Here is a 56,388-nt window from a genome sequence, read left to right on the forward strand (position 1 = left end):
TCAACCGTTTTTTTCGTTTCCGCGAAATTTCATTTCGCTTGCGTTTCCGTGAAACCTTTTCCCTTGTCGCGAGGAGCGGTTATGCTCCACCCTGCCACACAAGTCAACCAATTTTTCTGCTTTCTTCAAATTTAACTTCGGAAAGCGCTGCTTGTTCGTGTAGCGGAAGTTAAAAATACTGAAACGCCGCCCCAGAGTCAAGTCAGTATGGCAAATTTTGACGAAATTTAGCCAAACCGGCCGTCGATTCAGGAAAATTTGACTTTTCGCATCCCCCGCAGCACCAGAACCAACACAGAGCCACACAGGGCGCTTTGCCACTGCGGAAGATTTGTGAGCAGCAGCAGTGCAAGAGCCAGCATACCCCCCAGCGCTGCCGCCGTAGCGTACATTTCTTCTTCCACTACACGGGCCATGTCGCCAAGGCACAGGTCGCGCACGAGGCCACCAACAATACCGCCCAACACCCCAACCAGTATGCAGCCAGTGGGGCCAAGCCCCCCCATCAAGCCCTTTACGGTACCTACGCCAGCCCCAAGGGCCAGCCCCAGTGCATCGAGCCAGAAAAAGGAAAGCCAGCCCCGGCTGCTCTGCCCTATCAAAATGCCCGCTACGCCGCCGCTAACACACGCGGCCAGGTACTCCCCCTGATTGAGAGTAAAAGCGGCATAGCCAAGCAGCCCGTCACGCACAAGCGGCGCCGCCATCCCTGCCAGACAGGCAAGAACGGCAGCGCCGCTGAAATGGGCACCTGTAGAGCGCGCCCTACAAGATGCGGCAGCGGCCAGCACGAAGCTGGCCGCCAGATCTAACACAAACAAAGGAAGGTTCTGCATGCGCGCACCCAGAAGATTACTTGGCCAACCCCACTGCCCGGCGTTCGCGAATGACAGTTACGCGGATCTGCCCGGGATAGGTAAGATTCTTCTCAATCTTTTCAGCAATATCCTTACAGAGGATATAGGTGGTATCGTCGTCAACCATATCGGAATTGACCATCACGCGAATCTCACGGCCAGCCTGAATGGCGTATGCCTTGCTGACGCCGTCAAAACTGGTGGCGATGCCTTCCAGGTCTTCAAGCCGCTTCACGTAGTTTTCGAGCAATTCTTTACGTGCGCCGGGGCGCGCGCCAGAGATGGAGTCCGCTGCCTGCACAAGCACGGCCAGAGCCGTTGAGGGGCGCTGGTCTTCGTGGTGGGCGGCAATGGCGTGGATGATTTCCTGGCTTTCGTTGTATTTCTTGGCGATGTCCGCGCCGATGAGGGCGTGCGGGCCTTCAACCTCGTGGTCAACGGCCTTGCCGATATCGTGCAGCAAACCTGCACGTTTGGCCTTTTTAACATCCATGCCAAGCTCGGCGGCCATCATGCCGCACAGGGCAGACACCTCAAGCGAATGCTGCAACACGTTTTGTGTAAATGAGGTACGGTAGCGCAACTGCCCAAGAAGGCGAACAATTTCAGGATGAATGCCGTGAACGCCCGCGTCAAATGTGGCCTGTTCGCCCACCTCGCGCACCTGCGTATCCAGCTCCTGCTCACACTTCTGTACAATATCCTCAATGCGGGCGGGGTGGATGCGGCCATCCTGAATCAAACGTTCAAGCGCCATCTTGGCCACCTGGCGGCGCAGAGGACTGTAGGCAGAGAGAATAACGGTTTCGGGCGTGTCGTCTATAATGAGATCGACGCCGGTGGCCGCCTCGAGTGCGCGGATATTGCGCCCCTCGCGACCAATAATGCGACCCTTCATGTCTTCGCTGGGAAGGGTCACGGCCGTGACGGTCTGCTCGTTGACGTAGTCGCCCGCATAGCGCTGGATGACATTACAGAGAATTTCTTTGGCCTTGCGGTCGGCAGTTTCGCGCGCTTCCATTTCGATCTGGCGGATCATGCGCGCCGATTCGTGCCGTGTTTTGGCCTCAATTTCGCTGAAAAGCCTGGCCTTTGCCTCGTCGGCGGTGAGGCCGGCGATTTCCGAAAGTCTCTGCTCCTGCTCTTCGATACGGGTCTGCAGGAATATCTCAGACTCTGTGAGCTGGCGTTCCTTGCGGGCCAGTTCTTTTTCAGAGGTCAGCAGCTCATGCTCTCTTGTGGTGGCTTTTTCCAGCTTTTCTTCAAGGCGACCGCCCATTTCTTCAAGCTTGCGTTCGCGGGCCTTGACCTCGCGCTCACGTTCCTTGAATTCGTTTTCGAGCTCGCGTTTCTGGTTAAACAGATCATCCTGACCCTGAAGCAAAATTTCTTTCTTCTGGGCCTGCGCCTCTTTGCGCGCTTCAGCAACTATGCGTTTCGCCAGATCATCGGCGTCGCCAACTCGCTTTGCGGCTGAACGCTTGTGCGCCAACACCCCCAGCGCCACCCCCAGCAGCGCCGCAGCTACAAGCGCTGCAATGAACAATGGATCCATGAATCCAGCCTCTCTCTTTTATCAATACGGACCCAGCGCCAACAGGCGCGGGCCGACGAACACCGGCAGGCGGCAAAATCACCGCACGCCGTAGCAAAATGAGCCCAAAAGGCTGCTGAAACCCTGGCTGGATACCGATACACCGGTCTGGAGTGAACTGCGCAAAAGCACCGGCTGCGCGAAAGGCAGCCAGATACGTCAAAAGAGAGGCGCGTTCCCCGGAGCGCCGTGTCATGCTTGCGGTACAGAACCTGGATAACCAGGTCGGGCGCCTGTGTGTCCTCTCCAGGCTTCCCGGTCTTGCCGGGCATGCACACACGAGGACAGTGACGACTCCCTATTATAATCTTGTCAGGTTAGCACCGAGGCATAAATCACGCGCGTCCCAGGGAAGCGCCCAAAGGAGCCTAAGAGGACTCCTCTATTTTTGAAAGCAGGGCCTCGACGCGATTCTGCACGTCGGCCTGCTCTTTCTGCGATTGCAGCAAATCATCCGCCAGTCCAAGGGCTATGAAAGTCAGCAGAATGTCCTTGGTCTGCCCTCCGTGGAACCTCAGCTTCTGGTCTGCGAACCGTTCCTCTACCAGCCGCACAGCTTCCTGCACACGCCGCATATCTGCGCCGGGCTTGAAAGCTATGCTCAGCCCAAGAACGGTGAGGTTGATAGTATCCTGGTTCACAAAAACCTACTCGACGCTGTCGTGCTCCTGAATCCTGCGCAGCAAGGCGTCTATGCGATTCAGTGCCTCTGTACGCAGCTTTTCTTCGTTTTCAAGAGCTTCACGCAGCTTTTGGTTTTCCTTATCAAGCGCTTCATTTTCAGCTGCCACAGCTGCAGACTCCGCGCGGATAGTCGCGTTTTCCGCCTTAAGGCGGTCAAGCCGGGCCAAAAGCGCCTCAACCTGCGATTCTAGCTGCTCCAAAAGTTCCATGATTTGTAGATAACACCGCGGCATAACCTTGGCAAGAATGGATACGCGCAAGCGAAAAAATACCCGCGCCGACCAGTGCCAGCGCGGGCCATATGTATCGTAACCCCTTGCGACACCTGCCGCAAATCTTGCCTAGCTGTTTTTGCGCGGCATGTTTTTTTGCCTTTCGCGGGCAATGGCCAGCTCGCCATTTGGCACGTCGCGGGTAATCACCGACCCCGCGCCCACAAGGGCATCGTCTCCCACGGTCACAGGCGCAACCAGGGCGGTATTGCTGCCAATAAAAGCATAGCGGCCTATCCTGGTCTGAAACTTGTGTTTACCGTCGTAATTGCAGGTAATTGTGCCAGCGCCGATGTTTGTGCCCTCGCCTATTTCGGCATCGCCGAGGTAGGTAAGGTGATTGGCCTTGGCCCCCTTGCCGAGGTGGGTCTTTTTAAGCTCCACAAAGTTGCCCACATGCGACTGCTCTTCAAGCACCGCACCGGGCCGCAGGCGGGCATAGGGCCCCACCAGGGCTGCCGCGCCCACGCGGGCTTTTTCAATATGGGAAAAAGAGCGGATTTCGGCATTGTTGGAGATCACGCAGTCGCGCACAACGCAGTGCGAGGCAACGCTAGCGCCACTGCTGATGCTGGTGTGACCGTAAATTTCGCACGGGCCGGTCAGCTCCGCGCCGGGCTCAATCTGCGCCAGCGGCCCCACCCGCACGGAACCGGGCGCGTGCACGATAACGCCAGAAGCAAGCAGCCCATCAACAATGCGGGCACGCAGGGTTTCTTCCATACGCGAAAGCTCCACAGGCGAATTCACGCCCATGAGCGAATCATCACGACCGCACTGAATGCCCAGTACCTCGTATTTTTCCGCAACGGCAAGCCCAATGAGGTCAGTTATGTAATATTCGCCGCTCTTGTTGCTGTTGCTCAGGTGCGGCAAAAGGGTTTCCACCGCCGCAAGGCTGCAATAGTACATGCCCGCGTTAACCTCGTTGGAGGCAGGGCCGTAGAGCGAAGCGTCGTAATCCTTGGCTTCAACAATGGCTTTGACCTTGCCCTGCTGGCGCACGACGCGGCCATATGCGCCGGGATTGTCGAGCTCTATGGTTGCAAAGGCCAAATCGGCCCCGACAGCCTCGGCAAGAAAAGAACGAACCAGAGATTCTGAAAGCAGGGGGGCATCGCCGTTAACGACCAGAAGGTGCGTACAGCCAGCCTCTGTCAGCGCGGGCAGGGCCTGAATAAGAGCATGCCCGGTGCCAAGCTGCTGCTCTTGCAGCACAAAACGTGCATCCGGAAAGGCCGCCTGCACCATTTCGGCGCGGTGCCCGGCCACAACCCATATGTCTTCTGAAAAAACAGGGCGCAACGCTTCAATAACACAGGCAAGCATGGGCTCGCCCAGCAGGGTCTGCAGCACCTTGGGCCGGTCGGAATGCATGCGGGTTCCCTTGCCCGCAGCAAGAATCAAAGCCGCGTTCTTCGGCATGAATATCTCCTTCGATCGCCACATGTGGCGAAAAACTGTGCAGGCAGACCAATAGCCTCTTGCGGCCCAAACAGCAAGACCACGGGCAAAATACGGTGCGACGGGGTTACCCCTGTTCGGCGCGCAGCTGGGGCGGCATGCCCGAAATGCAAAGTTTGCCGTATGTGCTGCGCAGGCGGGCGTCGAGCCCTTCGGCAGAAATATCTGCCAGACGCGGAAACATGCGCTTGAGCACCATGACAGCCTTGGCTGCCGGAGGCGTGAGCTGCAGGCCCTGCCAATTGATGAGGCGCAGGCAGCGCCCCCCATAATAATATTGTATGTGACACAGGGGGGCAGAAACATCGCACTCAGCGTCGGCCCTGAAAAGCGGCGCCGCATTGAGTACGGCCCGCGTAAAAAAATCCTGCATGACAAGCATGCGCTCATGGTCGTGCTGACAAAGATAACCAGCCGAAACAAGGCTGCCTGCGGCGTGCGCAAGCCAACCCGCGCACTTTGCATGGTCGGGAAAGCGCGGCAAGCTGCGCAGCATGTCGGCGATCTTTTCCTGCATAAGTGAATCGTGCCCGTACATGCGCGAGCGGTTGACGGTCATGCTGTTGCCGTGTTTGCGGTACAACACAAGGCCATCGGGGTTCACGCCCACTTTGGCTCCCAGACCGTAGCAACGCAGCCAGTAGTCCTGATCTTCGCATGATTTGAGGGCTTCATCAAAAAAACCAGCACGGCGGACAAGGGCGGTACGCACCAGATAACAGTGCACAGGAGCGAGGTTGGCATTACAGGCGTGCACATCCCAGTGGCTGTTGACCAGCGACCACAGCCCCTCGATCTGCGTTACGGTGCTGCCCGAAAAATCAACGCAGCGGCAGATGACAATATCAAGCTCTGGCTGAGCGGCAAAAACCTGTAGCTGGCTTGCCAGCATGCCCTTTGCCTGCAGGTCGTCCGCATCGAGAAAGGCGACAAATTCGCCCTGCGCCGCGCGCAAGCCGGCATTTCTTGCTGCAGAAAGCCCCTGATTTTCCTGATATATATACCGGACATCATCGCCCATTCCACGAACGACCTCAGCGGTATCATCCGTTGAGCCGTCGTCTACAACAATAACCTCTACCTCAAGGCCAGACGCGCGCTGTGCCAGCACGCTTGCCACGGCCTGCGGCAAAAACGCGGCATAATTGTAGCTGGGGATGATGACCGATACCAGAATTTGCGCGGGCATGCTGCCTCCTGCTATGCCGAGGGGCAGAGGGCTGGCCCCCCTGCCCCGCCGGAACTATGGAATATTTCAACCGGCCCGCTCGGGCATGTCTGGAATCGGTACGCGACCTCAGTTTTTCCACACAAAAGTAAAGACCTGCTCCACATCGGGGTGCAGGGTGTGGTGCACCGGGCAACTTTGGGTGCAGCGCTCAATACTCGCCTTGTCCTTTGCGGAATATTCCCGGTCGGGCATGGTGAAGGTTACTTCGATCTTGCCAATGCGGCGTGGGTCGGCGCTCATGGTTTTGGTAATTTCCATTTCCGTGCCGGTCACGTCCACACCATGATTTTTGGCATAAATGCCAATAATGGTCATGGCGCAGGCGCCAAGGGCGGTGGCGCAGAGGTCGGTAGGCGAAAAAGCTTCGCCCTTGCCCTGGTTGTCGGTGGGGGCATCGGTAATGATTTTTGTGCCACTCTGGTTGTGGACGCACTCCACACGCAGATCGCCAAGATATTTTGCGCTCACGGTAGCCATGCAAACTCCTGCTGTTGTGCCGTGCTTACGGCATTCATGAAGCTTTAGCCAAAAACATTATGCTCGCGCAGCGTGTTGCAGGCAATAGCCAGCAGGGTCAGCCCGCCCAAAAGTTCTGCCCAGCCGTTAACAGCGCACAGGTTGGCCAGGGCCTTGCCCAAAAAGACACCAGCAGCGGTTATGAACGCGCAGACCACTCCGATCACGAGCGAGGGCCCCCACACCTGGGTTCCCAGAATGGCAAATGAAAGGCCAACAGCCAGGGCATCAATGCTTGTGGCAACGCTCAGCACAAGCAGGTTGCGGCCAGCGGTGGGATCCACAGAGGGACGCGGACAGCATGCACGAGCCCGCAGGGCGGAAACGCCTGAAAGTACCATCTTGCCGCCAATCCAGCCCAGCAGGCCAAAGGCAATCCAGTGATCCCAGTCTTCAATATAAGAGCGCACAGTTACGCCCAGATACCAGCCGACAACCGGCATGGCGAACTGAAAAAATCCGAATGCCGCCGAAATTCTGAAATAATGGCGGGGAAGCGGGGCGCGCAACGCGCAGCCAGATGCCAGGGCAACAGCAAAGGCATCCATTGAAAGGGCGACAGCCAGCAACAGCACTGCATAAAACGACATAAAAACCTCATGGGGCGGCGCAAACGGGCCGCCAGCAACGATTACAGAATGGCCGGACTATAGGCCAAGGGCGCCACAGCCGCAAGCTGGCTCTTGCACTTGCGGCTGCAACGCCCACAGGATACAAGACTGGTCATGCAAACTATTCCTTCTTGGCTTTTCTGCTGGCAATGGATTGCCGCTGTTCTTACTCTGGGCGCAAGCGCCGCCTCGGCCATGCCCGTAATTATTGCTCTTACCCTGGCAACCGGCAGGCGCGGCAATGCCCGGCTCAGTGCCATTGGCGCTCACACGCTGGCGCGCTACGCCGCTGGCCTGGCATTTCTCGGCCCCCTGCTTGCCGTGGGCGGCGTGCTCGCTCTGCTGGCGGGCGTGCGCGGTTCGCAGCATATGCTCGATGGCATCTCGCCATGGATGCCCGCCATGCTGCCCTACTCCACATCTGTAATCGCCTGGCTTGCGGGCATCACCTGCCTTCTGGGATATCTTGTGGCCGACAAGACCACCACCTCGCAGCCCAGAGCAGAAAAGGACTACTGGCAACCCGGCCAGATCGGCGTGCGCGTAGGCCTGGCCCTGCTGGCCGCACTGTGCTTTTTTATGGCGCAGGTTTTGCCCAACTGGCCGTTTTCTGGCCTGCCTCAGGGGCTGACCATGGCCGATGTGGCGCTGACGGTACTCTCCAGCACATTGCACGAATATTTTACCGCGCTTGCACCGGCGGGCAGTGTGGCGCTTCTGGTGCTTTCATTAAAAACAGCCTCTGGCTCAGCCTCCCTTGCGCCTGACGATGAGCAGCGCGCGGCCCGTTGGTGCGCCCTGTGGGCAATGGTTGGCTTTATTCCCCGCTGCATCGACCGATGGGGCCTTGTGATCGGCATTTCCCTGCGGTCTGGCCCCCTGCCGCAAGGCGTTGCAGAACAGGCCTTGGGCCTTGTGCCCACAACTCTTGCCATTGCCTGCTGGGTTGCCCTGTTTGCTCTGCGTGCCCCTCGCAAGCTTTACTGGCTCAACACGCTCGGTTTATCGTTGCTGGTGCTGGGCGCCAGTTATCCCTTTATTGTGATGCTTGGCCGCTGAGGCTTGCCCGCCCGCAAAGCCGGGCGTATACGAAGGCCTCACGCGGGCTTTTTTTCCGCTACCAGGAGGAACCCATGCGGAGATTGACGGTTATAACTCTTCTTGTACTTTGTCTGGCGGTCAGCGCTCAAGCCGAAACGCGCTCTTTTACCCTTTTTAGTGCCGATCTGCCGCAAGGCTGGGACGGCGAGGAAAACATGGGCTTCAAGTCGGGCAACCCCGACGAATGCATGCTCGTTCTGGGCCTGTCCAACGCCAAGAAAGATGGGTACGATGCCCTCATCAGCATTTTTGTGCTGCCCAACGACCAGAAAGACGACAGCGCCGCTGTGGCCAACAAGCTTGCGCCGCTTCAGGCAAACTCCTCTACGCCGCGGCCGCAGGGCCCGTTCTGGACATTCAATGGTGAAGTGCGCAGCCAGATATTTCCTGCGCCCGGCGTGACCAAGGTCAGCACCACTCCTGACAGAGTCTTTATCGCCATTTTGCAAGATCCTGATCACCGCGGGGCGGAAGCTGTTTTTGCCAGCCTCAAAGGGCTTAAGCCCGAAGCCGCCAAGCTGCTGGGCCAGTAAGCTACAAACCTTCCCGTGCAGCAGCCAGACAGCGGCTGCAAAAAAACGGCTGCTCCTTGCGGGGCAGCCGTTTTTTACATGCTGTTACTGTGGCCTGCCCTGCGGCAGACCGAAGTTTAAGCGCCTATTCGTGCCAGCCAAGAAACATCCTGTAGGCATCGTTGTTGGATTCTTCCACATGCGGGTAGCCCATGGCCTCAACACGCTTGAGAAAGTCCTCGAAGGCGGCCTTTTTTTCTTCCGGTGCTTCAAATCCCACCAGCACGCGGCCAAAGTCCGCACCATGGTAACGGTACTGGAATAGAGTGATGCTGAAATCCACCCGCATGGCATCCATAAAATCAAGCAGCGCGCCGGGGCGTTCAGGGAAGGTAAAGCGCAGCAGGCGCTCATGCAGAATCTGGGGAGCGTTGCCGCCCACCAGATGGCGCACGTGCACCTTGGCCAACTCGTTATCCGTCAGATCAATAGCCTCAAAACCCTTGCCGCGCAGCTCTTTGAGCACCTGAGCCACATCATCGCGCCCGTTGATCTTGATACCCACCAGAACCCTGGCCTTGACCGGGTCGGAATAACGCGTGCACAGCTCGGTAATGTTGCGACTGCCAAACGAGGCGCACAACTGGCGGAAGCTGCCCACGGTTTCGGGAATGGTCACGGCTAGCAGGGCCTCTCGCTGGGCGCCGATTTCGGCTCGGTCAACCACGTGGCTCAAGCGGTCAAAGTTCATGTTTGCGCCGCTCACAATGGCCACAAGGGTGGCGTCCTGCAGACCACCCGCCTTGGCGTAGGCCCGCAGACCAGCCAGCGAAAGCGCGCCGGCAGGTTCGGCCACCACCCGGGTGTCTTCAAAAATATCCTTGATGGCGCCGCAGATAGCGTCCGTCTCTACCGTGATGATGTCATCGAGCAAGTCACGGCACAGAACAAAAGTTTCCTCGCCCACAAGCTTTACGGCCACACCGTCGGCAAACAGGCCCACGTCGTGCATTTCCACGCGCTGACCAGCCATCACGGAACGCCGCATGGCGTCGGAATCCACGGGTTCCACACCAATAACGCGAATCTCGGGACGCAGGTTCTTGATATATGCGGCAACGCCCGCTGCCATGCCGCCGCCGCCAATGGGCACAAACACGGCGTGGATGTCACCGGGGTGCTGGCGCAAAATTTCCATGGCAATAGTGCCCTGCCCTGCGATGACGTCTGGGTCATCAAAGGGGGGGATGTACACGCAGCCGGTTTCCTGAATCAGGTCAAGGGTATGCTGCCAGGCATCACTGAACGATTCGCCCGAAAGCACCACCTGGCCGCCCAGCCTTTTTACCGCCTCAACCTTGATGGCGGGCGTGGTCACGGGCATGACGATGGTAGCCTCACACCCCAGCTTGCGCGCACCCAGGGCCACGCCCTGAGCATGATTGCCAGCCGAGGCGGTAATAATGCCCCTACGCAGTTCTTCCTTGGACAGGTGCGCCATCTTGTTGTAAGCGCCACGAATCTTGAAAGAAAAAACAGGCTGCAGGTCTTCGCGCTTGAGATAAATATTGTTGCCAGTGCGGCGCGAAAGACTTACCGCCTCGTCCAGTGGGGTTTCAACCGCCACGTCGTACACGCGGCTTAAAAGGATACGGTTCAGATATTCGCTGTGCTTGTCCATGAGAATGTCCTTGCGAGGCTTCGCGCATGGCCGCCCTTGCGGTCTAAAAACGCATTTTTGTAAGGCCCATCTTTATATACCCGCAATAAATGCTTCTCAAGTGCTTACTTTTCAAAAATCCCTGTGCGGCACAGGCAAAAATGCTTTGGCTGTTGGGTGCATACAACGCAAAACCACACTGGGGCAGGCCTGTTGCCGTATCTGTACAGCTAACCCCGGTTGCGCTATGCTTTGTCGATGACCGAACTGACTTCCGAGTTTTCCGCATCCGAAACACATGGGCTGACCGAATACACGCCGCACATATCAGTGCGCGCGGCAGGTCGCATATGGCGGCTGTCCAGAGCAGCCGACCTGGAACAGCTGTGGGATGCCATGACCGCCGCGCCCGACAATTTTGAAGACGAACGCCTGCCCTACTGGACAGAACTGTGGCCTTCAAGCGTGGCGCTGGCAGGCTGGCTGTCGCAGCAGCAGCAAGCCATATCGGGGCAGGCCTGCCTTGATCTCGGTTGCGGGCTGGGGCTTACCGCCATGGTGGGCCAGTGGCTTGGCGCCCAGGTGACAGCCATGGATTACGAGGAAGACGCCCTGCATTTTGCCTACCGCAACGCAGGGCTCAACAACGTGTCGCAGCCGCTCTGGACAGTGATGGACTGGCGGCGTCCAGCCGTGCGGGCGCAGAGCATGCACCGCATCTGGGGCGGCGATATAATGTACGAAAAACGCTTTGTGGCCCCGGTGCTGCGTTTTCTCGACCATGCCCTGGCCTCCGATGGCGCGGCATGGGTGGCGGAACCTGGCCGCTCGGTATACGATGCCTTTTTGCACGCGCTGCAAAGCGGCGGCTGGCAAGGCCGCCGGGTATACACCGAAACGGTCGAGCCCCTTTACGCCCAGCCCGTGCCAGTTACAGTTCATGTTTGGGAAATCTGCCGCCGGGCCTGACGGACGGTATTCTTCAACTACAGCACTGAGCCCCACCGGGGCAAAACGGAAAATACCATGGGAAACCTGGCACGCTTTGGTGTTTCACTGGATGAGGACCTGCTGGAACCGTTTGACGAACTGTGCAAACGCAAAAGCTACCCCAACCGTTCCGAAGCCATCCGCGACCTTATCCGCAAGGCGCTGGTGGAAGAACGCTGGAGCAACGACCCCTCGGGGGCGGGCACGCTCACCTTGGTGTACGACCACCACAAAAACGACCTGGCCCGCCGCCTCATGGCCATTCAGCACGATGACCACGACCTTATCGTCACCACGCTGCATGTGCACCTTGACCACCACAACTGCCTTGAGGTTCTGGTTCTCAAGGGCGAGCCCGCGCGCCTGCGCGCCCTCGCCGACAAACTGATCTCATGCCGAGGCGTAAAGCACGGCACATTTACCGCCACCACCACAGGACAGGATTTGGCATAATGGAAGACGTACAGAGCCACGCCCCGCAGGTTGCCCTGAATATCGACCGCGTGGGTGTTCGCGATCTCAAGCTGCCCCTGCTGGTGCGCGATCGCTGCCAGGGCAAGCAACAGACCGTGGCTACCGTAGACCTGGGGGTGGACTTGCCTTCCTCCTTCAAGGGCACGCATATGAGCCGCTTTGTTGAGGCTCTTGAGCAATGGAGTGATGAAATCAGCTACCAGTCGGTGCGACGGCTGCTGCTCAATATCAAGGAGCGGCTTGGCGCACGGCGTGCGTATGCCCGTTTTTGCTTTCCCTACTTTATTGTAAAAAACGCCCCCGCATCGGGAAGCCCCGCCACGGTTGCCTACGAATGCCGTCTGACCGGCGAGCTGGACGACAAGGGCCAGTCGTTTATGCTTGAAACAGATGTGCCGGTGATGACTGTTTGCCCCTGCTCAAAGGCCATCAGCAAAGAAGGGGCGCACAGCCAGCGCGCCATGGTGCGCATGCGCCTGCGTATGCGTACTTTTTCGTGGCTTGAAGACTTTATTGATATTGCCGAAGAGTCCGGCTCATCTGCCGTCTACACCCTGCTGAAGCGCGAAGACGAAAAATTTGTAACCGAAACCGCATTTGCCCACCCCACCTTTGTGGAAGACGTGGTGCGCAATGTGGCCCAGCGCCTGACGGCGCACGGTCAGGTTGAATGGTTTAGTGTTGAAGTAGAGAGCATGGAATCAATACATAACCACAATGCCTTTGCCCGCATAGAACGCGACCTTTCTGCTCGCGTAACAGCCTAACCATCCGTATTTTCCTCACAAATACAAGCTGCGCTCACCCAAATAACATTTACGTTTTTGGGTGTTGCGCCGCATGTGCCCGCCAACCAAGGCAAAAAAAGTTTTTTGCATTCGGGTAATACTTATGCTAGTAATGCCGTAAGGTGTGAATGATGAGTAGCAGCAACAGCCTACAAATCGGCGCGTCAGCCCTGAATGCCTTTTCGTGGGGCACGGCTGTAACGGCGCATAATGTAGCCAACGTTAGCACGGCTGGTTTTGAGCCGCGTCGCGCTGTTTACTCCAACAACTCCAACAATCAGGGCGTCAGTTTTGACGCCGTACTCAAGGATGCTGGCTCTGCCGCTGTCCAGAACCCCGACTGGGCTGCCGCAAAGGCAGTCTATGATGTCACTTCAGGCCTTCCTCTTGAAGCATCCGCCCCCAGCGGAACGGATCTTTCGCGAGAATTCACCACGATGATCTCTACCCAGCACGCCTATGAGGCTAACGCCCAGGTTGTTCGCACCAGTGATTCCATGCTGGGTACAATTTTAGACATCAAGGCCTGACCAACTACAGACAAGCGGGATTATTCCCGTTTTTTTTGCGTGACCCGCCGTGGCCTTTGCTGCGGCGCAACCCACACGGAGTGCCGATGGGTAAATATCTGAAACTGTGTGTGCTGGCTCTTGTTTGTTCCATGGCATTTGGCTGCGCATCTAAAGGCGGCTATCAGAATGACCCATACAGCACACAGGCAGAACAGCGCTTTCGCCGATCTTACGAAGCAGCCTTTGATAATAACGAGCAGCAGGGCAACCAGCAGCTTTTGCGCAAGGCCAGGTCGGCAATCGGCACCCCATATGTGCCGGGAGGCATGTCTCCCGGCGGGTTTGACTGCTCCGGCTTTGTGTGCTGGGCTTACAAAAGCGTTGGCGTAAATCTGCCCCGCACAGCCCGCGAGCAGTCTGTAGTAGGCAAACGCATCAATAATGTTGAAGACATGCAGGTTGGCGACATCGTTGCCTTCCGGCATCCCCGCCGGGGTTATCACACCGGCATCTATGTGGGCGATGGCAAATTCATCCACAGCCCGCACCGCCGCACCACCGTGCGCATCAATTCTCTGGACGATCCCTATTTTAAAGGCACGTTTCTTGGAGCCCGCCGCATAAAAACGGACGGCTCGGAAAATCTTGTTGCCGAAGCGGAAAGCCGTCTCAACGACTACGCCGAGGAAAAGGCCGTGCGCGATATATATCGCAGCCACAAGCCTACCCGCAGCATGGCCGCCAACGACGACCACAGCAAAAAGAACAGCAAGGATAAAGACAAGGATCGTTCCAAGGACAAAGACAAGGACCGCTCCAAATCTCGCGACAAATTTGTAGAAGTGGCCAGCCTGGACAAGAAGAACAGCTCCACCCGCAAGATTGAAGTGGAAAAGGCCGACAAGTCGGACAAATCCTCTGCCAAGTCTTCTTCCAAATCTGCCACCAAGGAAGACAAGTCGGACAAAAAGAGCAATTCCAGCTCCTCCAAGTCCGGAACTTCCAAGCAGGAAGCCGCCAAGTCGGAGCACAAGAGCGAGAACCGCAAGTCTGAATCGGCCAAGTCTGACACGCGCAAGAGCGAAAGCCACAAGTCGGAAGCTGCCAAGGGCGACAGCAAGTCCGGGTCTTCCAAGTCCAGCGCGTCCAAGAGCGAACCTTCCAAGGGAGAATCGGCCAAAAAGGAAAAGTCTGATTCCGACAAGGTCGCTTCCAAGTCTGACAGCAGCAAAACCAAAAAAGCTCCCGAGAAAAAGCGGGATAACAATTCGTAGGATCTGCAATGCTTCCCAATATTTCACCCGCAGAGGCACAAAAGATGCTGCGGGACAACAAGGCGCGCCTTGTTGACGTGCGCGAAGCAGACGAGCTTGCCGCCGTGCGCATTGCTGGCGCAGAAGCTGCTCCGCTTTCAGTTATTTCGTGGATGAACCTTGCCCCCGCCACAGCGGAGCTTCCCATTATCTTTACCTGCAATTCCGGCAACCGCACCACCAAGAACAGCGACCTGCTGCATAAGCTGGCCTCTGGCCCAGCATGGCAGATGGAAGGTGGCGTTAGCGCCTGGGCCAAACAGGGCTTGCCTGTGGAAAACACACAGCAGCCGCTACCCATCTTTCGCCAGATCCAGATCGGCGCTGGCAGCCTGGTACTTGCTGGCCTGCTGGGCTCCCTTGCATGGCCCTCCATGATCTGGCTCTCGGCCTTCGTGGGTGCAGGGCTGATATTTGCAGGCGTAACGGGTTTTTGCGGCTTGGGGCTGCTGCTGGCAGCCATGCCCTGGAATAAAAAATAGAGATATGAACGCCGCGTTGGCTCTTCGCGGCAGGTTGGCTCCCAGCCCTACCGGTTACGCGCACCTCGGCAATGCCTGGGCTTTTTTGCTGGCCTGGCTGGCGGCCCGCAGTGCAGCCGGGCAGGTTGTGCTGCGCATTGAGGACATCGATCCGCAAAGGTCACGGCCAGAATACACGGCGGCCCTCATTGAAGACCTCACGTGGCTTGGCCTGGACTGGGACTTAGGCCCGGACAAGCCGGAGGATGCGGCCAGCGACGCCATGGGGCCCTTTGAGCAAAGCCGTAGGGGCGATCATTACGCGGCGGCCATTGCGCAGCTTGAGCGCGCGGGCCTGACCTATCCTTGTTTTTGCACCCGCAAGGAACTGCGCAGCCTGGCTGGCGCGCCACACGTGGATGACGCCGGTGCACCCTACCCCGGAACCTGTCGTAACCTTACCCCCACCCAGCGGGAGGCACAGCTTGTAGCTGGCCGCCGCCCGTGCCTGCGACTGAGCTGCCCCGACGGGTTGATAAATTTCACAGATATGGTGCTTGGGCCGCAATCGTACACGCTGGCAGACTGCGGGGGCGACTTTGCCCTGCGCCGCTCTGACGGTGTGGTAGCCTATCAATTGGCTGTGGCGGTTGACGATGCCCTCATGGGGATAAACCAGGTTGTACGCGGGCGTGACATTCTCATTTCCACGCCCCGACAGATTGCTCTTCTAAGACTCCTGGGCTATGGTGCTCCCGCTTATGCGCATGTGCCCCTGTTGCTGGATGCCGAAGGGCAGCGGCTTGCCAAAAGGCATCAGAGCCTCGCGCTGCGCTCCCTGCGCCAGATGGGCGCAGACCCCCGCCGCATAACTGGCCTCTTGGGATCATTGGCAGGATGCAATCCTGGCGGCAGGGCTGCCAGCCCAGCAGAACTTTTGCCGCACTTTTCGCTTCTGCGTCTTCCCGCTGAAGACATTCGCATTGAAGACGAAGCACTGCGCGCACTTGTGGCCTGATGGCCATTTGATACAAACACCGCTCATGCAGACAGAGGATGTTTATGACCATGCAAGATCTGGATCAAAGCTTTCTGGACAGGATTTTTCCATCTAGCCGCGCAGACGATTTTTTTGACGCGCTTTTCGGCGGCGCTGAAGAAGGCGCTTACGACATCGGGCTTGTGTGCCGTGGCGTCGAGCCGCAAAAGGTCAAGCTGGCCTTTGAACTGCGCCAGCGCCCAGGCAAATGTCTGGCCTGCAACCTTACCTACGGCCTGCCCCAGGTTTTTCAGCGCCACCCCATTCTCAATGTGGGGGGCGTTGCCCGTGATGTGGCAGCCCAGCTCGGCTGGCCCGCAGAAGCCACCAAATGGAAGCTCGGCCATACCGAAGAGGTCAACCGCGAGCTGCACGTCATTCCCCTTGTGGTTGAATGCGTTTAGCTCCATCTGATTCTATTCGCTTGACAACCGCCTGTTTTTCAGGCAATTGATCTCGGTTGCCAGCTTAGCTCAGTTGGTAGAGCAGCTGATTCGTAATAGACCAGCTTGTCAACTGGCTAAAAGTAGAAAGTCACAGTAAAAGTGACGAAAAAAGTTTTACAAAACAGGTATTTGCCAGCTTAGCTCACTTGGTAGAGCAGCTGATTCGTAATCAGCAGGTAGCGAGTTCAATTCTCGCAGCTGGCTCCATAAATTACAGGGGTTTAGGTGCAAAAAAGGCACTTAAACCCCTGTTTTGCGTCCAAAGGGCTTTTCTAGCCTATTTAGAGCATGACAGCGGAATCGCTTTTCGAGCGTATTTAGAGCATGTCCGGGTTTTCTCCCCGTACGGGGTGGAAATATGACCGGCAACCGTTGCGGGCATGACCCAAAGCACCCCAGGCTTTCCCCAGCCAAACCTATCCGAAAAGGCAAAGGCGGTTTGCCGCGTATCCTGTCACTGGCCGCAGAGAGGGCCAAGGCGTGGTACTACCATCCTAAGAAGTGCAAGCTGCTCCAATCCCACCCACACCGAAAAACACGCTCAGAACGGCGTGAGGCGTGTCAGATTGTCATTGAGACTATCTTGTCCCACCTTGACCTTGCTTCGCTCTGCGTGGGCACGCCTACGCTTGAAAATGGCTTCATTGACATTGATATGCGAACCATCGTCCGGGATTCTGGTATGGGCCAGCGCCGATGTGAACGGGCTATTGCCCTGCTGAAAGAAGCGGATTTTATGAAGGTGCAGCAACCCCGCGTTGTTAATGACCAAGGTGACTATGTGGGCCTCCGGGCAATCCGAGTTGTGACCACGCTCTTTTTTGAATTTCTGAACCTTGGGCCGATGCTCCAGAGAGAACGTGCCAGAGCCACAGAGAGGCTCCAACGCCGGGCCAGAAAAGCCCAACGCAAACTGACCGACTTCATGCGCCGAGGGACCAAAGGACTTCGCATTTCATTTGGATGGAAGTCCCGCCCTTCGCAAGCCGATATGGAAAAGCACCAGGAAGAAACCCATCGCTGGAACATAGCGTGCGCCAAATATATGATCGCTGGCCTTGCCCCAGACGAATGCCGACGACGAACAAATGTGGAACTCGGATTGCCAACCGACTACAGCCCCAGCAGATACGAATAGCAGAGCTTGTGCGTCTTGGCGCATGTGATTTTTCTGTTTTTTGGGCCTTTCTTGGCCTTGACGACCCCACCCAAATCAAATTTGCCGACCCTAATTTACCATAAAGGGAATCTGTCCACCAGCTATGCCTACGCCACAAAAAATAAGTGTCGCATAGTTGGCCTATAGGTGCCGCGCATAAAGACTAAGAGACAAAAAATTTAAAAAAAAAGCTGGAGCTCTGATTACGTGAACAGTTTAATCCTTTCAGCACCCTTATTTGTGGCAAATCAGCCACAATTAAAATGGACGGCTAAAGGGCACACACCTTCGGCATAGTTAATAATAAGGAGGAAAATCATTTCTCAGCAAAAAACCCACTAACACGCTGCGATCATGTGATAAACAATTAAAATAAAATATATCAGCAAGTTAAAATGCGGAATGGAAGCTTTCTGGGGAGAGTACGTAAAGCACGAAAGCACACGAGAACATAAAGGACAGAGAGCATGACATTTCGCGTTCATCTATCAAATATTTTTAAGTAAAATATTACACAATCAAACAACTCGCTATGCTGAGTTGTTGAAAAACAACCATCACAGCATTAAGTTTGTCTAGCACAGCCCTTAAGGAAAGATGGAGTAGAAATAACTAATTATTTGTAATATAAGTAATTTTCTGAAATAAGAGAATCAGCAGCAGGAGGTTGCAATGCCGATTTATTCAGATACCTACACAAAGCCAGAGCAGAAAATCGTCGCAAAATTCGAACAGGTCTGGCCGGGTTTTAACCAGGGAGACTTTTGGGATCGATTGAAGTGTGGCGGGTATATGACATTACCCAAAACTATGCCCCTGATTTGCGTCTATATGGACTGCCTCGAAAAGGGAGGGCCGCTATCCCCGACTTATTTGTCCTTATGGGCTAACACGTTCGACCTGCCTTGCGTTGAGGTGAGGGATGAGGAACTGATGGCGATGGAATCCGGGTTCAGTGGACAACGCCCCGTAGACACATGGAAGAAGCGGATGCGGTCGCTAGAAAATTGGAGATTCATCAAGTCGCAGAGCGGCCCGCGCGACTTTCAGTTCGTTCTTCTCACGAATCCCCATTTAGTGATCAAAGCTATCCATAATGATGCGTCGGCCAGCTACGATAAAGAGCGGAGGGACGCCATTTTTCGCATTTTAACAATGAAGGACATAGACATCAAAGGCGGCGGCTTCCTGACGTTAGCCGAAATTAGGAAGCGCGAAGCGGAAGTTCAAAGCAGGAGAGCCAGAAGAATACCGTAAGGAGGGTTCATATGACCCTGCACTTCACATTGAGCATAGGAACTGACGAGCTTTACAGCGCTTGCTGGGTTGCAATGCTCATAGCACGCGGCATGGCGTTACGTATCAGAAGCTAATGCTTCCCACGGGTCTCCGTAGAAAGCATTAACCTACAGAATTACTTGGCTTGGCTGCTCTCCTGCAAACTATTCTGGACAGCTTGAGCCAAGTGGCGGCAAGAGTTGCACCTCTTGCCGCTCTTTTATATACTAAAGAGAAGTACAGCTCAACTGGCTCAGTCAGTGGAAAGACGATTCCCCACTACGGGCCACATTACATGCCTCGCTTTTCAACATCCAAAGCTCTGAGCCCGTCATAACTAAATCCGACGATGCACGTTATTTTTTCGCCAAAAGATTGTCCGACTCGTAGTTCTGTACGCGCGGGTACAAAAAAAGCATTAAATTGTGGGATAGCGTCCAGGGTTAGATAGGCACTTTGTAGAGATGCTATTTCCTCAGACACCTTCCCATCTACACGCATCCCCTTGTCCTTGCTCATTGAGATCGGAAACAATGCATTCCCGGTATAAAACAGTTTTGATGTTGTATTTTTACTATTATTTTTTGATAACGACTTACAAATATTTCTATATTTTATTGCATTTTCGACATCTGATGGCGCATTGCTGGACAAACTTCTGCAAAAATATAGTACGTACAAGATATAGTTGGCTGTTAGATTACGCTCCATTTCTGACAGGGATTCAGTCAAACCAACGATTGTCCCCCAATCAAAAGTGCCCAAGTGCAGATGAGCAGTAAAACATTTCCACAATATTCCCTCGGCGAAAGAATCGGTCAAAAGAATATCCGTGCAGTAATCGATAATGTTTAATAACTGATCATGCCCTAGGCGAGAAAGATCTTCCTTGCTGGCCATATTTACTGATGCCAAGTATGCATATTTATAAGTATTATCATTAGGATGGGTGGTTATTATTTCAAGTAACTCACTCTGAGAAAAATTTAATTGCAATAGTTTAGTTTTTCCATTCGCATAGTATTGACTTCCTCTTATGTCCTCATAACGCGACTCTGTTTCAATATCATATTTATTTGCAATGCGTATTAATTCATTACACCACTGCGATTCAGGAGTTCTATTAATAAGGAAAACTTTCTTAAAATCATCTTTTCGTGATATATTTTGCATCTTAGTTGCTATATAAGTTGTCATCTCCATAATAGAAGAGTACGGATAACTTAGTAAATATGTATTTGTCTCAGATGACGGATGCCTTTCAATAATATCAATAGCCATTTCAAAATCATTTAACGCAAGCTTGGTGAGTTGTGAGCATTCATCATAAAGGTCAGAACATGTAATGTATCCCTTAGCTATGCGATATTTTATATTTCTAAAGTATATTGTACCCCTCACATGATAATGAGATGAGTTGTTTGGCTCCAGCTCAATGGCCTTATCAATGAGCGTCTTAGCCAGCTCAAGGTCGTGCGCTCTACTATCGGAGATAAGACGCCCATAATGCTGAAAAAATTGAGCGTTTTTTGGCATAAGCTGTGTAAGTTTTTTAAAAACACACTCTTGTAAATTAACATTTTCTATATCCATGATAATCTGAGAAAATTTTTGAGTCTCATTTTCCACTTCACGCTTAATAAACATACTCACAAAAAGAGCTTCCAAAGCGTCTGATGTTTCATTTCTTCCCTCGAACCCTCTTAAGTCGCCAATGAAATCTTCACATAATTGTTTCAAAGCAGAAGGTTGACCTAAGAATTGCTTGGACAAAATGTTTTTTGCAATCAGGGGATGGCACACTCTATAATTTAAATTGTTTTGAAAAATAAGGGCACCAAATCGTTCTGTGAAATACCGCTGTAAGGCCATTGGAGTTGAATATGTGTGCCCATTGTTCAGTATCTTAGTCAGATATGCATAATGCAGACCATGTTCTGTAAGGTAGTAAGTTATGAGTGCAATGTAATGAAGTGCCTTTTTTAGCTTTTCGTCGTCGTCAATCCTCTCAAAAATCCTGTCTATATAAGAATTAACACTCGTAAAATCTTTTTCAAAAGTATACATCCCGTAAAAAAATGGAAGACGAAACCTCGTCATGCTAGCTTTGGTTGTCAGATCATCTAAGTTTTGCCGCCGTTTCTGCACTTCAGACGGTGAGTAGCCCTTTTCGTCCATTTTTTGGATATACCAACTTTTGAACGTCATAGACTCTTCTCCTGCCAGCGGGCCAAGGACTTTTCTGCTTCCACAGTCTGGCGTGCTCACGACCCGAGCAAAGGATAATGTGGCTTCTTTCTCTTCCTCATATGTTCTGTAGGGGTGCATAATAATTCCCCTGAGGCGCAGACTCTTGAGCCTTGAGAGCAGCAAGTTGACATCATTTTGGGAGAAGTCGAAATCCGCCAATATTATCAGCGGTTTTCCGGACTTCGAAGATAGCCTTCTAAGACATTCATCAGTACCACTGGTAATTTTGGTGACTATGAGGGTAGGAAAATGTGCTCGCAATTCCCAACAAATAGCACGACATGTCACGGTGGCTCCCGATCCAGGAGCGTGCCCAATGCGAAAGATAGCCTGGGTGGATTTGTCTGCTAGGTCAACAATGTCCTTTCTATATTCTTCAACTGCTTTTCTTGGGACATAAAGCTTTTCGCTAATTGCGGCCCAACTGATAGGTTGGCCACAAAAAAAACTATCTTTTTTGGATTCTTCAATATTTTCCTCAAGTAGAAGCGCGTCACATACTAAAGTCATATGCTCACTAATGAAGATGTCATCTTCATCGTCAAGCGGAACTCCCAACCGGTTCTCAGCATGAGGGATAATTTTTTTCTTGCTCACCGGTTTACTGAAATGTTCAAGGCAATATTCTGCTAACTCCTCACTGCCAAGTGCAAACTTTTGGACATCAATGTCGGGGTAGTCTTCCTTGACGAATTCTTTTTCGGCATAGTTGTGTTTATCTAACAGCGCAACTCTCCCCATTTTTTGTTGGCTGAACCATTCCAGAAGTCTTTCAAGATACTTTGTTTCTTTTCTAAAACTGTTCCTGTCAATAATTACGAGTATTTCATCTGGGCTTAGAGCTGTAACAGCGATTTCCAGTATGTTATCAAGAAATCTGCTATACTTGGTTCGCCACTCTGGAAAACATTTTACTATGGTTTCTGGCAATATTTCAGTGCCTGAAGCATAAATCCACCACATTTTACTATTTTTAATATATTCTTTGTTTTCATCTTGGCCTAAAATAATACTGCGGAGTAGTCCTTTTTTACCAAGCTCTTCGCGGAGCGAGTTGTTTTCATCATTGGTATGAAACGATATAACGCCAGACCATTGAATGCGGGCCAAGGCCTCACTAACAGATTCTCCGTATGTGCTATCTGCCCCGCATACAAAGACGTAGCGCATGTCATTGCAAAAATAACTACTATATTCAGCCAGTCGTTGCGCTTCATCTCGCATTTGTTCGTCAGTCATACCCTTATGCCACATTGCGGGTTCGATGTTCTTCCATTCGGTATGGTTTGTCTTATCCAGTAGCACTTTCATGAAAACTGAGGCATATATGAAACTTTTTATCCTCATGTCGTCACTAACATCGCGTTTCCCCGCGTAATTAAGCCCTGCCATCACGCGAGCGACTAATCGCGCATTATTTAAGCAATCTTTGTAACTAAAAGAAGAGCGACAGATAGAGTCGACCCAATTTCTTTCCTCCTCTTCGATGGCTTTGACAAGTGACTGACCTTTAAAATCTTGTTCATCCCACTGGCATTCAGATAATAGGATAATGTCATTAATCCAATCGAATAGGGACTCCTTTTCCAGGTTAGTCAACAGCGCGCTTAATTCAAAATAAGCAATATCAAAAAACACGTACCCATCCACCCTACTTGTGGCAAAATCAATCAGTGTACAGGTGGAGTCATATTTTGAAACAAACACGTTGTCTCCATGCATATCTCCGTGCATCGGACAAATAATACTTTCGAATTGTGTCAAGTTCCACAGTGCGTTATCCACTGCGTAAGCATAGGCGTTGGGTAATTTTATACCACAGACAGACAAACATGCGTGGCCGAGTGGATTTTTTCCAAAATGTGTTTTCAAATATTCTGCAAGGTTTCTTTCTTCATTTAGCTTATTTTTGAGGATGCGCTTGAAGAGGACAGACGGAGACTCTTGTTTTCCATTTATTGATGACTTGTTAAAGATCTTATTTAATAACTCTTGGATAATATTGCGAACTGCTTTATTTTTTTTGCTATTTTCTTCGAGTTTATAGAAGCAGACGAAGTCATTATAGCTCCCGCCTGCTAGTTCAAACAAAAGAACATAGTATTCACCAACAACCTTTTTTTCGATGCACTCTGCATTGGTGAAAGGGAATTCGTTTTTGAGGTTATTATACTCATTGGGATTGCTATCTATTTTTAAATAAAAATATCCCTTGTGGTTGGAGTCGCCCTTCAGATGTACTTTGTAGACCTCTGCCCCAGATAGTCCCCTGCTTACTTGCTCAAGCATTTCAAGACTGTCGTTTGAGCCAATTTTAAATTCTACAACTATTTTTTCTTTTATTTGTTCAAGCATACTCATTTTCTCAATCCTCACTAGTGAACAGTATGTGTCATGCAAAATACTTGCAGTAGAATACGATTATTGTAATATGCCCGCACTACATTTAATGCAGTAAATACCTATATATTTAATCATAGGTATTCGTCTGCAGGCCTATGTTTATTGCTGATGGTGCCTTCTTTTATATGAAACTGAACATCTTTCCGCTTGCAGAATGCGATTACTTGTTCAGCCTGCTCATTGTAAAATTCACGATGACCTTTGAACATCGTTATTTCTTTGCTATAGTTCGTGCGACCAAAAATAATTTTGTCTGTAAAATCTATCGCTTCCAAAACGGTTTCCAGATCTTGCTCAATTAAATTTGGCGTTGGGTATGGCTCGATGCTGACCCACGTTTTACAACCATTTTTGTGCAATGCCTTTAATGCCGATAATCGGGTACTATAAGGCGCTGCTCCAGGCTCCATGCTTGCACGGTAATCTTCACTCAGCGAAACGAGTGTAATGCCGTATTCGTTTTCCTTAGAATAGCTTGCTAGCTCTAGTGGTAGAATACCCTTGCTCAAGACAATGCATTTTACTCCAGCATTGTTGAGTTTTCTGATGGCAGCAAGGCTCATTTTTTCTATTTCTTCATATCCATACATGAACGGATCAGTCGTAAAGCAAAGCTGGACAGATTGGATTTTTGATTTCAGCCGTGGAATTTCTTTGTCTAAAATTTCCAGGGTGTTGGAAACCAAAAAAGGTTTAAGCCAATCTTCATAGGAACTGACCTGACCAAACCGCCGCTTCAACATAAAGGCATAGCACGGATACTTACAGCCATGAGCGCAGCCAAGAACATGGTTCATGGTATAGTCGCCATATTCCACGCCGGTAAGGTAGAGCATGGATTTGCGCTCTATATAGCCTTGCACCGCTTTCATGCCTGGATTCTCCTGATTGTGATCCGCTGTTTACCTTTTTCTTCCCAGAAGGTTGAGGGCTTACCTGTTGGCGTTGTTGCTGGTGTCCGGATAATATCAATCACGCCGCGTTTCTGAAATTCCTCTAGTGAGCTATGTAACATTTTAAAGTCACATAATAGTCCATGGTTATTCAAAAAACCTGCAAGAAGTCTTTTGAGCCCAATTTCAGTGTCCACACTAGAAAGGTGGGAGAACAACAATTTCTTAATTTCATCTATTGTCATAAGATCATTTTCAACTGTAGAGGTCATAGTATCAGCAAAGTCGAATAACGAAGGCTGTCGGTTTTGTTGGATATTAGTGAATAACTCATCTTTGCGTTTCAGCATATTCTCGGCCATGAGGAATAACCCATCTTCATGATTGCACATATGAATCATTCTGTATTTTGGCCGATGACCAGCCTTGAGGCGAATAGGCATATCTAAAACATACTTAAATTGTTGATTTAGTCTGGCTTTGTATTTTGCTGAAAACATTCGTTCAGCTTTGTAGCCGTCTATCTCCCCACGGTTATATTGAGCCACGATGTCTTTCCAGTAATCTCCACCTGCAATTTTGCTTAATAACTCTGTAGACTGTGGTGATGAGTTAATCTCTGTGGGGTCATATTCCACTAGGTCATCAAGGTCTCGAAGGGCTTCGTCATTGGTATAGTTTACCCCCATTGCGCGGCAAGCATCGCGGAAGAACCCAAAGGAGTTAAAATTAATCAGCATTTCCAGACTGCTAAAGCCTGAAGCGGCAAGTTTTTCAAAAAGGGCATAATTTAATGCGCGAATTCCATAAGGATCGATATACAAAAAGACATTGATTCTGCGTTTGCCCGCAAGCACCACTTCAATTTTCTCTTCATATTTTCCTGATATTATTGATGGATATCCTTTATCATTCTTGAACTGCGCAATGTTTTGCCCTAGCTTTTGCGCGTGATTTAGCTCTATGAAACAGGTGTCGATGACACCTCTGGTGCTTCCAGAACTCATCCTATCCAGACAAGTATCACGCGCTTGTAAAGCGATAATCGGTGAACCTGGCTTGCCATCATCAAATTTGCCTTGCCCGGCGAAACAGTCAACGTAATAAATTGGTTTACAGCTCGTTAGTAGCTTCTGAAAATATGGCGTCAAATAGCAGCCAAGGAGTTGGTCTTTTATTTCTGACCAACTATTTTTCAACTTGAAAAAATCCTTGTTATCTTTTGCCATACTTACTTTCCTTTTGTGGAACTCAACGCAATGGCTAGTTTTCTTGATGCAACTCTCGCTCTATGTCTTCCACAGTCGGCAAACTCGGCTTCAAATTTTCCGGGATGGCGCGGGTCAGCTTGTAGTCTGAAACTGCTAGGGCTTTATTCATATCGCGGAGCGCGTACTCAGCTAAAAGGCCATTTTTTTCCTTACAAAGAAGCAATCCTATGGTCGGATTGTCGTTCTCATGGCGGAGCATATCATCCACCGCAGAACAGTAAAAATTCAGCTTGCCCGCATATTCCGGCTTGAACGCTCCGGCCTTCAATTCGATAACCACATAGCACCGTAGTTTCAGGTGATAGAAGAGCAAGTCGAGATAAAAGTCTTCTCCCGCGACCTCAAGATGCACCTGTTTGCCGACATAGGAAAAGCCGCTACCGAGTTCCAGGAGGAATTCCGTGATATGACGAACCAGTCCGCGTTCAATATCCCGTTCATGCGCTTTCTCTCCCACTGAAAAGAAGTCAAAAATGTACGGGTCTTTCAGGACCTCCAGTGCCATCTCTGACTGTGCTTCCGGCAGCCGTTTTTTGAAGTTGCTTACCTTCGGAAGCTGGGTTTGCCGCTCATGAAGTCCGGTTTCAATCTGTATTTGCAGGACAGCGCGTGACCAGCCATGCTCGATAGCCTGCAGCCCATACCAAAGACGCTCATTGTCGGCCTTGAGCTTTTCTACCAGGGTAATTGTGTGGCCCCAAGGCAATTTGGCAACAACCTGTTGCAAAATTGGGGTTTCCGCGCATATCTGTGCTAACTGTCGCATATATCTAAAATTTCTTGGTGAAAAACCTTTAATACCAGGAAATGCTACTCGAAGATCATTTCCGAGCCTTTCGATAATCTTGGTTCCCCACCCCTCAGCATCTCGGCGCTCAAGAATTGCCTTCCCAATGTCAATGTAGAGCGAAACGAGTTCAGCATTGGCAGCCAGCGCAGCAGACATACGTGCCTTATGGACACGTGCTTTGAGGTCCTTGAGGAGGTCATCATACCCTTGTGGCAACAGGGCAATCTTGTCATTTTTCATTGCTTTTACCGTATTATTCACTTTGGCAACAGACTATTGCCAAATTGGCGACCCTTGCTTGCGAGGGGAAAAGTCAACCTTTGTAACTCGTCAGGCTTCTTTGGTTTGTTTATATTTTTGTAAGTCAGCAGTGAACCCTCGTCAATGTCAGGGCCTTTAAGACAAATTACATAGCAATGCACTAGCATATTGTGTTATGCAGCAACAAAATAAAGTCATATTCTACAACACTACAGCATGGAAAATAATCCATATCCATAGCCACAAATAAGTAAGCATAATTTACGCAATTGTATTCTTAAATTTTGTTTCATGTGCTACCCTGTTGGCATTTCAGAGGACAGGACAGAGGAAGTGTACCCACCTTCAGTGGCTCCATTCCTGCCCTGCCCTGCGGGGCTGCTTATTCGCGTTCCGCTCAACGCATAACCAGAGGGCAGGCCCAATGAAAAAAATACTCACGTTGGTAGCTCTGCTTTGTATGCATACGCCAACAGTTGCAGCGGAACTTTACGCCAAGCCAGAGCCGCCCGCCCAACTGGTGGAAGCTATCGCCCTTCAGGAATCTGGCCTAAACCCTTTTGCGGTCAATATAGCCGGAAGATCCTACTCCCCTGCCACGCGGGAGAAAGCGGAACAGCTCATACAAAGGGCGATTGCGGCTGGCCTGTCTTTTGACGTTGGCAAAATGCAGATAAACTCATGGTGGATGGAGCGTTACGGCATAGACCCGTTATCACTGCTCGACCCGGCTACCAATGAGCGCTGGGGTACATGGATACTTGCGGAAGAGATCGCCCGGCATGGACTGAGCTGGAAAGCCGTGGGCAAATACCATTCCCCAGACCCGGAACGTGGCAGGCGCTACGCTTGGCTCGTTTATCGTCACTATGCAGGCCTAAGAGCCTCCAAAATTCAGGAGGCTCCTTGTGCCGAGCAAAAAATTGATTCTCAGAACCTATCTGACCCCAGAGGAACACGCACAGATCAGAGCATCGGCCAGCAAGGCAGGGCTGTCCCTTTCCACATTCAGCAAAAGGGTGTGCCTTGGGTTTTCCGTCCCAAGCCTGGAACATCAAGAGGCAAGGATTGAATTACGACGGCTAAAAGGCGACCTCGGCAGACTTGGCGGGCTGGTGAAACAGGCATTGGCGAATGGCGCGGGCAGGCAGACAGTTCACCGTCTTTTACATGAACTGGACGCCCGGCAGCGGGAAGTTCAGCAGGTCATAGCGGCCATACGATGATCAGCAAAAAAATAGGCATCCGTCCCCAAAGTGATAACTATGCCCGCCTTGCTGACTACATTGCTGGCGTCGGTCATGAAGGTGAAAAAGGGCTCATGCACTGGTGCGCCGGATGCCTTGGTGACGATGATTACCAAGAGGCTATTGCCGAAGTCATAGATGTTCAGGCCATGAACACTCGCAGCCGACAGGGCAAGACCTATCACCTTATAATCAGCTTCCGCCCCGAGGACGAGGCTAAGCTGACGCCAGCGCTTTTCAGGGCCATCGAAGAACGCTTTGCCATCGCATTGGGATATGCCGAGCATCAGCGACATTGCGGCGTCCACAAAAACACGGCCAATCTCCATATGCACATAGCATACAGCATGATCCACCCAGAGAAATATACTCGGCATGAACCATTCCGCGATTACTGGAAGCGGGACAAAACATGCCGAAAACTGGAGCGGGAATATGGTCTTACTGTAGATAATGGCCGAACTAAAGACAAACAACGAGCTTTGAGCGAAAAAGCCACGCTCATTGAAACCCATACTGGCCAGCAATCATTTGAGTCGTATGCCAAGGGCCGCAGAGACAGCATTTTACATCTTCTGACAGTGGCAACGGATTGGCAAACACTTCATGAGGGGCTTGCCCGGCATGGCTTGGTGATAAGACCACGTGGGAACGGTCTAATTCTGGCTGATCGCCATAATCAGCGCCATACCGCAAAAGCCAGCATGGTAGACAGAGCCTTGGCGCTGAAAAAGTTGGAGGAAAAATTCGGGCTGTACCTTCCAGCGCGGAACTTAGAAAAAATACCAGAGCAAAGCCGGTATCAGGCAACCCCCTTGCACCGTTCTCCAGAACGTGGCGCTTTGTATGCGGAATACCAACAAGACATTGAAAAACGAAAATCAGGCTTGGCCACCGTCAAGGATCAGGAAGGCGCTGCTATAGTTGCGATCAAAGAAAAATGGGCGGCCAAACGCAGGGAATTGGAACGGCCGAACATAGCAAAAAAGAACCGCCTTGGTCTGCTGCAACTGGCCCACAAGCATGAGGCAGAGGAAATCGCCAGAGCCAAACTGCCGTTTCAATCTACTCGTGAGGATATACGTGGAGAGGTTCCTTTCACTTCATGGAATGGTTTCCTGCAATATAAAGCTGGTCAGGGCAATGAAATCGCTTTAGCCATTTTGCGTTCCAAACAGAGGACTGCGGAGCCGGAGCGGGAACCGCAATCCACTAGAGCAAAAGCATGGTCACAGCACAGCAAGGAAAAGTTCGCAGAAAACCATTCAAAAATCCAGGTAGAATACGCAGCCAGGGAAGTAGCCGCCTTGAAGAATGAAAACCTGAGCTGTCAGGGCAAAAAACAGCTTTTGGCGATATTACGCATGGAGCAGATTGCCGCCCATTTCTCTGCAATAATAGACCGCAAGGGAACCGTCATCTTCTCCCTGCCCGACGGCGGAAGAATTATGGACAGCGGAAAGGAGATATTCTTTTCGGGCAACAATGAGGCCGCACGGCACACAGCAGTTCAGTACGCGCAGAAAAAATGGGGAAAGGGGATGCATGTAGAGGAAAACAAAATTGTGCGGCTGAAAAAAAAGCTGGAGAAGGAGCAGCACTGGAAGCAACAACAGAGTAGGGAGCGGTAGTTATTTTTTGTTCCATTTTTCGGCAACGGGGTCAAGCAGCTTTCCGAGGGTTGTGTCCAACGCCTTGGCAAGCCGAAAGATCATTTCAAAACTTGGCTGCCTTGCACCATTTTCCAGTGAGCTAATAAAAGTCCGCAAAACATCGACACGCTCACTAAGCTGCTCTTGTGTGAGCTGCCTTTCAATCCTGTAAGCGCGTAATACTTCGCCGAAATATGGACTCTTTTTTACTCGTTGATTTGCCATAATTTGATATAATAGACGAGTAGGTGAAATTTGTTTGACAGCCAGGGATGTCTCTAGCACAGATTATCGTGCCCACAAATGTCGGCTCGGGTTAAATTGTGAGGAATGCTATTCAAGACTGATCAGAGCCAAAAAAGTCAGGATGGATTCTCTCACGGCCATTGCAGCAGAAGGTAGACCCTTTATTTCTCCACCATGCTTGATTAGTTCCGATTCGCATGTGAGCAAAACTCCACTAATCACTTCACGGCAAAGTTGTTCTAATTTTTCCAATTCAATTTTGTCCCTATCCATACAAAAATTCATTTTGGAGTTTTCCGCACACCGCGACGATGCAGCTCCATACAAAAAAACCGCCTGTAACAAGTACAAAGCGGTTATAAAAGCCACAAGCGAGAAATAGTTGATCCATTTCTCAAGAGTCAACGCACAAAGACATCAAAGACATACAAAGTGCAGTATGTTGATGTTAAATGCCTTACTGTGCGCAGCAGCTTGGGCAGACTTTTTATTGCCAATTCGCTCGTAACGGCGAACTTAGCGTTGTTCGCTCTTTTTCAAATTCTCCTATTTAACAGTAAGTCGAATTACTATCCGCTTGCTATTTCTCCATTTTGAAGTCCACTTTGACCTTGTATAGCCTGGTCATTGGAAGGTTCAGAACGGCAATGCCCATTTTATCTGCTATGCCGTCAACAATAGCGCAAAGCATTTCCCATGAAGGTGCTATGCAAGTAAACCAAACGTTATATTCGTGGCTGCGTAGATAGTTGTGGGTAACGCCAGGGTGGGCGTTAACTTCGGCCACAAATGCGGCCAGTTTTGCCTCCGGCACTTTTGCAGCACAGAGCGTACTCCTGAATCCGAGCTTGGCCGCGTCAAAATTTGCACCAATCCGACGAATGGTTTTCCGCCCCTTCATTTTTTGGACGCGGGCAAACGCCTCTTCCTCCGGCACACCCACAGCCCGCCCGATAACGGCATAGGGTCGAGACTCTAGCGGAAATGAACTCTGGATAATGTTGAGAATGCGGCGGTCAACAGAATCAAGCATATCATCCGGGCAGGGATCGATAGCTCCCCCGTCTAATTCGTGTTTTGGCGAGATTGCGTCATTGCCTGCCATCAGAGATGTTTCCTCTGTGCTATAACAGTTTGTCCGGCAAACACACTCTCCCCTATTGAAACAATTGGGGAGTAATTTTCTGGCAGATACAGGTCTACTCTGGAGCCAAATTTAATCATGCCGATGCGTTCACCGCGTTTTAGTTCATCCGCTTCATCGACACGACACACGATGCGCTGTGCCACCAATCCCGCAATTTGTACCATGACAAAATTTCCATCCGAGCTTTCAATGGAATAGGCGCACCGTTCGTTGTACTTGGACGCTTTATCCAGTGAGGCGTTAAAAAACTTCCCAGGATAATAGGTAATAGCGGATATTTTGGCCGTTACTGGCATCCTGTTCACATGCACATTGAACAGATTCATAAAGACACTGATGCACACACGAGGTTGCCCCGTAAACGGCTCTGGCACTTCCTGAATCTTAACAACTTTCCCATCCGCAGGGCTGACGGCAATCCCCTCTTCAGTTGGAACGACTCTTTCAGGATCACGAAAAAAATGGCTGGAAAACCATGTGGCTACAAGCAGAACAAGTGCCAACGGCCAGCAGTCAATAAGCGAAAATATCAGGGCGGAAAAAGAGCACAAAAGAATGAATGGTAAGCCTTCAACCGCAAGGCCAATAGATGCTTTTCTCATGGGGATCTCATTCGCATTTGAAGTGTTGAAGCTAACGCCACAGCCAGTCCTAGCTTTTAAAATTTTAATGCTTATAGTCACTATAAGGTCAAGGTAATCCAACAAATATCTCTTATGGTGGGGAAATAATGAAAATTGGTGAGTTGGCAAAACTATCTGGGATTCAGACTGTCACGATACGGTTTTATGAAAAGGAAGGTTTGCTAGATGCTCCTGTCCGCTCCGATTCAAATTACAGGATTTATGGAAACGACGATTTTGAACGGCTGCGATTCATAAAACATTGCCGTCAACACGGCATAGGATTGTCCGACATTCGTCAACTTTTGGCTTACAAGGATAACCCACAAGCAAGATGTGAATTTGCCAATGCTCTGGTAAAAAAACATATTGTCAATGTGCGCATGCAAATAGAATCACTTGTCCACCTGGAGTGGCAGTTGGAACAATTGCTGGAATGCGCCAGAAAAAAACCCGGCCGAGGGATAATCGACAGTCTGAACAAGGGGGATAGTTGTCCCGACTGTGCACGCCATCGTCAGCAAAAAGCACGGGGTTAAAATAAAAAAAGAGGTCATGTAGCGTCCCGAAAATTTTCTGGCTCTTTTGACCCTCCCCCCGAGAAGTATGCCATTGAAAAGTTAGTGTTCCTGACATAGGAGCACAAGAATGAAACGTAGCAGATTCACCGAAGAACAGATTATTGGAATCTTGCGGCAAGCCGAGGCTGGAGTTCGCGTTGTCGATCTATGCCGTCAGCATGGCATATCGGATGCGACCTTTTACAAATGGCGCAGCAAGTTCGGTGGAATGAATATCTCTGACGCAAAGCGATTACGGCAATTAGAGGAAGAAAACGCACGACTGAAAAGACTTGTAGGCGAGCAGGCGCTTGATATTGTCGTCCTAAAGGACGTGATCTCAAAAAACTTTTGAAGCCCGCGGCCAACAGGGAAGCCGTGCATCACATTCAGGCTGCGCATGGCTACTCAGAGCGGCGGGCTTGCCGAGTGATTCAGTTTAACCGCGGTTCAGCCAGGCGATCACCATCTGAAGACCGTGATCTTCTTTTACGGACTCGGATGCTGGGGCTGGCAAATGACAGGCGGCGTTTCGGTTCTCCGCGCCTGCATGAGATATTGCGCCGGGAAGGGCTGGTGCAGAACCACAAGCGGACAGAAAGGATTTACCAGGAAGAAAACCTTTCGTTGCGTACCCGCAAACGCGTGAAGCGTCCAAGCCATGCCCGTATTGTCCAGGCTGGCCCTGCTGGCCCGGATAATGGGCACATTGAAAGCTTTAACGGAAAATTCCGGGATGAGTGTTTAAATCAGAACGTGTTTCTGTCCCTGCACGATGCCCGCAGAACAGTTGAAGCCTGGCGGCAGGATTACAACCAGCAGCGACCGCACAGCTCATTGGGCTGGCTGACGCCGGAAGAGTTCCGTGAAAAGAATATAACCTGCAACCCAGTGGGAACCACTAACTTACAAGTGGTATGCGCAGTGGGGTAAGGTCAATCCGACGCCAGTGAAGAACCAGAGCACAGTTTTTACAGGACCACTAACTTTTCAATGGCATACTTTTCTGAGGGAGGGTCAACAGCGGATACTAGGGGGGGGAGTTGGGGTTCACTTGATTTTTTCAAGAAAAAACATCGTTAATTTAGAATTAGATCCTGTATCCACAAAAACCACAATGATAAGGTCACTCTTAATCAGAAACATTTCCTCACCAATGAGTGCGGGAAACAACTTTTAAGGAGTGACTTATGAATATTAAGCAAATTCGAAGTGCTATGGTTCGCATTGATTACGCAGGAAAAACTTTTTTGACTGACCCCTGGTTGGGGGAAAAAGGCAGCATGGGGCCCTTTACTGACCCATCATTTCGCTATTGCAATCCAGAGCAAGCCAAGATTGCCATGCCCATGTGCGACTTGCCAATGTCCGTTGAAGAAATCTTGAGAGGCGTCGATGCCTACATCGTAACCCATGTTCACCCGGACCATATTGACATGGCCGCCGATGGCACAGTTGGTGCTCCTATGGATAAAAATATTCCGGTTTTTGTTCAGAGTGAAGATGATGGCGAGATTCTGAAGCGGTCAGGTTTCACATCAGTAAGCGTACTGTCAGAAAATTCCTTTTTCCATGACATTAAACTTATTAAGACCCCTGGCCTGCACGGAACAAAAATTCCTTGCGGGCCATCCTGCGGTGTAATCTTTGAGCACCAGAATGAAAAAAAACTATACGTGGCTGGTGACACTATCTGGTATTCGGGAGTGGCCGATACTCTAACGAAATTCAATCCCGATGTTATCATCCTTAATGCCTGCGCAGCAGAATTTATTGACCAAGGGCGGCTAATTATGGACGATAATGATGTCAATGAAGTTTATATCGCTTGCCCTGAGTCCAATATCATTATCAGCCATATGGATAATGTGGCGCATGCTTCGATCACCAGGGAAAGCATGCGTGAACGTCTGACAGAGCGCGGCATATGGAACAAAGTCTTCATGCCTAATGACGGAGAAGACTACAGCTTCTGATTTCGACACATCTGAACGGAGAAAACTCCCCGACAGCCCCCCATCCTCTGGCAGTATTTTTATGACAGCTCGGATGGGGGGATAACTTTTTAAAGGAACAGGACTTCAATGTATTTAGTCTTCAAAATCTTGCATGTTCTTTAAAACAAGATTTACCTCACAACGACCAACTTCTTCAATATCCTTGAGAAAACCATGTAGATCTTCAATCTCAAGGAATGCCATATCAAAAACATAACATTGTTCTCCCGTAACTTGGTAGCAATGTATCATGCGGTACCTGTCATTCTTTAATTTTTTTTCATAATTGCTAAGGTTTGACTTTTCCATCTGCAAACGTATGAGTGCATGAATTTTGAAACCAAAAACTGGACAATCTATGTTTATAGTATATTTTTGAAGCACACCAATATCTTCAAGCTTCTCGACCCTATTTTTTGCAGCTTGGCCAGAAAGATGTACCATATCACCTAGTTCTTTCATGGTGATACGCCCATTCTTTCTTAAACAATATATGATACGTTCATCTATTTCATCTATTTTATTTTTCATTCTACCTCCAAACAAAAAATACCACAACGTATACAACTATCATATCAGCATGATTAATTGTATGTTGACCATAATAACATTTTAAACATTATTCTAAGATGTACTTCTGGAGTTTAATTTTTAAATTTACAACACCAACTCCCCAGAAATCCCCCCTGTGCCCACCCATAGAAATATCTACGGCTCAAAGTCGAATTCAGCCCCCCTTCCCGTAGATAGCAGACGGAACGAGATTGAACGAGTGTGGCCAGCAACGGATAAGAATGGCATATCGTTAACATGAAGTGATTACCCTTGCCTCCCCATACTCCTCACGAATTTTCCCAAGAACAAACTCTAATTTATTTCCGTCTTTAAGCAAAGCAAATGGAAGCATTTTAATATCAGGGAAGCATTTAAGCAACACCAACAAATGATGTCGCCCATCCATTAACTCTATAGAGCGATTCAATGCACGTGGTTTATAATTTATTGTTGGACAATAAAATACAATATCTGAATTTTTTGTTTTATCACACACCTTCTGCAATTTTATTGGATTATAATATTGCATGCCTCGACAAAAAAGTAGCTCAAATATTTTTTTCTGTTTTTATTTCTATCAGCCAAATTCCACCATCACGTGGCACCATGTGAATATCTGAAAACACAATCTCACTTTGCAATTTAATAGGAAGATCTGACAACTCACGGCACATAATTTCTGAATTTGATGAACGCATTCTCACCCATGTCACTTATGATGCGTTGACGATAGAAAGCACAGTGAATCATATCATAATCACTGCATTTTAACTATCTAAAATTTAAAGACTATCATGCTTTTTAATAATAAAAATGGTGTCTTGCCTGGCTAAGCCAACCATGATTGGCTTAGCCAAGTATATCAAAAAAACAAGTATGCGACTCGTTCGAAAATCTTAGAGGCCAAACTCATTTAAATCGTGAGATTTTTTGCCGTTGACTTGGATGCCTTGCAGATTGCGCAAATCGCAGGTGTGAACCGAGATACTGTGAATAGGTATTTGGCGGCATTTCGCCAGGGCATGGCCCATTCCTGCGAGGCCGAATCTTCTGTAAAGGGCGAAGTTGGGGTTGACGAAAGCTACTTCCGCGCTCGCCGAGTTATCCAAGGATTGGAATCAGCTGACAAGCAGGGGTAACCGTCGCTTGCCTTGTAGCTTGCGAATGCGTCAGAATACATATGTCCTGTTTTTTGTTGTGACATGTCTTTCTCCGTAGAAGAATCGATTTCATAGGGTTATTGCAGAAAAGAACAAACAATAGTTTTCCCCAGCAGGTTTTTCTGTTATTTGCGCATTGCCCGCAGCCCGTTGGCGACAACCACCAGGGCCGCACCTACATCCGCGAAGACAGCCATCCACATGGTCGCAAGCCCCATGAAGGTCAGAGCGAAGAACAACGCCTTCACACCAAGGGCAAAGACAATGTTCTGCACAAGAATGGCGTATGTGGATTTAGACAGGCCGATGAAGCGCGGTATCTTGCGCAGGTCATCGTCCATCAGGGCAACATCGGCGGTTTCTATGGCCGTGTCCGTGCCGCCGCCCGCCATGGCGAAGCCAATATTGGCCTTGGCCAGAGCCGGGGCGTCATTGATCCCGTCACCCACCATACCGACCTTGCCACCAGCCATTTCAAGCTCTTCAATGACACGGAGCTTGTCTTCGGGCAATAGATTACCCTTAAAGGAATCCACCCCCACTTGCTCGGCAATAGCCAGTGCCGTGTGCTCGTTGTCGCCGGTCAGCATCATGGTCTTGACGCCGAGCTTCTTGAGTTCGCGGATAGCTTCAATACTGGAGTCTTTCAATGTATCGGCCACGGCGAACAGGCCCTGCACGCCTTTTTCTCCGACAAGAGCGACGACGGTTTTCCCCATTTTTTCCAGTGTGAAAATACGTTTTTCCAGCGTGGTTGAGCATTTCTTCAACTCTTCCACCATGCGATGATTGCCGAGATACCACTTCTGCCCTCCGATTACGCCGCAGACGCCCTGGCCCGGAATTGCTGCAAAATCGTCCACACCCAACAGCTCAATCTTGTTCTCAACGGCTTTTTCCGCGATGGCTCTGGATACAGGGTGGTCGGAACGGGCGGCAATACTGGCGGCAAGAGCAGTTGTTCTGTAGTCGCCCATGTTGCCGATTTCCACGAAATCCGTCTGGCACGGTTTGCCGTGGGTGATGGTGCCGGTTTTATCCAGCGCCAGCCATGTGAGAAGTCGCCCCTGTTCCAGAAAAGTGCCGCCCTTGATCAGAATGCCGTAGCGTGTGGCCGCGGCCATGCCGGAAACGATGCTGACCGGCGTGGAAATAACCAGAGCGCAGGGGCAACCGATGACGAGGATAACCAGCGCAGTGTAAATAGAGGGGTAAACCTCGGCCCCCATGAACAGTGGGGGGATAACAGCCGCGAGGATGGCGGTCAGGAACACTGCGGGGGTGTAATACTTTGCGAACTGGTCAACAAAGCGTTGCATTGGCGCACGCGCTCCCTGCGCTTCTTCAACGGCGTGAATAATTCGGGAGAGTGTGGAATTCGTGGCCGCTGCCGTTACTTCAAATTCGAACGAGCCTGATTCGTTAATGGTGCCCGCATAAACGGTATCACCGATAGTTTTTTCAACCGGCATACTTTCACCGGTAATGGGTGCCTGATTGATGGCGGATTGGCCCTGCACGATGGTTCCATCAAGGCCGACCTTTTCGCCGGGCTTTACACGCACACGTCTGCCAACGGCCACCTGACGAATATCCATTTCCACCCATGCGCCGTCAGGCCGTAAAACAGTGGCCTTTTCCGGCGCGAGAGCCAGCAAGTCCTTGATGGCGTTTCTGGCCCTGTCCAGTGCCTTGGCTTCAATTGCCTCCGACAAGTTGAACAGTACCATGACCATTGCGGCTTCGGGGTATTGCCCAATGATGACCGCGCCGGTTACGGCCACGGACATGAGAGCATTAATGTTCAGGTTGAAATTGGAGATAGCTAGCCAACCCTTTCTGTATGTGGAAAGACCTGCGAAAGCGATGGCAAGCACGGCAAAGAGCAAAGGTAACCATTCCAATACGTCAAAGCCGTTTATCTGCCATGTTCTGATATCAACCCCAAATGGCTTTGTCCCCCATTCGCTTATCAGCTCAAAGGCTTCAGAAAGCCCGGCTGCAACACCGGCGATTGCCAGCTTGCCCCAGGGAATCTTTGGTTCGGGAATAACGTTGCTTTCTCCCGCTTCCATATCCATGAGCTTGGCATCCATGTTCAGAGATATAAGAGCTTCGGAAATGGAAGGGAGAGCCGACGGCTCGTGCCGCACCTTCAACGTGCACTGCATCAGGTTGAATTCAAGTCCCAACACGCCGGGCATTCCGTTCAACTTGGCCCTGATCAGATTTTCCTCAACCGGGCAATCCATGCCGTTGACCGAGAACATGGCTACCGTACCTTGGTTCGCGCTAATTACTTCGGGCGTCATGTCGATAGCTTTCAAGGCCGCGATAATGGGTTCCGTGGACGGCAATTCATGGTCAACGGTCAGAACACGCTGCATCAGGTTGAAATCAAGGTTGGTGATGCCCGGAACTCCTCCCAGCTTTTTGCGAATAAGAGCTTCTTCCATGGGGCAGTCCATATTCATGATGCGGTAGATGGCACGGGTATCGGAAGCCTCACCAATGGCGGCGAGATCAACTGGCGCTGCTTCAGCGTGGTCATGACCGCAGCAACCGCCGTCCCCATGAACGTGGTCTTGACTGTGAGCATGGGCCGGTTCATGCGTATGGTCATGTTCCGTATGATCCTGGTTGCACGGTTCGCTGCGGGTGTGTTCGTAAACTTCTTGAGTATGGTTGTGGGAACAACCGCATGAATCGTTTTTTTGTGAGGCAAGAAGGGAAGCGGCCTTCTCACAAAGAAACCCTGTCGGATGCAGGGAACCGCAAGGGCACGCTACTGTTGCACTACTCATGGATTTCTCCTGGCATATAAATGAAATTGATGGGCGTTATTGCCTTCTCATCCACCTTTTTGCTAAAACTAGTGTCTATAGAGGTTATAGGGCCAAGCTGGTTTTCAAAATATTTTCCCGTGAGCCATCACCCTTGAATGCAAGACTAATGTCTATAGCAAATATAGTGTCAAGGCTTTTTGTAAAAACTCTCATTGAAAATATTTTCTTAAAATTTCAGCATGTTGAATGAACTCAGCAAAATAAGCGATACTTAGCCTGCATCCCAGAAACTCTATAGTTAATATAGAGATTAGTTTTAGCTCGAAGAACGAATGAGTGATTTTTTTGGGGGGTACACTTTCGTGGCGTTCTCGCCGTTAGGGCCAAAATTTGACACCAACAACACCTATATTTACTATAGGGTTTATTGGACAGTTATGGAGGCACTATGAAAGTGAAAATCGGTGAGCTCGCCAAAATGGTCAGCTGCAAGGTCGTCACGATACGATTTTATGAAAAGGAAGGGCTTTTGAAAGAGCCGGATCGCACCGGAGCCAATTATAGGCTTTATGGCGACAAGGAGATTGAGCGGTTACGCTTCATCAGGCATTGTCGCCGTCATGGCATGACACTCTCGGAAATCCGTGAGCTTTTGGCGTTCAAAGATAACCCGAAAGCAAATTGCGACTGGGTGGGTACTCTTGTCCAAAAACACATCGTCAACGTGGAAGAACAGATAGAATCACTGACTGAATTGAAAACCCAGTTAGAGCATTTGCAGCACAAATGTTCTGGAGGAAAACACGGGGGATGTGGCATTATAGAAAGCCTGAGCGACAGCAACGGCTGCCCTTTTTGCGAAGATTTTCGTTGCCGCAGTGAGCAGCGCGAAAAACAAAAGAAGTTACAAGAACTAGCACTCAAAAATAGCACTTCTTGTGCCAGGTAAAATGCGCGGCCCGACATTTTGATTTGTTTTCCTTGCAGGTGCTAGCCCCCAAGTTTTTGTAACAAATCAAAAAATTTTGCTGACATGTTTATATCTTTATGCGTTACGTCCCTCCTTCACTGAACGGGGGCTCCCAACAAAAATCGTGCCTACCTCCGTAGGCACGGTTAGGAGCTATTTACGTTCTTTTAGAATTAATTATGGCCAAAAATGTCAAGATAGATTCTTTCACAGCCATTGCAGCGAATGGTAGAGCTTTTACTTCATCATTATTATTGAGAAGTTCCAATTCGCATGTGTGTAGAACTCTACTAATGACTTCACGGCAAATTTTTTCCAGATCTTCAAATTCAAGATTGCTTTTGTCCATGAAAAACTCCTTTTGGAGTTTCTGCATACCGCAACAATGCTGATACTCACAAAAAACCGCCAGTATTACTACAAGCGGTCATTAAGGCCACAAGCGAGAAACAGCCCGTCCGTTTCTCCCATGGCTGCCGCACAGAGGCACCAAACGCATTTACGATGCGGGATGCTTATGAGATGCCTTGCCGTGCGCAGCAGCTTGGGCGATAGATAAGATGCCTTATCAGGCTATATTCATTAAATTTTCATCGTAGAGAAAATTTATAAGGAATCAGAACAATTGTATTAACCGGTTGACCTCTGACCTTTCCTGGAAGGAACCGTGTTCGCCGGGCCGCAGCCAGTGCCGCTTCATCAAAGACGCCTGTGGGGCTAGAAGAGTAAATGGTACATTGTTGTGGCTTGCCGGAAACATCCACGACAAGTTGAACCACCACCTGTCCCTGCATGTTCATCCGTCGGGCCTTGTTCGGGTATTCGGGCATCACTCTGCGAGAAATGGACGGACGTTGATCCACGACGTCTTCAGCGTATACGCTCAGGTCACCCATGGTACGCGCTGTTCCCTGCGCCGTACCGCCGCCAGTTTCTGTCGAATTTTGTGACATCGTGGCTGTTTGTGACTTCTGGGCGGAAGCTTGTTCTGTTCGGTTCTCTGTGTCCTGCGTCTGCTTTATGGTACGATTTTGGGGCTTAGGCTTGGGGCGCGAGGGAGTCACTGGTTTCGCAGGAACTACCGGTGCCGGTTTGGGCGGAGTCGGGGCGACTTCCGGCTCCACTGGCCTAATCGGCATTTTAGGTTGAGGTTCCGCAGATGCTGAAGTTGTCTTTTTTTCCTGTCCCGGAGCAATAGAGGTTTGAGCCGGAGCAAACTCAGCGAGTGAAACGCGATAGGCTTTCTCTTCCGGCAAGATTTCGGTGCTTGCGAAAAAGAATCCGGCTATGGCTATGAAGCCATGTAGAAGTAGGGAAAATACTAAGGTCGCGGCACGTTGGAAAAAGCTCATAGAAGTCATTGCAAAGTCATGCCCGTTACAGGTTTATGTCGGGCTGCACCTTCTCGGCATCTCCGGATGCCAGCCCACCCCCAGATTCCGCCACCATGCCCAAGTTAGTTATGCCGACTGCCCGGATGCAGCCCATGACTTCCATCACCACACCGTACGGAACTGCCTTGTCAGCACGCAGGAAAAGCTGTTTGTTCAGAGCAAGTACGGTACGCCTCAGCAGAGAATCCAAGTCGGCCGTGGTCGTGGGATATTCATCCAAGAACAGCGCTCCGTCGCTTTTGATACTCAAAATCATGTGATCATCTTCCGTGGGCAGTACCTCCGCAGCTTGTACTTGCGGCAGATCCACATCTAGACCTTCAGTCATCATGGGAGCCGTAACCATAAAAATGATTAGCAGTACCAGCATCACATCCACAAAAGGAGTCACGTTGATATCGGCCACAAAATCGTCATCAGATGAAGACATGGCTACTTTTCCCCCGCAAATGAGATGCCGTCTTGATAAGCGTTAACCTCATGCTGCATGCGGTTCAAAAGCTGTCCCGCGTAGTTGATACACACGCCTTCAATGTTTGTAAGGCGCGCACGGAAGATGTTGTAACCACACACCGCAGGGATAGCGACGAACAACCCCACCGCCGTAGCAATGAGCGCTTCGGCAATGCCGGGAGCGACTGTTGCCAAGGAAACGCTTTTCAGGGAGGCAATTGCATGGAAGGAGTGCATGATGCCCCACACCGTACCGAAAAGGCCGATGAAGGGAGCAGTGTTGGCCGCAGTAGCTAAAAGCGCCAACGAAGATTTGAGGTGTGCCATTTCTTCGGCAATACCGAAGTGTAGGGCGCGGCGGACGTTGTCGTTGAGCAGGCGCTCAGCATCGCCAGTGCGGGTGATGCGGTTGAATTCTCGCACAGCTCGGCAAGTGATGCCATACAGGGGGGAGCGTTTATCGCTCTCCAACAAAGGCAAGGCAAAAGCCAATGCACCTGCATCGTCAAAGGCGCAGAGTCCCTGTCTGGTACGCCGTCGTGCAGCACGCAGGGTCAACCACTTGGCGGCCATATATGCCCAGCTCGCTACAGACATAAACAAAAGCAATACTAATACGCACTTAGAAATAATACTGGCCTGCAACACGGCCTGAAGCATGGAATCCATCCGCTGTTCCTCACCCAATTGTATTTTGAAGTCCCGCGAGCATCTCTAACACTGCGCTGCGTTTTCTGATGATACGGCTCAATAATTACGATTTTAAAATTCGTGTAAGGGGCCTTCCGCGCGCTGAGCGTAGTCAGCTATGACGGTCAAAAGCCATCCGGCAGGGCGCGAAGCCCTATGCCGGATGTAGCTCACAACCAAGTTAGCTTGCCTGTCCAGATACGCTCGCCTGCCGTGCAATGGAGTCTATGGTTGCGGCAAGGCGCTTGCTGACCCCGTCAAAATCCATGCTGTCAATGTAATATTTTTCAAGAACGCCATGTTCTGCTTTGATCTGCGCCAGGGTTTGCATTGCAAGGGAAAGAGTCTGTTCATATCGGGCCATATTTTCCGAAATTTCGTCCTGAAGCCCGGTTGGACGTTTGGAATTCTTTCCCTGAAGCGTAAAGGATTCTTTGATAACCTGCGTCGGCAACTCGTCAGGTTGCGTTGTCATCAGAAGGTTCAGTGCGGGAATGTGCACGTGATCCAGCAGATGAGGGTCAATGGGTCTGTGGTAATATTCCACATCAAAACCACGGAGTTTCGCTTTTTCGGCCACGTCCGCCAGAATTTTTGTCCGGCCCATGCCCGCTTCTCCCTTCACAGCCAAAGCCGTAGTTTCTGGGCGCAGCAGGCTGGCGATGTTGTGAATGGCTCCTTCCGGTGTATTGGAAGAAATGTAGGCATGGCGTTCCGCACCGTACATTTCCGAGTTGGAGCGAAGAAGAGCGTCTGCAATGATACGCTCTGCTACAGCGGACAGCTCTCTAGGATCTTGGTGGGCAATATGAATATCTTCCACATTGGCAAGGAACTGTCTGGCTGCGTTCAAGACCCGGAAAGCTTTACGGAAAAGCCTCTCCGCTTCCTGGTTGATTTCTATAATTTCTTTGGAGTGCTGACGGATTCTTTCGGTGTCCCAATGGTCGCCAAGGTTGAGAATTTCATCCACTGCACCGGGATTTCTGGGATCAAAGACATGGTGACCGGTGGCAGCAGTGACTACGGCTTTCAATGCCGGAACGACAACGGCGTCATACGACTGAGGGTCAAGGGAGCAATGCTGATACTCCAGATCATAACCCTGTTGAGCAAAAGTCTCTCCAATGGCACTGATGAACGTAGATTTTCCCGTCCCTGGTCCACCTTTGACAATAATAATACGTGCTCCTTCAAGCCTGGGTAAAAAGTTAAAAAAGGTGTGAAAACCACTGCCTGCATTGCAGCCGAAAAAGCAGCGTGTTGTGTGTTGACTCGTCATGCTCAAAACTCCTATTCTATTAAGGTCTGTTTACAAATATTCCGTAACAGTCCGCCTCACGAACGCGATTAGCAATCTCACTCATCTGTGTTGTGTAAAGACCTTTTACTTTCATTCTGTCGAAATACTCTCCTCCAGAAAATGTATAGCGTTTTACGAGGCCCAACTCAGAAGAAAGGCCTTCCTGTTCGGCATGAATAATGTCCCCACAAGCAAGAATTTGCGGTAGCGTGATTGCGTGTTTTCCCCGCAACGTCCGCACTGCGTTATGTCCGGCAAGAGAGCCTGTCGCTATAGCTTCGGTGTGCCCCACAAAAAATCCAGATTTTTCACCGGCGCAGAAAAGATTATGAAAGCCGTCCACTTTTAGAGAGTTATTCCGAGGGGCTCTAGACAAAAAGCGTACCGAATTTGCATATCCGCTCCCCGTGGCGATCATGGCGTTTTCAAATCCGGCAATGTGTCGCATATCTTCCAGAGACAAAAACGGCGTCATAATTTTAGCCGTGTCTCCGGTATCCAAGAGGATCACGTTAGCTGCATATTCTTGCAGAGCGTATTGCTGGCAGGATTTGCTCCGCAGCTTCTCCCGGTTGATCAAGGTGTTGGGCAACGGAGCAATGACAAGCCCTCGCGTATTCAATGCCTTTTGGATGTCCGCAGACAGAGAGTTCTTACGGAGTTCAAAAGAACCGGAAAGAGAGCCTACTTCGCCGTCGCGTCTCATACCCACGTAATCAGTCAACCCAGCGCAAGCCGTCAGGCTAATCCTAGGTCCAAACATTGGACAACGCAGAACGCACATAGCGCAACCGTTTCCGTATCGTGTGCAATTGCTCAACGAACCCGCCGAGCCTGTAGCGTCTACAAATACGTCACCTTCGAGCCTTGACTCTGCCAGATCATGCAACGCCACGCCGCAAATGGTTGAGCCGCTCGTCAGAAATTCAACAACACGCGAGCGGAATCGTATCTCAATGCCACACGTTTCCAGAAAATTCCGCACCGCCGGTTCGATTTTAGTAGTAGAATAGAGCCAAGCATGCGCATGCCCCGGGAAATTAACATTTTTATGCGTCGCGACACTGTCGGTGATGCTGAAAAGTCCTCCCGCACCCATGGCTGTCAATTCTTCCGCCGCCGTCTGCCGACCATTATTTCGCATGATTCCACCTGCCAAACCGCAGCCAAGAAGCATGTCCGTACGCTCCAGAATGACGACCCTGTCGGCTCCAGCTTGCTTTGCAGCAAGCGCCGCCGCAGAACCTGCCCACCCGCCTCCGATAATAATCACCGTACTTTTCATGTTCTGCCCGTCCTTACCGAGTATCACACCTTAGCGCAGTGTTTTGCACACTCTGATGGGTTCACAACCAATTACATCAAGGCATGCTCCACATATGCCTTCGCCGCAGCACATGGTTCGGCTAACAGCTCCAAAAAATAATGCAGTCACACCAGCACGAGCCGAAATATCCGCCGTCATTTTGGTCAAAAGCTCACCTCCAGCACAGAACACCATCTGGCAAGATATTTCCTTCATCAGTGTATGGAGAGCTTCTTTTTCGTCAGGAAAGGTCATTTCGAGAATGCGCATCTCAGATTCCGGCAAAAATTCCCTTATAAATGCGCATTCTGGTTTTCCAAGCACCACAGTGACTTGATTTCCGCCACGTAGCAGTGAATCAGCGACATTGGGAAGGACAGAAGCTGCGATGCCACCGGACACAAGAAGGCAGGATTCGCCCCTCGTCGCTGTAATACGCCTACGACCCGTTATTCCATTCCAGTACGGGCCACGTATCCACAATTCAGTTCCGGATCCACGCAGACTTCTAGTCTTCGGCCCGATTACCCTATATGCAAGTATGATAGTTTGTGTTTCTGGGTATGCTCTAACAACGGCAATAGGGGTATCAAAATGCGGATTTTCGTTACCACGAGCGAAAACAAAGCTTCCTGGCGCACGCAGCTCAGCCGCTAGGGACGGCGTAACTCGTACGGCAACTATTATTGCACCTTCATGGCGCTCCCATTGCTGAAGGATTGGAAACTTGCAGCTTTGCCGGACCTTACCTCTACCCCATTGGCTGTGAGACAAAATGCACGATCCGGCCCAATGGCAACGGCATTCGCCTTCACCGCGTAGCAGTGAGCACTCTATACATTGTCCAAGTTCCGCGAGTTGGCACGGGCAATAGGCGCTTCCGGCGTCCACACATTCTACAGGCCGTTTCACCATGGAGCGTGGGGTAACTTCGAACTTCGGTTTTGATAAGAGCTCATGTCGAAGCATGTTCGTCTCCGATGTTTTTCTCTGGCATGATTCTGTTCAGGCCAAGCACGTACGCACCAGCCAGAATGAGGATTATTTCTTCGTAGCATCCAACATGTCCAAAAATCTTAGGAATATTGACCAGAACCCAGGCAAGCAACATAAAAACAATGATATTATCCACACGTGGCATTGCCGCACTGAGAAGAGCCAGTGTAAAGATTGCTAATGGGCACGGCACTCCAGGTAGTGCAATCATGCCATGCCCACTGAGCATACCGAATACTGGAAATAAAAAAGCAAGAATGACAAAGATGAATGCTAAGAATCGTCTCAATGGAGAAACATTGAAGGTAAAATGAATTCTTCTAGCCATAATATCTATAAGAAATAGATAACCAATAGCTAGATACAGAGGGCCAGCAAAAAACTTCGCCATGGGTAGTTCACTGAAGTACATCAAAAAGCAGGCGATACCGTTAAAAATAAATATACTACTTAATATGACCTTGACGATAGCATCAGTTCTGGCTCCCTCTCGCTTGGCAATCAGAAACAATATGCCCAAGTACGCAACGATGATCAGCATCTGCACGATAAATGTGTCATCTCTAAAACTCTGAAGCGTCATCCAGAACGGTTCCATGTTTTTCATATTTGTGTCCTTTTTGACGGCATTCGACACCATGTTGATCCAACGTCATAATGCGTGCCGTTTTTATGAATATATCTTCAGGATCATGTGCAATCTGCATCATTCCAGCTCTAGATCGGAAAAGGAAATCAGCCAAATATCGTTTCATTTCGGCGCGTAGAGCGGGATCAAAACCGACAAACGGTTCATCGAGAAGCAATAGTTCCGGATCCACAGCTAGCGCTCGCGCCAGTGAAACGCGCTGTTTCATGCCGCCGGAGAGTTCCTCGGGCACCGCCTCCAGAAAATGGGCTAACCCCATATGTTCCAGCATATTCGTCGCCTTTTGTCCGGCTTGGGCGGGATCCATCCCCAAGCTGAGTAAAGGTAGCATGACGTTCTGGAGTGCGGTTCTCCACGGCAGCAGACGGGGTTCCTGAAAGACAACACCAATGCGTTGCGCTCCGATGTGGACATATCCACCTGTGGGACGCAAAATGCCCGCCGCCAGACGCAATAAAGTTGACTTGCCTACTCCGCTGCAACCTTGCAAAACTATTACTTCTCCAGGATCCAGCTGTAGGGAAAGGTCACGCAAAACATCATGTCTTGCGTAGGCAAAACCCACCTGAGAAAAAAGCACCAGAGAAGTCATCTTGCCTTCCTCTGAGATGTGTTGTGTCTGGTCAACAACAGCAGAGCCGCCTCAAGAACACCCACCAGAAGCATGCTGACCAGCGCCAAAGCGTAAAGCGCCGCAGTATCCAGATTGGTTCTGGCGATAGCTAAAGCATGGCCTAGCCCACAGGTGGCACCTATAGTTTCCGCCAGAATGGTTACACGCATCCCTCCCCCGAGGGCGATAATGGAACTTGAGAGTAAGGGTGCTGTGATAGCTGGAAGATACACATGCCAGAAGCGTTGTAAGCGGGTAATGCGGTAAACGGCGATCATTTCTTGCAGCCCGGAATCCACGGATCGGATACCTTCCACAACACCTACGTACACCGTTGGCACTACCGTTAGGGCCACAACGAAAATCACCATTTCAGAGTCAATACCGAACCAAAGCATGCCGAGCATGACCACAACTACGCCAGGCACGCTGGAAAGCATCCAGCGGGCGGGGGTAAGCGCCAAACGCAGCTGTTTGTAAAACCCAGCTGCCAGCCCTAAGCAGATCCCCGCACCTCCACCTAAAGCGATACCGCACACAAAACGCTCAAAACTGATGCGGAAGTCATCGCGCCAGAAGTCTGACTGCGAAAGGATGTCGCACAGGGCGATAAGCGTCGCCGCTGGCGATGGCATAACAAATCCCTGACAGCCCCGCGCCGCAACCTCCCATGCTCCTATAAGAACACCGCAGCCCAAAAGCCCCCAGAACATATCAGTGGCGCGCATCGGACAACCTCAGGAAGTCTTCTCCAGGCATACGCCCTCCAACAGAGGCCGGAGAAACTTCAAGTAACCGGGTGAGGAAAAAAGTCGCCATCATCGCTGCGTGGTCGCTGTCCATAATGCGTATGTCGCAAACCCGCTCTACATTCATTCCTTCAAGACTCCTGCCTAAAACAGGAAAAACATCGCCCGTAGTTTCAAGTGCCATGCGGGGGTGCTCCCTAGCATGGCTCACTCCCTCTACATAACTCGTACGGATGGCAGTTAGAGCCTCTTGACTGTCCGCCAGTGAACCAAAGACGGTAAGCGCCCCCAGCGGCATACATGGTGACTGAGGAAACGTTTCGGCCCACAGTGCACGGATATCCAGACATCCCAAAACGGGAATTCCTGAGGTATCAATCTGAATTCCAAGGGCAGACATGGCCTTTCCTGCCGCCGGTTCCACCAAGAAGGCATGCTTTGCACGACCACTACGCAGCATACCCACGGCCTCTAGAGCGCTACCCACATGGCGGGGCATGAAGCTCAGCCCGTGTTTTTTCATGAGTATGCGTAGCACAACTTCCGGCATTTCCCCTGGCCCGAAAGGCAACAGAATCTCCTCCCCATTCAGCATGTCCACGCTAGAAAATTCCTGATTCGTGGAAACAATCCAGGCTGGACCGGAAAATACGGCCACTACAGTGCAGTGCACTCCCTTGTTGTGCAACGCGGCGGCGGACGCCACCGTCATGAGTGCCACGTCCACCTTACCTTTGGCGATGAGAGCGCGAAGCTGCTCCGGTGAATTCCAGGGCGTGAACACGGCCCCTTCCCTTCCTGGTACGTGAGGAGGTAGAGTGCGCATTAACACTAGCGGAATGGCCTCGCGCACGGGTGGACCAGCAAGGCGTAGCGGAGGTTGCGCCGCGACAGAGATAGTCCAGCCCCCGCAGACCACCCAAGCAAGAAGAAGAGCGAACGCGCACGGACGGATGTTCATACCGTGCCTTCCGTCAATATCCCGGACTTACGCAGGATTGCTACTTCATTTTCACCAAAAAGCATGTTGATAGTTCGCCGTTCCAGAGAGGCGAAACCAGCCTCAAGTGCCAGCCTAGCTATGCGCCCCTCCTCAAACGAAACATCTTGGCCTTCCAACGCCAGAGAGAGGCGGGAAATAACCACCTTCTCCGGAGCGGTGCGCTCTCGGTTCAGTCCCTCGTGCAGACTGACAAAGACTCCACCGGGGTTCAGGGCGTCCAGCAGCTTTTTCATGAATGCAGGGAGGTCTTTCACAAAATACAGGCTCTGACCGGCCCATATGCAATCATAGCCGCATCCAAAGTCGATCAGATTGTAATCACCGGGATAGAACTCCGCACGCTCTTCCATGCCCGCAGCCTCGACCTCCTTTCGGGTCAACTCCAGTACAGGAGGCAAATCGCAGAATGCTCCCCGTAATGCCGCATTACGGCCCATAATAGATAAACAAATAATACCTGGTCCGCATCCAAGATCGAGAATATGGCGGAAATGCCGAAATTCCGGCAGCGACACCGCCATGTCCGCCAGTCTGCGAGATACCTCGCCCTGTTGGTAAGCAATCATGTCACGACTAGATTTTTTCCACAGATCTTTTCCGTCAATACGATCATCTTCTTTTACCGGCTGCGGCCCAGAATAGAGTAGTTCCTTCATCTTGCTGAGATTCCGGTGCTGCATGGCCTGGAGCCTACGCATCAGGTGACCTAGGTAGGTATTGGTTTCTTTGCGAAGATACATTTCGGCAAGTGCAGAATTGGCGTAGACCCCATTCTTTTTTGAGGTAAGGCCGAGAGCTGCCATAGCATCAAGGACATGGGCGAGATTTCCAGCATGCGGATTACCGAGGTGTGCCGCTATACCTTCCAGCGTACCCGTCTTGTGCAGAATATCGGGTAATTCCAACTCAAGGGCCAGATCAAGCAACGCTGTGCGCACTGAGCCGAGCATCCAGTCTGTGAGGATTGAAACATCCGGTGACGCAGAATGTCCGGATGCAATTTTTTTTTCATCGTGCATACTAAAAACTCCATGAAACAGTTGTACCGAAACTGAACGGATTGCCGTCTTCCACAATTTTGTTGCCATTAGCCACAAGTTTTTTTGTTATATAGTGTGTATCAAAGACATTCTTCCCCCAAATAGCCACGGTAAGATTTTCGCCACGGTATCCGAATTGAAGATTGACTGTATTGTATCCAGGATCGCTAAGTGTATTTTCAGCGTCGAAATACTGTTTTCCAGATCCGAGATATTCCGCTTGCGCAAAAAAGCCGGATGGATGTGTATAACCAACGCCTAGGTGATACGTGAGGTCTGGTGCCCAAGGCAGACGATTGCCGCTATAGTTTTTTCTTCCACCACTGGGAGTGGACACCGTCCACTCGTCAATTTCAGAACGGGCATATCCAACGCCACCACGCAACTCCCAGCCCTCAAGTGGGTATGCCCTGACCTCTAGTTCGACGCCGGAGGTATGAGCCTTTGCAGAATTGGTGAATTTCCATGTACCGATGCCTGCAGATGGAACTTCTTCCCGAACCTGTTTGTCTCTGATGTCAGAATAAAAAGCGGAAACATTGGCTTGTAATTTGTTATCCAGCCAGTGTGTTTTCAGCCCAAGTTCGTAGTTGGTGCTGTATTCCGGTTTATAATAAAATGTATCTTTTGAACTGGCTGAAAAAACATTAAAGCCTCCTGGCAGATAGCCTTGGGACCATGATGCATACGTGGTCAGGTTGTCTGTAACGTCGAGAGAGGCGGAAGCCATGGGAAGGAACTCCGTGTAGCGAAAACCTTTTTCATACGCACGCCGCTGCCCTGCACCGGTTTTATATGTTTGTTCACCGTCTAAGCCCGTATATTCAGCCCGTAGACCTGCCGTCAGCCGAAAGGCATCCGTAATGGCATAGGTGGCCTGCCCGAAAAGTGCCCCCGTTGTTTCCGTGTAGTCCGTATGCAGATATGTGGTTGCAGCGGCCCGTCGGCGAATTCGGTTCATATCCGTATTCATGGAGGTTTTGCCCAAAAAGAGCCCGGCTACCCAAGAAAGCCTCTGCTTACCTACGGAAGAAAAACGCAGCTCTTCTGAGATATTGCGCTGATTAATACTCATGTCGGACACGCCCAGAGGTAACGGCGTTCTGTCAAGATCAGACAACATCTTGTATTTGTAATCTAAATAGCTGGTTATTGATGTTGTTCTAACATGCTCGCCAGTATGTGTGATGGTGAACGCAGGAATCACAAGATCAGACGAAGCCTCGTCTGGGGCGTCGGAGCGAATTTTATACCGTCCGCTACGGTATGGCCCGGTGGACAAGCGCATACTGCCTATGCCATCGTCACTGTGTGTGGCATCCAATGACATGCGCACATCCAACGCATCCGTAGGGGTGAGTCGTAAAACCACTCGTCCCGAATCAGCCTTGTGTCGTGCCGCTTGATCTTTCTGTTTATATTCGTTGCGGACAAAGCCATCCGTTTGATGGCGAAGATAGCTTCCTGAAAAGTACACCTTGTCCTCAAGCAATGGCCCAGCCGCAGAAGCCCCCAGACGAAAGGTGTTATGATTCCCAAATTCCGTAAAAAGTGATCCCCGTAACTTGTTGTCCGGTGTGCGCCGCACAAGGTTGATCACCCCCGATTCACTGTTTCTGCCATAAAGAGTTCCCTGCGGACCGCGCAACACCTCAATGCCTTCCATGTCATGCAGGTAGATGTTCTGCATGTAGGACAAAGGATACGGCACCCCATCCACATAAAGCCCCGCTGGAGAATGTAGCGCCGTATCCCAGGTGGACATGCCGCGAATGACAATTTCATTACCGGAGCTAGTGCTTTTCATATGGACGTTGGGAAACATTTTTGTAGCGTCCTGCAAGGTTTCAGCCCCCTGATTTTCCAGATCGATATCCGAAGCCGTGGAGACGCTGCCTGCAATCTCCCGGAGCGCCTGTTCACGCTTAGTGGCGGTAACGGAGATCGCTTCCAGCGTATAGGTATCAGCGGGCTGCGGTTGTGATTCTGCCGCATGGGCGCTTTCGAATAGAAGAAAATAACTTAGGATTCCTCCTAAAATGTAATGACGCATGGCGTGTCACCTCTCCCCGGCGTGTGCTACTTTTAATTGAATTTGATTTTCCTTTTCATTAAACTAGAAAAAAGAGTCTTGCTAACCGTGGAAAGGTCAAAAAATATCCCCAGCGGGGTATCGCCGGGGTCGTTGAGGAATGTATGGGATTAGGACAAGATTTGACGCTTTTCGCCGGTCCTGGTTTTTACCGAACCTGCGGAACAGATTCTTTTATGCTCAGGCCGGGCCTTGTGTTGCAGCTTTCTCAACTTTCGCCCACAGATCCGTTGCATATGGAATTTGAAATTCAGAGTTCTCCGCTCATATTCGGGTTTATGCTCACTGGATCGAACCATTGTAGCTACAAGCATGGAGCGCTGAGCGGAACAACGCAGTTGCACACCAGCGGAAGTAATAGCATCACATATCTTTCAGACACAGTAGGGAATATGAGGTGCAAAGGTGGCATGCGTAGATTAAGTATTATTATGGATAAAGATTTCCTTTATCCCTATCTTGTGGCGGAACATACCAACATACCAAAGCAACTGGAACGTGTGTTTGAAGGCCGCAAAACAGCATTTCAGTGGATAGGCAAAAACAGCGCTCAAAAAATCCGTCTTATAGCAGATATTGTAACAAGCGCCTATGCGGGAACCCTGCGCAAACTGCATATGGAAATTCGAACACTTGAACTAATAGAAACACAGCTTATCGAATATCTTGCCACCCAAAATGGCTACGAACGGACAGTATCCCTATCGCCATCAGATGTACGACGCATAAAGGAAGCCAGGGAATTATTGGTGCAGGATATGGAAAGTCCACCAACACTTGCGCAATTGGCGAAGATGGTAGGTGTCGGTGAAAAAAAACTGAAGGTGGGCTTCAAGCAGGTCTTCGGTCTACCTGTGTTCGAATACTTCAGGAACTATCGCATGGAGGTTGCTCGCGAACTGCTTGCCGCAGGTGACATGAATGTCACAGAGATCGGTGTGCATATCGGCTACCAAAGTCTGAGTCATTTCAGTCATGAATTTTTCAAGCGCTACGGTGTGACACCTAAAAAATTTCAAAGTGGAAAAGGCAATAAAAATATTCTTTGAGCATAGGGATCGCCTTGTACAATGGTTATCTATTGAGTGAGTGTTTAGAACACAGCCCTACCTTTCTACCTTCAAGGTAAAAGACATGAAGATAGGGGCTGCTTCCGACCAGAATTGAGGCCCCCCTGCTCTTTTTCGCGCTACGGAGAGGCTCCTGAGTAAACAGCCCCGCATGCATGATGCTTTCTTAAAGACCGTCAGATAGAGCGAGATCGGGGCGCGTGGCCCGCAGAATTTCTGAGTTATCTAAAAATGACTACGGCACTTGGGAATGGTGCAGGATGCTTCGCGCCTTCAAAACGTACCCGTCCACGCAAAAAATGAATGTCGCCGTAGGGCATTACAAACGCATGCCACCAAGCGGTATCTGTTCTGGCCGGGAGAAGGCAGACAATGCGCTCTGCGTTTCTCTGGTGTATTTCTTCCACCGCCTTGGCTATCCAGCGGCCAGTTTCACGGCCATACGGGGGATTCATCCAACATACTCCATGCCAACACTGTATCAGGCCGTTGGTTGCTGGCGAAAAAAACGTCCTGCACTTGGCATTTTCCCAAGTGGCGCACACATCCAGGGTAAAAGGCCCGTGAGAAATATCCCACACGTGGAACAGTTCCCAAGGCGTTGCCCACTCCATTTTTTTACTGGAGAAATGCACGTTCATAAGGACAACTCCCGCGCTTTCCCACGTTCCTGGCCTTTATCCTGCGCAACCCCCTTTTGCAAAACGATCCCCACTTGCCGTTTCACCTCATCCAGCCCACGGGACTGGTGCAGATCGTTAAAATCCGTCAGTCCCCTGGCCCGCTCTTCATCGGTGAAGATCGGAGCCACGACCTTGCCGCCGACCTCTTGAGCGGCCTTCTGCGCCAGTTCCACGCCCTTGTTCCAGGGTTCCACGCCGTCCGATGTGCGGCGTGTGTGTTTGTGGTCATTGTCCGCGCAGATGATAATAGCGGCATTGGGGAATTTTTCCCGCAGCTTTTTGGCTACAGGTTCCAGATTTCCCGCGTCAAAGGCCACAGCCACGGGTTTTTCCGTTGCCATGTGCAGACTCGCGCCGGTTGCATAGCCTTCGGCCAGGATGATATCCCCTTGAGAAAGGTCTTTCCCCGGCTCGGCAATCAGGTGGAAGTTGCCGTTTTTCTCCATCCCGTACATGAAGCTTTTTGCACCTTCCGGGGCAATGGTTTGCAAGCCACGCAACTCCTTGTCCACAGTCATCACGGGCACAAGAAGGTTGCCGACCACGTCCTCACGCACCCCGAAAGGCTGAACGCCCTTGGCTTGTAGATAGGGATTCTCGTTTGTGGCCCAATCATAAGCGATCCATTCCGTATACGCTTCCCGCGCCGCTCTTTGCTGGCGCTCCAGAATAAGCCGCTGCCGCTCCTCGCTTTTTTGTGCAATTTCGTCGTGTTGGGCTTCCAACTGCTCTTTGGTCAGCGTATGGCCCGTGGCAACCCAGGTTGTTTTGCCGCTGGTGCTGAAATTCTGCATCCAGCCGGCAGGCCGTTCATCCAGATAGCCGCAGTATGCGCCGTCCAGGTCACCGCCGCTTCTGCCGATGAGTGGCACACGATGGATATGCCCGTCCATAATCGGAGCTTTGCCGCGCAGATCAAGCCCGGCATTTTCCAAAGCCCGCGCAAATTCCTCTTGTGGAAGCATGAACGGTTCCGGCACGGGAGCCTTTTCCAGCGTCATTTCAGGAACCCAGGTCGCCAACGGAGCAATGTCAGTGCCTTCCGGTGCGTACCAGAGCTTGTTATCCTTGTCCCACTTCGCGCCGAACTTCTTTGCCCGTTCCTTTTCCTTGTAGGGAACGGCGAGAAAAGTTTTCTCCTTGGCTGGAGCCGTAGGAACGCCCATAGCGGCTATGCGCTCATCCTTTTCAAGAGATTTGCCGCGTTGCGCGGTCTTTTCCAGCTGCACCGTCTGTCCCGGGGCCTCCTGCTGAAGTTCCTTTTTCCGCTCCAGGTCAAAGACGTATTCTTTGATCCTTTCCGCGTCGCGGCAGGCCCGCACAATTTCGTAGGGGTCTTCTTTCAGGGCTTGAATCCATGACTGCACATAGGCGGCATGTTGGCCGGGATCGTGGCCGATGCCGATTTCCTGTCCGAGCATCCATGAGGCGATTTCCGCCCGCAACTCTTCCCGCGCATACGTTTCCGAACCAAAGGGGCCAAACTCGCGGTTCAGGCGCTTTTCTTCGCCTGTCCAGTGGCCCAACTCGTGCAGAGCCGTTGCGTAGTATTTATCCGGCGCGTCAAAGTTTTCCTTGGGCGGCAGATGAATGGCGTCTTCCATGCGCCGATAGAAGGCCCGGTTACTCTGGTCGTGCTTGATCGCCGCGCCGGAGGCGGCAAGGATGTTTTCCGCCTTTTCTATGGGCTCCCACGCATAGGCTTTATCTGTCAGCTGGAGCGGAGGAATGCCGTCAACCTGTTCAGCGTTGAAGATATAGGCGAAGCGGACAATGGGCTTGTCCAGCTCCACTTTTTCTTTTTCCGGCTTGCCGTCCGCACCAAAGACGGGTTTGCCCTCTTTATCTAGCTTGTCCTTTTCCGCAATGAACTGAAAATAGACTACCGGTGTGGCCTTGCTGCCGGGCAAAATGCTGTAGCCGTGGTCATTGGCCTGTTTCAGCGTCATCCAGCGCGGGTCGTCATAGCCGGAAAGCGCCAGATGCACCCGGTTCATGCCCCGGTACACCGTGCCGGAGACGGGATTGTGGGGAACCAGGGAGGCTTTTCCCAGCGTCCAAGGTACTTGCCACGGGGCCGTTCCTTCTTGAAGGCGCTCAATGATCTTGCTAGCAAACTCTTCATGGAACGGGGGCCGCTTCGGCTTCTGCGGCTTCTGAGTGCCGGTTTTGGTGTTAGCCGACATAGACCACCTCCCCGGAATCGGTGACGGTCAAAAGGCCGTCTTCCACCATGTCGGCCAGCGTAATGGCCTCTTCGGGGAAAGCGCCCATGTAGTCCGCAACGTCAGGGTCAAGCGGGACGCCGTAAATCACGGAATCGCCTTCAATCTGCTGCGCAATGGCCTTTGCCGCAGCGCGTAAATATTCTTTGTTGTGCATGGTCATTTTCCTTTTTTAAGACGGCTAAACCTCTTGCTTTTTATAGAGCTGTGCTTAACTATTAAGACAAGTTTGTTCTTTTCAGCATCCCTGGATGAGTAACCCCACCATAGTGAGAGAAAGGATTGTTGAAGCAGCGGTTAGAGATTCGTTTTGGAAATTCACCTTTAATGCCCGATGGGAGGGTCAGAT

General features: G+C 50.8%; 56 protein-coding genes, 1 tRNA gene, 1 other RNA gene and 2 pseudogenes. 22 read left to right on the top strand and 38 right to left on the bottom strand.

Features of this window, described 5'->3' with window-relative positions; translation table 11 throughout:
- Positions 1-248: 248 nt before the first annotated feature.
- The 9 genes from F8N36_RS01000 to F8N36_RS01040 form a co-directional block, all read right to left on the bottom strand.
- Positions 249-836 carry a TRIC cation channel family protein gene (locus F8N36_RS01000; protein ID WP_291330890.1) on the bottom strand — a complete coding sequence of 196 codons (588 nt, stop codon included), beginning with the start codon at positions 834-836 and terminating at the stop codon, positions 249-251.
- A gap of 16 nt (positions 837-852) precedes the next feature.
- Positions 853-2,412: a ribonuclease Y gene (gene rny, locus F8N36_RS01005; RefSeq protein WP_291330891.1), complete on the bottom strand. Its 1,560-nt coding sequence runs from the start codon at positions 2,410-2,412 to the stop codon at positions 853-855.
- A 211-nt stretch (positions 2,413-2,623) separates the two neighbouring features.
- Positions 2,624-2,807, bottom strand: a non-coding RNA gene (ssrS, locus tag F8N36_RS01010) — 6S RNA.
- A gap of 12 nt (positions 2,808-2,819) precedes the next feature.
- Positions 2,820-3,092: a cell division protein ZapA gene (zapA, locus tag F8N36_RS01015; protein WP_291330892.1), complete on the bottom strand. Its 273-nt coding sequence runs from the start codon at positions 3,090-3,092 to the stop codon at positions 2,820-2,822.
- 6 nt (positions 3,093-3,098) lie between these two features.
- Complete coding sequence (gene zapB, locus F8N36_RS01020; protein WP_291330893.1) at positions 3,099-3,344, bottom strand: cell division protein ZapB; 246 nt, start codon at positions 3,342-3,344, stop codon at positions 3,099-3,101.
- A gap of 132 nt (positions 3,345-3,476) precedes the next feature.
- Positions 3,477-4,832: a bifunctional UDP-N-acetylglucosamine diphosphorylase/glucosamine-1-phosphate N-acetyltransferase GlmU gene (glmU, locus tag F8N36_RS01025; RefSeq protein WP_291330894.1), complete on the bottom strand. Its 1,356-nt coding sequence runs from the start codon at positions 4,830-4,832 to the stop codon at positions 3,477-3,479.
- Positions 4,833-4,938: 106 nt separating this feature from the next.
- Positions 4,939-6,060: a glycosyltransferase gene (locus F8N36_RS01030; protein ID WP_291330895.1), complete on the bottom strand. Its 1,122-nt coding sequence runs from the start codon at positions 6,058-6,060 to the stop codon at positions 4,939-4,941.
- A 108-nt stretch (positions 6,061-6,168) separates the two neighbouring features.
- Complete coding sequence (locus F8N36_RS01035) at positions 6,169-6,579, bottom strand: OsmC family protein (protein ID WP_291330896.1); 411 nt, start codon at positions 6,577-6,579, stop codon at positions 6,169-6,171.
- Positions 6,580-6,623: 44 nt separating this feature from the next.
- A complete protein-coding gene (locus tag F8N36_RS01040; protein WP_291330897.1) occupies positions 6,624-7,208 on the bottom strand; it encodes a manganese efflux pump MntP family protein in 585 nt (194 codons plus the stop codon).
- 135 nt (positions 7,209-7,343) lie between these two features.
- Between F8N36_RS01040 and F8N36_RS01045 the strand changes: the two genes are divergently transcribed.
- Together F8N36_RS01045 and F8N36_RS01050 are read left to right on the top strand one after the other, a co-directional pair.
- A complete protein-coding gene (locus F8N36_RS01045; RefSeq protein ID WP_291330898.1) occupies positions 7,344-8,288 on the top strand; it encodes a spidroin-2 in 945 nt (314 codons plus the stop codon).
- Between the two features lie 74 nt (positions 8,289-8,362).
- On the top strand, positions 8,363-8,863 hold the full coding sequence (locus F8N36_RS01050) for a protoporphyrinogen oxidase (RefSeq protein ID WP_291330899.1): 501 nt from the start codon (positions 8,363-8,365) through the stop codon (positions 8,861-8,863).
- 124 nt (positions 8,864-8,987) lie between these two features.
- Here the strand turns inward: F8N36_RS01050 and ilvA are convergent, their stop codons facing one another.
- Complete coding sequence (gene ilvA / locus F8N36_RS01055; protein WP_291330900.1) at positions 8,988-10,523, bottom strand: threonine ammonia-lyase, biosynthetic; 1,536 nt, start codon at positions 10,521-10,523, stop codon at positions 8,988-8,990.
- Between the two features lie 237 nt (positions 10,524-10,760).
- Between ilvA and F8N36_RS01060 the strand changes: the two genes are divergently transcribed.
- The 11 genes from F8N36_RS01060 to F8N36_RS01110 all read left to right on the top strand — a co-directional run bounded on the left by F8N36_RS01060 (position 10,761) and on the right by F8N36_RS01110 (position 18,941).
- Positions 10,761-11,471: a 50S ribosomal protein L11 methyltransferase gene (locus F8N36_RS01060; protein WP_291330901.1), complete on the top strand. Its 711-nt coding sequence runs from the start codon at positions 10,761-10,763 to the stop codon at positions 11,469-11,471.
- 57 nt (positions 11,472-11,528) lie between these two features.
- Positions 11,529-11,945 (top strand): nickel-responsive transcriptional regulator NikR, encoded by a 417-nt coding sequence (nikR, locus tag F8N36_RS01065; RefSeq protein ID WP_291330902.1) that lies wholly within the window; start codon positions 11,529-11,531, stop codon positions 11,943-11,945.
- Entirely contained in the window at positions 11,945-12,733 is a 789-nt protein-coding gene (gene folE2, locus F8N36_RS01070; protein ID WP_291330903.1) for a GTP cyclohydrolase FolE2, read from the top strand. Before nikR ends, folE2 begins: the two co-directional genes overlap by 1 nt.
- Before the next feature lie 152 nt (positions 12,734-12,885).
- Positions 12,886-13,284, top strand: a complete 399-nt coding sequence (locus F8N36_RS01075; RefSeq protein ID WP_291330904.1) for a flagellar basal body rod C-terminal domain-containing protein — start codon at positions 12,886-12,888, stop codon at positions 13,282-13,284.
- An 86-nt stretch (positions 13,285-13,370) separates the two neighbouring features.
- Positions 13,371-14,540 carry a C40 family peptidase gene (locus F8N36_RS01080; RefSeq protein WP_291330905.1) on the top strand — a complete coding sequence of 390 codons (1,170 nt, stop codon included), beginning with the start codon at positions 13,371-13,373 and terminating at the stop codon, positions 14,538-14,540.
- 8 nt (positions 14,541-14,548) lie between these two features.
- Positions 14,549-15,061, top strand: a complete 513-nt coding sequence (locus F8N36_RS01085; RefSeq protein WP_291330906.1) for a rhodanese family protein — start codon at positions 14,549-14,551, stop codon at positions 15,059-15,061.
- A 4-nt stretch (positions 15,062-15,065) separates the two neighbouring features.
- Entirely contained in the window at positions 15,066-16,058 is a 993-nt protein-coding gene (gluQRS, locus tag F8N36_RS01090; RefSeq protein ID WP_291330907.1) for a tRNA glutamyl-Q(34) synthetase GluQRS, read from the top strand.
- A 50-nt stretch (positions 16,059-16,108) separates the two neighbouring features.
- Positions 16,109-16,483, top strand: coding sequence for a hypothetical protein (locus tag F8N36_RS01095; RefSeq protein WP_291330908.1), 375 nt, complete (start codon positions 16,109-16,111; stop codon positions 16,481-16,483).
- A 173-nt stretch (positions 16,484-16,656) separates the two neighbouring features.
- Positions 16,657-16,732 (top strand) — tRNA-Thr (locus tag F8N36_RS01100).
- Positions 16,733-16,883: 151 nt separating this feature from the next.
- Positions 16,884-17,663 (top strand): hypothetical protein, encoded by a 780-nt coding sequence (locus F8N36_RS01105; RefSeq protein WP_291330909.1) that lies wholly within the window; start codon positions 16,884-16,886, stop codon positions 17,661-17,663.
- Between the two features lie 693 nt (positions 17,664-18,356).
- Positions 18,357-18,941 carry a hypothetical protein gene (locus tag F8N36_RS01110; RefSeq protein WP_291330910.1) on the top strand — a complete coding sequence of 195 codons (585 nt, stop codon included), beginning with the start codon at positions 18,357-18,359 and terminating at the stop codon, positions 18,939-18,941.
- A gap of 312 nt (positions 18,942-19,253) precedes the next feature.
- Here F8N36_RS01110 and F8N36_RS01115 read toward each other — a convergent pair whose 3' ends face one another.
- From F8N36_RS01115 to F8N36_RS01130, 4 genes are all read right to left on the bottom strand, one after another.
- On the bottom strand, positions 19,254-23,573 hold the full coding sequence (locus tag F8N36_RS01115) for a hypothetical protein (RefSeq protein ID WP_291330911.1): 4,320 nt from the start codon (positions 23,571-23,573) through the stop codon (positions 19,254-19,256).
- Positions 23,574-23,686: 113 nt separating this feature from the next.
- Positions 23,687-24,487, bottom strand: coding sequence for a radical SAM protein (locus F8N36_RS01120; protein WP_291330912.1), 801 nt, complete (start codon positions 24,485-24,487; stop codon positions 23,687-23,689).
- Complete coding sequence (gene tcmP, locus F8N36_RS01125; protein ID WP_291330913.1) at positions 24,484-25,737, bottom strand: three-Cys-motif partner protein TcmP; 1,254 nt, start codon at positions 25,735-25,737, stop codon at positions 24,484-24,486. The genes F8N36_RS01120 and tcmP overlap by 4 nt, the downstream gene beginning before the upstream one ends.
- Positions 25,738-25,771: 34 nt before the next feature.
- On the bottom strand, positions 25,772-26,809 hold the full coding sequence (locus F8N36_RS01130; RefSeq protein ID WP_291330914.1) for a PDDEXK nuclease domain-containing protein: 1,038 nt from the start codon (positions 26,807-26,809) through the stop codon (positions 25,772-25,774).
- A gap of 445 nt (positions 26,810-27,254) precedes the next feature.
- Here F8N36_RS01130 and F8N36_RS01135 point away from each other — a divergent pair, with 445 nt between their 5' ends.
- Positions 27,255-27,902, top strand: coding sequence for a lytic transglycosylase domain-containing protein (locus F8N36_RS01135; RefSeq protein WP_291330915.1), 648 nt, complete (start codon positions 27,255-27,257; stop codon positions 27,900-27,902).
- A gap of 150 nt (positions 27,903-28,052) precedes the next feature.
- Entirely contained in the window at positions 28,053-29,708 is a 1,656-nt protein-coding gene (gene traI, locus F8N36_RS01140; RefSeq protein ID WP_291330916.1) for a TraI/MobA(P) family conjugative relaxase, read from the top strand.
- On the opposite strand, the gene F8N36_RS01145 is transcribed toward traI, so the two are convergent.
- The 4 genes from F8N36_RS01145 to F8N36_RS01160 all read right to left on the bottom strand — a co-directional run bounded on the left by F8N36_RS01145 (position 29,709) and on the right by F8N36_RS01160 (position 31,724).
- The gene (locus F8N36_RS01145) at positions 29,709-30,014 is read right to left on the bottom strand and encodes a helix-turn-helix transcriptional regulator (protein WP_291330917.1); all 306 of its coding nucleotides are present in this window, start codon (positions 30,012-30,014) and stop codon (positions 29,709-29,711) included.
- A 48-nt stretch (positions 30,015-30,062) separates the two neighbouring features.
- Complete coding sequence (locus tag F8N36_RS01150) at positions 30,063-30,248, bottom strand: hypothetical protein (protein WP_183717457.1); 186 nt, start codon at positions 30,246-30,248, stop codon at positions 30,063-30,065.
- A gap of 307 nt (positions 30,249-30,555) precedes the next feature.
- A complete protein-coding gene (locus tag F8N36_RS01155) occupies positions 30,556-31,008 on the bottom strand; it encodes an AsnC family transcriptional regulator (RefSeq protein WP_291331383.1) in 453 nt (150 codons plus the stop codon).
- A gap of 71 nt (positions 31,009-31,079) precedes the next feature.
- Positions 31,080-31,724, bottom strand: a complete 645-nt coding sequence (locus F8N36_RS01160; RefSeq protein WP_291330918.1) for a phosphatidylserine decarboxylase family protein — start codon at positions 31,722-31,724, stop codon at positions 31,080-31,082.
- A gap of 128 nt (positions 31,725-31,852) precedes the next feature.
- On the opposite strand from F8N36_RS01160, the gene F8N36_RS01165 reads away from it, so the two are divergent.
- The 3 genes and pseudogenes from F8N36_RS01165 to F8N36_RS01175 all read left to right on the top strand — a co-directional run bounded on the left by F8N36_RS01165 (position 31,853) and on the right by F8N36_RS01175 (position 34,281).
- Positions 31,853-32,284: a MerR family transcriptional regulator gene (locus F8N36_RS01165; RefSeq protein ID WP_291330919.1), complete on the top strand. Its 432-nt coding sequence runs from the start codon at positions 31,853-31,855 to the stop codon at positions 32,282-32,284.
- A 109-nt stretch (positions 32,285-32,393) separates the two neighbouring features.
- Positions 32,394-33,238, top strand: a pseudogene (locus F8N36_RS01170) (transposase).
- Between the two features lie 257 nt (positions 33,239-33,495).
- Entirely contained in the window at positions 33,496-34,281 is a 786-nt protein-coding gene (locus tag F8N36_RS01175) for an MBL fold metallo-hydrolase (RefSeq protein ID WP_291330920.1), read from the top strand.
- A gap of 114 nt (positions 34,282-34,395) precedes the next feature.
- Here the strand turns inward: F8N36_RS01175 and F8N36_RS01180 are convergent, their stop codons facing one another.
- The 3 genes from F8N36_RS01180 to F8N36_RS01190 form a co-directional block, all read right to left on the bottom strand.
- Positions 34,396-34,833, bottom strand: a complete 438-nt coding sequence (locus F8N36_RS01180; RefSeq protein ID WP_291330921.1) for an Lrp/AsnC family transcriptional regulator — start codon at positions 34,831-34,833, stop codon at positions 34,396-34,398.
- 274 nt (positions 34,834-35,107) lie between these two features.
- Positions 35,108-35,386 carry a hypothetical protein gene (locus tag F8N36_RS01185; RefSeq protein ID WP_291330922.1) on the bottom strand — a complete coding sequence of 93 codons (279 nt, stop codon included), beginning with the start codon at positions 35,384-35,386 and terminating at the stop codon, positions 35,108-35,110.
- A gap of 19 nt (positions 35,387-35,405) precedes the next feature.
- A complete protein-coding gene (locus F8N36_RS01190) occupies positions 35,406-35,555 on the bottom strand; it encodes a hypothetical protein (RefSeq protein ID WP_291330923.1) in 150 nt (49 codons plus the stop codon).
- A gap of 219 nt (positions 35,556-35,774) precedes the next feature.
- Between F8N36_RS01190 and F8N36_RS01195 the strand changes: the two are divergent.
- A pseudogene (locus tag F8N36_RS01195) lies at positions 35,775-35,960 on the top strand (IS1595 family transposase); the annotation flags it as partial.
- Positions 35,961-36,142: 182 nt separating this feature from the next.
- On the opposite strand, the gene F8N36_RS01200 reads toward F8N36_RS01195, so the two are convergent.
- Positions 36,143-38,491 carry a heavy metal translocating P-type ATPase gene (locus F8N36_RS01200; protein WP_291330924.1) on the bottom strand — a complete coding sequence of 783 codons (2,349 nt, stop codon included), beginning with the start codon at positions 38,489-38,491 and terminating at the stop codon, positions 36,143-36,145.
- Between F8N36_RS01200 and F8N36_RS01205 the strand changes: the two genes are divergently transcribed.
- Together F8N36_RS01205 and F8N36_RS01210 are read left to right on the top strand one after the other, a co-directional pair.
- A complete protein-coding gene (locus tag F8N36_RS01205; protein WP_291331398.1) occupies positions 38,378-38,722 on the top strand; it encodes a hypothetical protein in 345 nt (114 codons plus the stop codon). The two genes, F8N36_RS01200 and F8N36_RS01205, sit on opposite strands and share 114 nt — an antisense overlap.
- Positions 38,723-39,251: 529 nt before the next feature.
- Positions 39,252-39,752, top strand: coding sequence for a Cd(II)/Pb(II)-responsive transcriptional regulator (locus F8N36_RS01210; RefSeq protein ID WP_291330925.1), 501 nt, complete (start codon positions 39,252-39,254; stop codon positions 39,750-39,752).
- A gap of 178 nt (positions 39,753-39,930) precedes the next feature.
- Here F8N36_RS01210 and F8N36_RS01215 read toward each other — a convergent pair whose 3' ends face one another.
- The 13 genes from F8N36_RS01215 to F8N36_RS01275 form a co-directional block, all read right to left on the bottom strand.
- Positions 39,931-40,122 carry a hypothetical protein gene (locus F8N36_RS01215; protein ID WP_291330926.1) on the bottom strand — a complete coding sequence of 64 codons (192 nt, stop codon included), beginning with the start codon at positions 40,120-40,122 and terminating at the stop codon, positions 39,931-39,933.
- 241 nt (positions 40,123-40,363) lie between these two features.
- Positions 40,364-41,125 (bottom strand): TonB family protein, encoded by a 762-nt coding sequence (locus tag F8N36_RS01220; protein ID WP_291330927.1) that lies wholly within the window; start codon positions 41,123-41,125, stop codon positions 40,364-40,366.
- 25 nt (positions 41,126-41,150) lie between these two features.
- The gene (locus tag F8N36_RS01225) at positions 41,151-41,597 is read right to left on the bottom strand and encodes an ExbD/TolR family protein (RefSeq protein WP_291330928.1); all 447 of its coding nucleotides are present in this window, start codon (positions 41,595-41,597) and stop codon (positions 41,151-41,153) included.
- 2 nt (positions 41,598-41,599) lie between these two features.
- Positions 41,600-42,289, bottom strand: coding sequence for a MotA/TolQ/ExbB proton channel family protein (locus F8N36_RS01230; protein WP_291330929.1), 690 nt, complete (start codon positions 42,287-42,289; stop codon positions 41,600-41,602).
- 202 nt (positions 42,290-42,491) lie between these two features.
- Positions 42,492-43,592: a hypothetical protein gene (locus F8N36_RS01235; protein WP_291330930.1), complete on the bottom strand. Its 1,101-nt coding sequence runs from the start codon at positions 43,590-43,592 to the stop codon at positions 42,492-42,494.
- Positions 43,593-43,611: 19 nt separating this feature from the next.
- Entirely contained in the window at positions 43,612-44,898 is a 1,287-nt protein-coding gene (locus F8N36_RS01240) for an FAD-dependent oxidoreductase (RefSeq protein WP_291330931.1), read from the bottom strand.
- Between the two features lie 30 nt (positions 44,899-44,928).
- Positions 44,929-45,321, bottom strand: coding sequence for a hypothetical protein (locus F8N36_RS01245; RefSeq protein ID WP_291330932.1), 393 nt, complete (start codon positions 45,319-45,321; stop codon positions 44,929-44,931).
- Between the two features lie 553 nt (positions 45,322-45,874).
- The gene (locus tag F8N36_RS01250; protein WP_291330933.1) at positions 45,875-46,522 is read right to left on the bottom strand and encodes a DUF6064 family protein; all 648 of its coding nucleotides are present in this window, start codon (positions 46,520-46,522) and stop codon (positions 45,875-45,877) included.
- Positions 46,479-47,156 carry an ABC transporter ATP-binding protein gene (locus tag F8N36_RS01255; RefSeq protein ID WP_291330934.1) on the bottom strand — a complete coding sequence of 226 codons (678 nt, stop codon included), beginning with the start codon at positions 47,154-47,156 and terminating at the stop codon, positions 46,479-46,481. Before F8N36_RS01255 ends, F8N36_RS01250 begins: the two co-directional genes overlap by 44 nt.
- A complete protein-coding gene (locus F8N36_RS01260) occupies positions 47,153-47,905 on the bottom strand; it encodes an ABC transporter permease subunit (RefSeq protein ID WP_291330935.1) in 753 nt (250 codons plus the stop codon). Before F8N36_RS01260 ends, F8N36_RS01255 begins: the two co-directional genes overlap by 4 nt.
- On the bottom strand, positions 47,892-48,710 hold the full coding sequence (locus F8N36_RS01265; protein ID WP_291330936.1) for a hypothetical protein: 819 nt from the start codon (positions 48,708-48,710) through the stop codon (positions 47,892-47,894). The genes F8N36_RS01260 and F8N36_RS01265 overlap by 14 nt, the downstream gene beginning before the upstream one ends.
- Before the next feature lie 173 nt (positions 48,711-48,883).
- Entirely contained in the window at positions 48,884-49,948 is a 1,065-nt protein-coding gene (locus F8N36_RS01270) for a class I SAM-dependent methyltransferase (RefSeq protein WP_291330937.1), read from the bottom strand.
- 1 nt (position 49,949) lies between these two features.
- Positions 49,950-52,022 (bottom strand): TonB-dependent receptor, encoded by a 2,073-nt coding sequence (locus F8N36_RS01275; RefSeq protein WP_291330938.1) that lies wholly within the window; start codon positions 52,020-52,022, stop codon positions 49,950-49,952.
- Between the two features lie 143 nt (positions 52,023-52,165).
- On the opposite strand from F8N36_RS01275, the gene F8N36_RS01280 reads away from it, so the two are divergent.
- Positions 52,166-53,110 (top strand): AraC family transcriptional regulator, encoded by a 945-nt coding sequence (locus F8N36_RS01280; protein ID WP_291330939.1) that lies wholly within the window; start codon positions 52,166-52,168, stop codon positions 53,108-53,110.
- A 242-nt stretch (positions 53,111-53,352) separates the two neighbouring features.
- Here the strand turns inward: F8N36_RS01280 and F8N36_RS01285 are convergent, their stop codons facing one another.
- Genes F8N36_RS01285 through F8N36_RS01295 form a run of 3 tightly spaced genes read right to left on the bottom strand, consistent with a single transcriptional unit; the run spans position 53,353 to position 56,196 of the window.
- Positions 53,353-53,772, bottom strand: coding sequence for a DNA N-6-adenine-methyltransferase (locus tag F8N36_RS01285; RefSeq protein ID WP_291330940.1), 420 nt, complete (start codon positions 53,770-53,772; stop codon positions 53,353-53,355).
- Positions 53,769-56,000 (bottom strand): zincin-like metallopeptidase domain-containing protein, encoded by a 2,232-nt coding sequence (locus F8N36_RS01290; protein ID WP_291330941.1) that lies wholly within the window; start codon positions 55,998-56,000, stop codon positions 53,769-53,771. Before F8N36_RS01290 ends, F8N36_RS01285 begins: the two co-directional genes overlap by 4 nt.
- Positions 55,990-56,196 carry a hypothetical protein gene (locus F8N36_RS01295; protein WP_291330942.1) on the bottom strand — a complete coding sequence of 69 codons (207 nt, stop codon included), beginning with the start codon at positions 56,194-56,196 and terminating at the stop codon, positions 55,990-55,992. Before F8N36_RS01295 ends, F8N36_RS01290 begins: the two co-directional genes overlap by 11 nt.
- Between the last annotated feature and the right edge of the window lie 192 nt (positions 56,197-56,388).

The organism is Desulfovibrio sp. (assembly GCF_009712225.1).
GTDB lineage: Bacteria > Desulfobacterota > Desulfovibrionia > Desulfovibrionales > Desulfovibrionaceae > Desulfovibrio.

Coding starts and splice junctions, on each gene's coding strand:
- F8N36_RS01000 (WP_291330890.1), bottom strand. CDS start 836: ATGCAGAACCTTCCTTTGTTTGTGTTAGATCTGGCGGCCAGCTTCGTG.
- rny (WP_291330891.1), bottom strand. CDS start 2,412: ATGGATCCATTGTTCATTGCAGCGCTTGTAGCTGCGGCGCTGCTGGGG.
- zapB (WP_291330893.1), bottom strand. CDS start 3,344: ATGGAACTTTTGGAGCAGCTAGAATCGCAGGTTGAGGCGCTTTTGGCC.
- glmU (WP_291330894.1), bottom strand. CDS start 4,832: ATGCCGAAGAACGCGGCTTTGATTCTTGCTGCGGGCAAGGGAACCCGC.
- F8N36_RS01030 (WP_291330895.1), bottom strand. CDS start 6,060: ATGCCCGCGCAAATTCTGGTATCGGTCATCATCCCCAGCTACAATTAT.
- F8N36_RS01035 (WP_291330896.1), bottom strand. CDS start 6,579: ATGGCTACCGTGAGCGCAAAATATCTTGGCGATCTGCGTGTGGAGTGC.
- F8N36_RS01040 (WP_291330897.1), bottom strand. CDS start 7,208: ATGTCGTTTTATGCAGTGCTGTTGCTGGCTGTCGCCCTTTCAATGGAT.
- F8N36_RS01045 (WP_291330898.1), top strand. CDS start 7,344: ATGCAAACTATTCCTTCTTGGCTTTTCTGCTGGCAATGGATTGCCGCT.
- F8N36_RS01050 (WP_291330899.1), top strand. CDS start 8,363: ATGCGGAGATTGACGGTTATAACTCTTCTTGTACTTTGTCTGGCGGTC.
- ilvA (WP_291330900.1), bottom strand. CDS start 10,523: ATGGACAAGCACAGCGAATATCTGAACCGTATCCTTTTAAGCCGCGTG.
- F8N36_RS01060 (WP_291330901.1), top strand. CDS start 10,761: ATGACCGAACTGACTTCCGAGTTTTCCGCATCCGAAACACATGGGCTG.
- nikR (WP_291330902.1), top strand. CDS start 11,529: ATGGGAAACCTGGCACGCTTTGGTGTTTCACTGGATGAGGACCTGCTG.
- folE2 (WP_291330903.1), top strand. CDS start 11,945: ATGGAAGACGTACAGAGCCACGCCCCGCAGGTTGCCCTGAATATCGAC.
- F8N36_RS01075 (WP_291330904.1), top strand. CDS start 12,886: ATGAGTAGCAGCAACAGCCTACAAATCGGCGCGTCAGCCCTGAATGCC.
- F8N36_RS01080 (WP_291330905.1), top strand. CDS start 13,371: ATGGGTAAATATCTGAAACTGTGTGTGCTGGCTCTTGTTTGTTCCATG.
- F8N36_RS01085 (WP_291330906.1), top strand. CDS start 14,549: ATGCTTCCCAATATTTCACCCGCAGAGGCACAAAAGATGCTGCGGGAC.
- gluQRS (WP_291330907.1), top strand. CDS start 15,066: ATGAACGCCGCGTTGGCTCTTCGCGGCAGGTTGGCTCCCAGCCCTACC.
- F8N36_RS01095 (WP_291330908.1), top strand. CDS start 16,109: ATGCAAGATCTGGATCAAAGCTTTCTGGACAGGATTTTTCCATCTAGC.
- F8N36_RS01105 (WP_291330909.1), top strand. CDS start 16,884: ATGACCGGCAACCGTTGCGGGCATGACCCAAAGCACCCCAGGCTTTCC.
- F8N36_RS01110 (WP_291330910.1), top strand. CDS start 18,357: ATGCCGATTTATTCAGATACCTACACAAAGCCAGAGCAGAAAATCGTC.
- F8N36_RS01115 (WP_291330911.1), bottom strand. CDS start 23,573: ATGAGTATGCTTGAACAAATAAAAGAAAAAATAGTTGTAGAATTTAAA.
- F8N36_RS01120 (WP_291330912.1), bottom strand. CDS start 24,487: ATGAAAGCGGTGCAAGGCTATATAGAGCGCAAATCCATGCTCTACCTT.
- tcmP (WP_291330913.1), bottom strand. CDS start 25,737: ATGGCAAAAGATAACAAGGATTTTTTCAAGTTGAAAAATAGTTGGTCA.
- F8N36_RS01130 (WP_291330914.1), bottom strand. CDS start 26,809: ATGAAAAATGACAAGATTGCCCTGTTGCCACAAGGGTATGATGACCTC.
- F8N36_RS01135 (WP_291330915.1), top strand. CDS start 27,255: ATGAAAAAAATACTCACGTTGGTAGCTCTGCTTTGTATGCATACGCCA.
- traI (WP_291330916.1), top strand. CDS start 28,053: ATGATCAGCAAAAAAATAGGCATCCGTCCCCAAAGTGATAACTATGCC.
- F8N36_RS01150 (WP_183717457.1), bottom strand. CDS start 30,248: ATGGATAGGGACAAAATTGAATTGGAAAAATTAGAACAACTTTGCCGT.
- F8N36_RS01155 (WP_291331383.1), bottom strand. CDS start 31,008: ATGCTTGATTCTGTTGACCGCCGCATTCTCAACATTATCCAGAGTTCA.
- F8N36_RS01160 (WP_291330918.1), bottom strand. CDS start 31,724: ATGAGAAAAGCATCTATTGGCCTTGCGGTTGAAGGCTTACCATTCATT.
- F8N36_RS01165 (WP_291330919.1), top strand. CDS start 31,853: ATGAAAATTGGTGAGTTGGCAAAACTATCTGGGATTCAGACTGTCACG.
- F8N36_RS01175 (WP_291330920.1), top strand. CDS start 33,496: ATGAATATTAAGCAAATTCGAAGTGCTATGGTTCGCATTGATTACGCA.
- F8N36_RS01180 (WP_291330921.1), bottom strand. CDS start 34,833: ATGAAAAATAAAATAGATGAAATAGATGAACGTATCATATATTGTTTA.
- F8N36_RS01185 (WP_291330922.1), bottom strand. CDS start 35,386: ATGCAATATTATAATCCAATAAAATTGCAGAAGGTGTGTGATAAAACA.
- F8N36_RS01190 (WP_291330923.1), bottom strand. CDS start 35,555: ATGCGTTCATCAAATTCAGAAATTATGTGCCGTGAGTTGTCAGATCTT.
- F8N36_RS01205 (WP_291331398.1), top strand. CDS start 38,378: ATGGTCAACGGTCAGAACACGCTGCATCAGGTTGAAATCAAGGTTGGT.
- F8N36_RS01200 (WP_291330924.1), bottom strand. CDS start 38,491: ATGAATATGGACTGCCCCATGGAAGAAGCTCTTATTCGCAAAAAGCTG.
- F8N36_RS01210 (WP_291330925.1), top strand. CDS start 39,252: ATGAAAGTGAAAATCGGTGAGCTCGCCAAAATGGTCAGCTGCAAGGTC.
- F8N36_RS01215 (WP_291330926.1), bottom strand. CDS start 40,122: ATGGACAAAAGCAATCTTGAATTTGAAGATCTGGAAAAAATTTGCCGT.
- F8N36_RS01220 (WP_291330927.1), bottom strand. CDS start 41,125: ATGAGCTTTTTCCAACGTGCCGCGACCTTAGTATTTTCCCTACTTCTA.
- F8N36_RS01225 (WP_291330928.1), bottom strand. CDS start 41,597: ATGTCTTCATCTGATGACGATTTTGTGGCCGATATCAACGTGACTCCT.
- F8N36_RS01230 (WP_291330929.1), bottom strand. CDS start 42,289: ATGGATTCCATGCTTCAGGCCGTGTTGCAGGCCAGTATTATTTCTAAG.
- F8N36_RS01235 (WP_291330930.1), bottom strand. CDS start 43,592: ATGACGAGTCAACACACAACACGCTGCTTTTTCGGCTGCAATGCAGGC.
- F8N36_RS01240 (WP_291330931.1), bottom strand. CDS start 44,898: ATGAAAAGTACGGTGATTATTATCGGAGGCGGGTGGGCAGGTTCTGCG.
- F8N36_RS01250 (WP_291330933.1), bottom strand. CDS start 46,522: ATGAAAAACATGGAACCGTTCTGGATGACGCTTCAGAGTTTTAGAGAT.
- F8N36_RS01255 (WP_291330934.1), bottom strand. CDS start 47,156: ATGACTTCTCTGGTGCTTTTTTCTCAGGTGGGTTTTGCCTACGCAAGA.
- F8N36_RS01260 (WP_291330935.1), bottom strand. CDS start 47,905: ATGCGCGCCACTGATATGTTCTGGGGGCTTTTGGGCTGCGGTGTTCTT.
- F8N36_RS01270 (WP_291330937.1), bottom strand. CDS start 49,948: ATGCACGATGAAAAAAAAATTGCATCCGGACATTCTGCGTCACCGGAT.
- F8N36_RS01275 (WP_291330938.1), bottom strand. CDS start 52,022: ATGCGTCATTACATTTTAGGAGGAATCCTAAGTTATTTTCTTCTATTC.
- F8N36_RS01280 (WP_291330939.1), top strand. CDS start 52,166: ATGGGATTAGGACAAGATTTGACGCTTTTCGCCGGTCCTGGTTTTTAC.
- F8N36_RS01285 (WP_291330940.1), bottom strand. CDS start 53,772: ATGAACGTGCATTTCTCCAGTAAAAAAATGGAGTGGGCAACGCCTTGG.
- F8N36_RS01290 (WP_291330941.1), bottom strand. CDS start 56,000: ATGTCGGCTAACACCAAAACCGGCACTCAGAAGCCGCAGAAGCCGAAG.
- F8N36_RS01295 (WP_291330942.1), bottom strand. CDS start 56,196: ATGCACAACAAAGAATATTTACGCGCTGCGGCAAAGGCCATTGCGCAG.